This window comes from Brevundimonas nasdae (assembly GCF_016654005.1).
GTDB lineage: Bacteria > Pseudomonadota > Alphaproteobacteria > Caulobacterales > Caulobacteraceae > Brevundimonas > Brevundimonas nasdae.
The window spans coordinates 1-54727 of the sequence record NZ_JAEPWN010000016.1 but is presented as its reverse complement, the minus strand read 5'-3'; the positions used below and the strand labels follow the sequence as shown (position 1 = coordinate 54727).

General features: G+C 59.6%; 60 protein-coding genes and 1 pseudogene. 25 read left to right on the top strand and 36 right to left on the bottom strand.

All coding sequences use genetic code 11. The features are described from left to right. Positions 1–135: 135 nt before the first annotated feature. The 6 genes from JKF87_RS17450 to JKF87_RS17425 all read right to left on the bottom strand — a co-directional run bounded on the left by JKF87_RS17450 (position 136) and on the right by JKF87_RS17425 (position 3803). A complete protein-coding gene (locus JKF87_RS17450) occupies positions 136–615 on the bottom strand; it encodes a recombinase family protein (RefSeq protein WP_201101159.1) in 480 nt (159 codons plus the stop codon). A 101-nt stretch (positions 616–716) separates the two neighbouring features. After that, on the bottom strand, positions 717–1145 hold the full coding sequence (locus JKF87_RS17445; RefSeq protein WP_201101158.1) for a hypothetical protein: 429 nt from the start codon (positions 1143–1145) through the stop codon (positions 717–719). A gap of 215 nt (positions 1146–1360) precedes the next feature. Beyond that, positions 1361–2071 (bottom strand): hypothetical protein, encoded by a 711-nt coding sequence (locus JKF87_RS17440; protein ID WP_201101157.1) that lies wholly within the window; start codon positions 2069–2071, stop codon positions 1361–1363. Between the two features lie 344 nt (positions 2072–2415). Beyond that, positions 2416–2856 carry a helix-turn-helix domain-containing protein gene (locus tag JKF87_RS17435; RefSeq protein ID WP_201101156.1) on the bottom strand — a complete coding sequence of 147 codons (441 nt, stop codon included), beginning with the start codon at positions 2854–2856 and terminating at the stop codon, positions 2416–2418. Between the two features lie 260 nt (positions 2857–3116). After that, positions 3117–3287: a hypothetical protein gene (locus tag JKF87_RS17430; RefSeq protein ID WP_201101155.1), complete on the bottom strand. Its 171-nt coding sequence runs from the start codon at positions 3285–3287 to the stop codon at positions 3117–3119. A gap of 150 nt (positions 3288–3437) precedes the next feature. Next, a complete protein-coding gene (locus tag JKF87_RS17425; protein ID WP_201101154.1) occupies positions 3438–3803 on the bottom strand; it encodes a single-stranded DNA-binding protein in 366 nt (121 codons plus the stop codon). 775 nt (positions 3804–4578) lie between these two features. Between JKF87_RS17425 and JKF87_RS17420 the strand changes: the two genes are divergently transcribed. The 3 genes from JKF87_RS17420 (at position 4579) to JKF87_RS17410 (ending at position 6156) form a co-directional block, all read left to right on the top strand. Beyond that, positions 4579–4845, top strand: a complete 267-nt coding sequence (locus JKF87_RS17420) for a hypothetical protein (RefSeq protein ID WP_201101153.1) — start codon at positions 4579–4581, stop codon at positions 4843–4845. A 322-nt stretch (positions 4846–5167) separates the two neighbouring features. Next, positions 5168–5938 carry a restriction endonuclease gene (locus JKF87_RS17415; RefSeq protein WP_201101152.1) on the top strand — a complete coding sequence of 257 codons (771 nt, stop codon included), beginning with the start codon at positions 5168–5170 and terminating at the stop codon, positions 5936–5938. Next, positions 5935–6156 carry a hypothetical protein gene (locus tag JKF87_RS17410; protein WP_201101151.1) on the top strand — a complete coding sequence of 74 codons (222 nt, stop codon included), beginning with the start codon at positions 5935–5937 and terminating at the stop codon, positions 6154–6156. Before JKF87_RS17415 ends, JKF87_RS17410 begins: the two co-directional genes overlap by 4 nt. A 50-nt stretch (positions 6157–6206) precedes the next feature. Here the strand turns inward: JKF87_RS17410 and JKF87_RS17405 are convergent, their stop codons facing one another. After that, positions 6207–7106 (bottom strand): ArdC family protein, encoded by a 900-nt coding sequence (locus JKF87_RS17405; RefSeq protein ID WP_201101150.1) that lies wholly within the window; start codon positions 7104–7106, stop codon positions 6207–6209. A 224-nt stretch (positions 7107–7330) separates the two neighbouring features. Here JKF87_RS17405 and JKF87_RS17400 point away from each other — a divergent pair, with 224 nt between their 5' ends. Continuing rightward, positions 7331–7696 carry a hypothetical protein gene (locus JKF87_RS17400; protein ID WP_201101149.1) on the top strand — a complete coding sequence of 122 codons (366 nt, stop codon included), beginning with the start codon at positions 7331–7333 and terminating at the stop codon, positions 7694–7696. Beyond that, on the top strand, positions 7696–8292 hold the full coding sequence (locus JKF87_RS17395) for a hypothetical protein (RefSeq protein WP_201101148.1): 597 nt from the start codon (positions 7696–7698) through the stop codon (positions 8290–8292). Before JKF87_RS17400 ends, JKF87_RS17395 begins: the two co-directional genes overlap by 1 nt. A gap of 614 nt (positions 8293–8906) precedes the next feature. Here JKF87_RS17395 and JKF87_RS17385 read toward each other — a convergent pair. The 9 genes from JKF87_RS17385 to JKF87_RS17345 all read right to left on the bottom strand — a co-directional run bounded on the left by JKF87_RS17385 (position 8907) and on the right by JKF87_RS17345 (position 18014). Further along, entirely contained in the window at positions 8907–9170 is a 264-nt protein-coding gene (locus JKF87_RS17385) for a hypothetical protein (protein WP_201101146.1), read from the bottom strand. After that, the gene (locus tag JKF87_RS17380) at positions 9160–9750 is read right to left on the bottom strand and encodes a hypothetical protein (protein ID WP_201101145.1); all 591 of its coding nucleotides are present in this window, start codon (positions 9748–9750) and stop codon (positions 9160–9162) included. The genes JKF87_RS17385 and JKF87_RS17380 overlap by 11 nt, the downstream gene beginning before the upstream one ends. After that, a complete protein-coding gene (locus JKF87_RS17375) occupies positions 9747–10511 on the bottom strand; it encodes a division plane positioning ATPase MipZ (RefSeq protein WP_201101144.1) in 765 nt (254 codons plus the stop codon). The genes JKF87_RS17380 and JKF87_RS17375 overlap by 4 nt, the downstream gene beginning before the upstream one ends. A 653-nt stretch (positions 10512–11164) precedes the next feature. Then, entirely contained in the window at positions 11165–12550 is a 1386-nt protein-coding gene (locus JKF87_RS17370) for a helix-turn-helix domain-containing protein (protein WP_201101143.1), read from the bottom strand. 489 nt (positions 12551–13039) lie between these two features. Then, a complete protein-coding gene (locus JKF87_RS17365; RefSeq protein ID WP_201101142.1) occupies positions 13040–13387 on the bottom strand; it encodes a hypothetical protein in 348 nt (115 codons plus the stop codon). 236 nt (positions 13388–13623) lie between these two features. Then, on the bottom strand, positions 13624–14550 hold the full coding sequence (locus tag JKF87_RS17360; RefSeq protein ID WP_201101141.1) for a lysozyme family protein: 927 nt from the start codon (positions 14548–14550) through the stop codon (positions 13624–13626). Positions 14551–14813: 263 nt separating this feature from the next. Beyond that, positions 14814–16637: a ParB/RepB/Spo0J family partition protein gene (locus tag JKF87_RS17355; RefSeq protein ID WP_201101140.1), complete on the bottom strand. Its 1824-nt coding sequence runs from the start codon at positions 16635–16637 to the stop codon at positions 14814–14816. A 367-nt stretch (positions 16638–17004) separates the two neighbouring features. Continuing rightward, entirely contained in the window at positions 17005–17394 is a 390-nt protein-coding gene (locus JKF87_RS17350) for a hypothetical protein (protein WP_201101139.1), read from the bottom strand. Positions 17395–17627: 233 nt separating this feature from the next. Beyond that, positions 17628–18014: a hypothetical protein gene (locus tag JKF87_RS17345; protein ID WP_201101138.1), complete on the bottom strand. Its 387-nt coding sequence runs from the start codon at positions 18012–18014 to the stop codon at positions 17628–17630. Between the two features lie 325 nt (positions 18015–18339). On the opposite strand from JKF87_RS17345, the gene JKF87_RS17340 reads away from it, so the two are divergent. The 15 genes from JKF87_RS17340 to JKF87_RS17270 all read left to right on the top strand — a co-directional run bounded on the left by JKF87_RS17340 (position 18340) and on the right by JKF87_RS17270 (position 33470). Further along, the gene (locus tag JKF87_RS17340) at positions 18340–18735 is read left to right on the top strand and encodes a hypothetical protein (protein WP_201101137.1); all 396 of its coding nucleotides are present in this window, start codon (positions 18340–18342) and stop codon (positions 18733–18735) included. A gap of 144 nt (positions 18736–18879) precedes the next feature. After that, positions 18880–19170, top strand: coding sequence for a type IV conjugative transfer system protein TraL (gene traL / locus JKF87_RS18690; RefSeq protein WP_201101136.1), 291 nt, complete (start codon positions 18880–18882; stop codon positions 19168–19170). Further along, positions 19167–19760 (top strand): TraE/TraK family type IV conjugative transfer system protein, encoded by a 594-nt coding sequence (locus tag JKF87_RS17330; protein WP_201101135.1) that lies wholly within the window; start codon positions 19167–19169, stop codon positions 19758–19760. Before traL ends, JKF87_RS17330 begins: the two co-directional genes overlap by 4 nt. 1 nt (position 19761) lies before the next feature. Next, positions 19762–20544, top strand: coding sequence for a TraK domain-containing protein (locus JKF87_RS17325; RefSeq protein ID WP_201101134.1), 783 nt, complete (start codon positions 19762–19764; stop codon positions 20542–20544). Beyond that, entirely contained in the window at positions 20544–20960 is a 417-nt protein-coding gene (locus JKF87_RS17320) for a hypothetical protein (RefSeq protein ID WP_201101133.1), read from the top strand. Before JKF87_RS17325 ends, JKF87_RS17320 begins: the two co-directional genes overlap by 1 nt. 1 nt (position 20961) lies before the next feature. Continuing rightward, the gene (locus JKF87_RS17315) at positions 20962–21480 is read left to right on the top strand and encodes a TrbI F-type domain-containing protein (RefSeq protein WP_201101132.1); all 519 of its coding nucleotides are present in this window, start codon (positions 20962–20964) and stop codon (positions 21478–21480) included. Positions 21481–21501: 21 nt separating this feature from the next. After that, complete coding sequence (locus tag JKF87_RS17310; RefSeq protein WP_201101131.1) at positions 21502–21762, top strand: hypothetical protein; 261 nt, start codon at positions 21502–21504, stop codon at positions 21760–21762. After that, entirely contained in the window at positions 21752–22252 is a 501-nt protein-coding gene (gene lepB, locus JKF87_RS17305; RefSeq protein WP_201101130.1) for a signal peptidase I, read from the top strand. Before JKF87_RS17310 ends, lepB begins: the two co-directional genes overlap by 11 nt. After that, entirely contained in the window at positions 22249–22881 is a 633-nt protein-coding gene (gene traW / locus JKF87_RS17300) for a type-F conjugative transfer system protein TraW (RefSeq protein ID WP_201101129.1), read from the top strand. Before lepB ends, traW begins: the two co-directional genes overlap by 4 nt. Then, entirely contained in the window at positions 22878–23993 is a 1116-nt protein-coding gene (gene traU, locus JKF87_RS17295) for a conjugal transfer pilus assembly protein TraU (RefSeq protein WP_201101128.1), read from the top strand. The genes traW and traU overlap by 4 nt, the downstream gene beginning before the upstream one ends. Positions 23994–24004: 11 nt before the next feature. Next, a complete protein-coding gene (gene trbC, locus JKF87_RS17290; RefSeq protein ID WP_201101127.1) occupies positions 24005–24841 on the top strand; it encodes a type-F conjugative transfer system pilin assembly protein TrbC in 837 nt (278 codons plus the stop codon). Positions 24842–24931: 90 nt separating this feature from the next. Beyond that, positions 24932–28066, top strand: coding sequence for a conjugal transfer protein TraN (gene traN / locus JKF87_RS17285; RefSeq protein WP_201101126.1), 3135 nt, complete (start codon positions 24932–24934; stop codon positions 28064–28066). A gap of 29 nt (positions 28067–28095) precedes the next feature. Beyond that, on the top strand, positions 28096–28995 hold the full coding sequence (locus tag JKF87_RS17280; RefSeq protein WP_201101125.1) for a conjugal transfer protein TraF: 900 nt from the start codon (positions 28096–28098) through the stop codon (positions 28993–28995). A gap of 9 nt (positions 28996–29004) precedes the next feature. After that, the gene (locus tag JKF87_RS17275) at positions 29005–30432 is read left to right on the top strand and encodes a conjugal transfer protein TraH (RefSeq protein ID WP_201101124.1); all 1428 of its coding nucleotides are present in this window, start codon (positions 29005–29007) and stop codon (positions 30430–30432) included. A 5-nt stretch (positions 30433–30437) separates the two neighbouring features. Further along, positions 30438–33470, top strand: coding sequence for a conjugal transfer protein TraG N-terminal domain-containing protein (locus JKF87_RS17270; RefSeq protein WP_201101123.1), 3033 nt, complete (start codon positions 30438–30440; stop codon positions 33468–33470). Between the two features lie 54 nt (positions 33471–33524). On the opposite strand, the gene JKF87_RS17265 is transcribed toward JKF87_RS17270, so the two are convergent. Further along, complete coding sequence (locus tag JKF87_RS17265) at positions 33525–33830, bottom strand: hypothetical protein (RefSeq protein ID WP_201101122.1); 306 nt, start codon at positions 33828–33830, stop codon at positions 33525–33527. Positions 33831–33934: 104 nt separating this feature from the next. On the opposite strand from JKF87_RS17265, the gene JKF87_RS17260 reads away from it, so the two are divergent. The 3 genes from JKF87_RS17260 (at position 33935) to JKF87_RS17250 (ending at position 35904) form a co-directional block, all read left to right on the top strand. After that, entirely contained in the window at positions 33935–34642 is a 708-nt protein-coding gene (locus JKF87_RS17260) for a hypothetical protein (protein ID WP_201101121.1), read from the top strand. A 98-nt stretch (positions 34643–34740) separates the two neighbouring features. Next, complete coding sequence (locus JKF87_RS17255) at positions 34741–35397, top strand: hypothetical protein (RefSeq protein ID WP_201101120.1); 657 nt, start codon at positions 34741–34743, stop codon at positions 35395–35397. Between the two features lie 75 nt (positions 35398–35472). Further along, positions 35473–35904, top strand: coding sequence for a hypothetical protein (locus JKF87_RS17250; protein ID WP_201101119.1), 432 nt, complete (start codon positions 35473–35475; stop codon positions 35902–35904). 470 nt (positions 35905–36374) lie between these two features. Here the strand turns inward: JKF87_RS17250 and JKF87_RS17245 are convergent, their stop codons facing one another. The 6 genes from JKF87_RS17245 to JKF87_RS17220 form a co-directional block, all read right to left on the bottom strand. Further along, a complete protein-coding gene (locus tag JKF87_RS17245) occupies positions 36375–36605 on the bottom strand; it encodes a hypothetical protein (protein ID WP_201101118.1) in 231 nt (76 codons plus the stop codon). After that, positions 36602–37978, bottom strand: coding sequence for a DUF4942 domain-containing protein (locus tag JKF87_RS17240; protein ID WP_201101117.1), 1377 nt, complete (start codon positions 37976–37978; stop codon positions 36602–36604). Before JKF87_RS17240 ends, JKF87_RS17245 begins: the two co-directional genes overlap by 4 nt. Further along, positions 37975–38742 carry a phage Gp37/Gp68 family protein gene (locus JKF87_RS17235; RefSeq protein WP_201101116.1) on the bottom strand — a complete coding sequence of 256 codons (768 nt, stop codon included), beginning with the start codon at positions 38740–38742 and terminating at the stop codon, positions 37975–37977. The genes JKF87_RS17240 and JKF87_RS17235 overlap by 4 nt, the downstream gene beginning before the upstream one ends. Next, positions 38742–39557, bottom strand: a complete 816-nt coding sequence (locus JKF87_RS17230) for a Mom family adenine methylcarbamoylation protein (protein WP_201101115.1) — start codon at positions 39555–39557, stop codon at positions 38742–38744. The genes JKF87_RS17235 and JKF87_RS17230 overlap by 1 nt, the downstream gene beginning before the upstream one ends. A gap of 12 nt (positions 39558–39569) precedes the next feature. Then, positions 39570–39752 (bottom strand): hypothetical protein, encoded by a 183-nt coding sequence (locus JKF87_RS17225; protein ID WP_201101114.1) that lies wholly within the window; start codon positions 39750–39752, stop codon positions 39570–39572. A 73-nt stretch (positions 39753–39825) separates the two neighbouring features. Continuing rightward, complete coding sequence (locus tag JKF87_RS17220; protein WP_201101113.1) at positions 39826–40752, bottom strand: hypothetical protein; 927 nt, start codon at positions 40750–40752, stop codon at positions 39826–39828. A 486-nt stretch (positions 40753–41238) separates the two neighbouring features. On the opposite strand from JKF87_RS17220, the gene JKF87_RS17215 reads away from it, so the two are divergent. Both JKF87_RS17215 and JKF87_RS17210 read left to right on the top strand, forming a co-directional pair. Then, complete coding sequence (locus tag JKF87_RS17215) at positions 41239–41655, top strand: LexA family protein (RefSeq protein ID WP_201101112.1); 417 nt, start codon at positions 41239–41241, stop codon at positions 41653–41655. Beyond that, a complete protein-coding gene (locus JKF87_RS17210; protein ID WP_201101111.1) occupies positions 41652–42908 on the top strand; it encodes a Y-family DNA polymerase in 1257 nt (418 codons plus the stop codon). Before JKF87_RS17215 ends, JKF87_RS17210 begins: the two co-directional genes overlap by 4 nt. Positions 42909–42938: 30 nt before the next feature. Here JKF87_RS17210 and JKF87_RS17205 read toward each other — a convergent pair whose 3' ends face one another. The 13 genes and pseudogenes from JKF87_RS17205 to JKF87_RS17145 all read right to left on the bottom strand — a co-directional run. Next, positions 42939–43181 carry a hypothetical protein gene (locus tag JKF87_RS17205; protein WP_201101110.1) on the bottom strand — a complete coding sequence of 81 codons (243 nt, stop codon included), beginning with the start codon at positions 43179–43181 and terminating at the stop codon, positions 42939–42941. Between the two features lie 200 nt (positions 43182–43381). Further along, complete coding sequence (locus JKF87_RS17200) at positions 43382–43732, bottom strand: hypothetical protein (protein ID WP_201101109.1); 351 nt, start codon at positions 43730–43732, stop codon at positions 43382–43384. A 67-nt stretch (positions 43733–43799) separates the two neighbouring features. Next, a complete protein-coding gene (locus tag JKF87_RS17195; RefSeq protein ID WP_201101108.1) occupies positions 43800–44177 on the bottom strand; it encodes a helix-turn-helix domain-containing protein in 378 nt (125 codons plus the stop codon). Positions 44178–44596: 419 nt separating this feature from the next. Then, complete coding sequence (locus JKF87_RS17190) at positions 44597–45871, bottom strand: DUF7146 domain-containing protein (RefSeq protein ID WP_201101107.1); 1275 nt, start codon at positions 45869–45871, stop codon at positions 44597–44599. Position 45872: 1 nt separating this feature from the next. Then, a complete protein-coding gene (locus JKF87_RS17185; RefSeq protein WP_201101106.1) occupies positions 45873–46235 on the bottom strand; it encodes a hypothetical protein in 363 nt (120 codons plus the stop codon). A 13-nt stretch (positions 46236–46248) separates the two neighbouring features. Beyond that, on the bottom strand, positions 46249–46566 hold the full coding sequence (locus tag JKF87_RS17180; protein WP_201101105.1) for a hypothetical protein: 318 nt from the start codon (positions 46564–46566) through the stop codon (positions 46249–46251). A 354-nt stretch (positions 46567–46920) separates the two neighbouring features. Continuing rightward, on the bottom strand, positions 46921–47325 hold the full coding sequence (locus JKF87_RS17175; RefSeq protein WP_201101104.1) for a hypothetical protein: 405 nt from the start codon (positions 47323–47325) through the stop codon (positions 46921–46923). Positions 47326–47433: 108 nt separating this feature from the next. Beyond that, on the bottom strand, positions 47434–47784 hold the full coding sequence (locus JKF87_RS17170) for a hypothetical protein (RefSeq protein ID WP_201101103.1): 351 nt from the start codon (positions 47782–47784) through the stop codon (positions 47434–47436). Then, on the bottom strand, positions 47781–48002 hold the full coding sequence (locus JKF87_RS17165; protein WP_201101102.1) for a hypothetical protein: 222 nt from the start codon (positions 48000–48002) through the stop codon (positions 47781–47783). The genes JKF87_RS17170 and JKF87_RS17165 overlap by 4 nt, the downstream gene beginning before the upstream one ends. Before the next feature lie 78 nt (positions 48003–48080). Continuing rightward, a complete protein-coding gene (gene mobF, locus JKF87_RS17160; protein ID WP_201101101.1) occupies positions 48081–51173 on the bottom strand; it encodes a MobF family relaxase in 3093 nt (1030 codons plus the stop codon). Between the two features lie 2 nt (positions 51174–51175). Then, a complete protein-coding gene (locus tag JKF87_RS17155; protein WP_201101100.1) occupies positions 51176–53419 on the bottom strand; it encodes a type IV secretion system DNA-binding domain-containing protein in 2244 nt (747 codons plus the stop codon). Positions 53420–53476: 57 nt separating this feature from the next. Further along, entirely contained in the window at positions 53477–53848 is a 372-nt protein-coding gene (locus tag JKF87_RS17150; protein ID WP_201101099.1) for a hypothetical protein, read from the bottom strand. Positions 53849–54632: 784 nt separating this feature from the next. Beyond that, positions 54633–54727, bottom strand: a pseudogene (locus JKF87_RS17145) (IS5/IS1182 family transposase); the annotation flags it as partial.

Sequence of the window (54727 nt, the reverse complement as noted above, 5' to 3'; positions counted from 1 at the left end):
CAATCAGGGAGGGATTGCCGAGAACGCACCCGCAGGGCTGGAACGCAGTGGAAGACGGCGCAGCCGTTGCGGCCGAGAAGCGCCCTCCCCTGCTGGGCGTGATCTGTGCGGCGACGCGCCGGGAGAAGAGCTGGCCTAGCCGAGATAGCGATAGACGGTCGCGCGACTGACGCCATGCCGAGCCGCCGCTTCGTTGGCCGAGATCTTCCTTTCGCGAAGGGCGACCTTGGTCTGCTCCCATTCGGTTGTCTCGTGGAAGGGAACGGATCTGTTTTCGGCGCTGAGGGCGGCGCCGAAGATGCGGGCGGCCTGGGCCAGCGACAGAGGCGTGTGACTGTTCACGTCCTGATCGAGGACGACGAGCCGCGCGCCGATCTGGTCGACCTGGGCGATGACCGCGAACACGTCGCGAAGATCTGCGCCGATAGCGGAGAGGGAAACGATCGCCAGGGTGTCGCCGGGGGCGAGGCCCTGCAGCGCGGCATCAAGGATCGGGGTCAGAGCGGCCCCGATGCGGCGTTCTTCAGCGAGGATGTGACTGGCGCCTGCTGACTGGAGCCGTCGAGTCTGTTCGGCGATCATCCGTGGATCGTCAGAGCGTGCATAGCCGATCATGAAAAAAGCCCCCGTCTCAATCTCACGCAAGTTGAGACTGAGACAGAGGCTTTCGTCTAGGACGCTACCGCAGAATTGCGATTTCGCAATATGCGGCGGCCTCATGCGTTGAGGTGACGCAACAACGAGAGCTGCAGACCGGCTGTGTAGGCGCCGGGGTTCACCTGAAGCTGGGCGGCGCGAAGCGAAGCGGCGTCCGCCAGCTGGTCGATGACCTCCGCCAGCGCCGAACGGTCGAGGACCTGGACGGCACGCGCGAGTTTCAAAGCGGCCTGGGCGACGAGGCCTGCGCTTTCGCCAGATCCGTGTGTCTTGAGGAGGAATGTCAGGTTCGACATTTGACGCCAGGCGCGACGGCGCGCGTCATCGCTGATGTTGAGCGTCAGGGCGCAACTGATCAGGATTGCGGGGCCAAAGCGCGGATCCTTCCGCTGCGCCTGGTCGTGAGCACCATCTGCATCGGTCTGGATCAACTGCACCACGTCGAAGAGATGACGGGCGACGGTCATGAAGGCGTTGGAGACGCTCAAGCCTGTGAGCCTCGCCTTGACGATCTCGGGAGAGCAGAGGCCGGGAAGAGTTAGAAGGGTCATGATGAAGCTCCTGAACCGCCGTGGATCGGCGGCCCGACCGCGCCACGCGGGCCAGTGACGGGAGGCAAGGGTTTAAGCGGAGCGTCCCTTGCCGCCCGAAGAACGGCCCGCGCACGCTGGGCAGGCCGTTGATCGAGGAAGGCAGGGACGGCCTAGAACAGGAAGGCCATTTGTCCGCCCTTGTCCTGGAACACCTCTGGGGCCGCCATGTCGGCGGGGCTCAACCAGGGGAACTCCTCGGTCGGGTCTTTCCTGTGCTTGGCGTTGATGAAGACGGCCGGTTGCTTGTGGAGCAGAGCGTCGATCCACTCTGCAGCGGCTTCATCTAGCGAGGTGCCGTAGATCGGCTGAACGCCACTCAGGGAACGGTAGCCTGTCTCGGAGACGAACGGCCCTGTCTTGGTCGCTGCGTGTAGGCTGGCCCCCATGAAGGATTCGAGGCCAGAGTAGCAAACGACCGCCTTGATGCCGTTGTGCTCTACGAGAAACTCGCCCGTCTGGCCCCAATGGGGAACCTCGCCCGGCTTTGCCCGCAGCGCTGCGCGGATCCGAGGCCCTGGAGCCGAAGGACCGTCCTCGGAGGCGAACGGATCTCCGCCGTTTGCCTGAATGACGCAGGCCTTAAAGCCTGCCATCGCGGCCAGCATCATGTCGGGATCGGCGTAGAGGATTGCGCGGTCATATTCGCGTGCGTGGACGCCCGCGACCTTCACCAGAGCGTCGAAGTCAGTCGGCAGACCGGGCATATATCCGTTGCGGCACTGACCCCAGACATAGCCCCAGTCGCGACCCCGCTCCGCGGGGACGAAGGCGGCTTTGTAGTCGAGGCCGTAAATCTCTTCGGAATGAACTGTGTTCGCCATGTGTATCTCCATTTGCCTGAAGGGCTGATGGAAAAGGCTTGGCGCGAGGTGCCGGCCCGTCACCGACCAGAGCGTGAGCGTCGGGAGGGGAACGGCTTTAGCCGTTGACGGGATAACCGGCGGAGACCTTGCGGCAAACTTGGACGATCAGCCAGGAAACAACCAGAAATGCAAAAGGCCCCGGCAAGCAGGAACCGGGGCCTTCGCAACAGCAGGAGTGCGACGCTGTCATCGCCGGTCTGGAGAAAGGGGGAAAAACCAGACAAGGCATTGATAGGCGCAGAAGCCTTGCCGCAGCTAGTGCAAGGCCGCTGATTCAGAAACACGGCAAATGAGCGGTACGATCAGACCGCCGCGATTGCGACAATCCGGTCGATGAACTGAACATCTAAAACGTCCTTTGTCGCGTGATGACGACAAACAAGCTCGATCAGATCGGCCTTTTTTGCGGGTGTGACGGTTACGCCAGATATAAGAATTCTTTCTTCCAAGAGCAGGATCGCAGCCACGAATAAGGCGATCGTCTGTTCGCCACGCCTGAAAACAGGGGTGTCGTCCTCTCCTTGAAGCAACCAGATGGGATCGACTGCGAAATGTTGGTGGAGATCTCTGACGGTTGATGAAGCGATCTCACGTTCACCCCGTTCATAGTTCTGGTAGGTCCGGGGGGCGATCCTTAGGACTTCAGCCATTTCAAGCTGGGTCTTCTGCAGAGCGCGAGTACGTAGGGAAAACAGGCGCCGCCCAAGGCGGCGATTGTTCTCCTGAACAATCGAATCCGTCATATGCGACATCCCTGCAATCAAGCGGTCAACATAGACGCCGCCGTCGCCGCAGGGCAAAGCCCTTCGGCGGATCACTGAAAACCGAGCCGGTGAAACGGCGAAAAGACGCGGCCCCTATTCGGGGTCCGCGTCGTCGCTTTCATCCGGCGAGCAGCTTGTGCCGCAGCTGGGGCAGTCATCGTCAACCGTGGACGAATGCCGATCCTCCCACGCGGTGCCGCAAGGGCATTCGTAGTAGTTGATGAACATCGACGCCTCCGTCATCCGACACACCACGCCATCAAGGACGTGAAGACCGCTGCCGCGCCGGACGACACGATCTGGTCGATGTAGCTCGTCCAGGGCAGACGATGCGTGAATGTCTGCACGGTGCGGAGGATGGCGATGACAGCGAAGCCAGCCGCCACGACGAGGAAACCGGCTGCGATCATTGCCCGCCCTCGCCTTCGACTGGCCAATGGTCCTTGCCGTCGTCTTCCCAAGGGGGAATGTAGCCGTTCAAATGCTGTCTCATGACCGCCTCCGGTGCTGTGGTTCAAACAGCAAAAGGCCCCCCGTTTCCGGGGGGCCTGGCCGTCAGGTCAGTACGGGATGTCGTCGTTCTGATCGTGATCGGGCTCCTGCTGGCGGCGGGGAGAGCCGAGGAACTCCAGCTGGTCATTCTGGCCGACCGCGATCTCGTATCCGTAGCGGGTTTGGCCGTCGACTTCCCAGCTCGTGTTCCGCAGCGAGCCTTCAATGTAGATCTTGTCGCCCTTGCCGCTGTATTTCTCGATCAGACCAACCAGACCTTGATTGTAGATCGAGATATTGTGGAACTCGGTGTACTTCTTGCCCTTGCGGCGGGTCTCAGTGCAGAGGCGGATCGAGGCCACGCGCTTGTCGTTCGACATTCCGCGGAACTCAGGATCTTTAACCAGATTACCGATCAGTTGGACCTTGTTCATCAGACTAACCCTTTTTGCAGACCGACCGGGTCATCCCGGCCGGCTCGCGGACTTGCCGCGATCACGAGACCGCTTAGGGCGTGGCCATAAGGCGCTGACCGAAATCCGAGGGAGGGGAAGAAACCGGCTGCACAAGCGCAGCGCGGAAGCCGGAGTGTCTGACGTCCCTCGCCCTGCAAGGGTCGATTTCGGGGAAGCGACGGCCATGCCCAGGTTCATCGTGATCAATCGCGGTTGTTCCGCAGTCAAACGGGTGTCCCCCCGCTAATTTGCAAACGGGTCTGTCTCTGAACGCATCCAACGACGGTGATTTCTCGAAAGGACGATTGTTCCCCGAAGCCGAAGAAGATCTCAGCGCTGAACTGTGATGACGCTTTCACGCCCTGCCCCGCCCAGGACAACAAACCGGGTCCGCGTCGCTAGATCGCAACCAGGCTGTGCGAATGGCGACAGTCGGCGCCAGGCGACGACCGATCGTTGAAGGTGAGCGTGAACGTCCGGGAAGAGGCCTCCAACGCAGCGAGATTGGGGGGTGCGCCGTGCGCTATGACGGGCGTTCCGCCCGTCCCGGCCAGCAGGGTCGATGATCCTTGACACCGTGCCGTCTCCGCCCGCGCGGCGGGCTCCGTCGGTAGGGGTGGCCGCTAGTCGCGGCCACAGGCCCTGTGCGCGTCATGTTCGCATCGTGCCACGGCATCCCGGAAGTCAACGGCTGCGCCGTTTCCCTCCGAGCACGGCGGGGCCGCGCTCTCCGGTGACTGCCGGGAACCCTGCCGTGTCTCGAAGCTCCATTGCCGCCGCCCGGGCGGTTTCATTGGAGCTGAAGAACATGAACCAGAGCGTGAAACAGGCTGAAGCCAACCATATGCAGGTCGTCATCGAGCAGTTGATGACCGAGGCGATGAAACAGGCCGAAGAGTGGAATGCACTCAGCCTGAAGGCCCGTATTGAGGCCTGGGGTGAGTGGGCGGAAACCAAGCCTGAAGACCGGCGCCTTCTCCGGTTCGACCGGATCATCCAGGCAGTCGAGGAGGTGCATTAAGGGGGGGCTTCCCCCCTTTTGCGCCAGGTCCTCGGTTCTTTCGTGAGGAAAAAAGTAGGCCTTGCGAAGGATATGGGCCTGTCCAGATCGTGCCATCACCGCCCACACTGAACCCGCGTCAGGGATCGTCACCCGAATGGGACGAAACTCGCTTGCGAGGTTCGGTTCGTAGCGCAGCGGAGAATAGAGCCCGCCCCCCGCTTGCGGGGGAGACGCCCACCCTCTTTCCTTTCTAGCCACTCGACAAGCGAGCTTTACCGTGCCATTTCAACGGCACAGGCAAGACCGATCGCACCCGTGATTACCCCACACAGGTGCTTTCATGACTATCATCTCACTCAATCCAGTTCTCGAAATTGGTTTAGAGAATATCGCAGGTATCGTAGCGGTATCTGCAGGCGGGCTTTTGGCCTGGCGACTTCTGCGCCGAGCGAAACCCACCCGTTCCCAGCGACGCCACCTCTGGAATCAAAAACGGTCGTACAAAGACCTTTCTAAGATCCGAGAAATCGGGCCAAGGCAGAACCCCGGACGGGTTTTCAACTGGCTTCGAAAAGTCGATCCCTACCGCTTCGAAGACATCTGCCTAAGCGAACTTGACCGACGCAAGGTCAAGATCATGCGCGGAACCTCCTATTCAGGAGACGGCGGCATTGATGGACGTTTCATTCTGAACGAAGAGCTCTGGCTCGTTCAGTGCAAACGTTACTCGGGACACATCAAGACGGATCACGTCTATGATTTCGACCTCGTATGCCGAGAACACAACGCCAAAGGTCTGTTCATTCATACCGGACGGACACCGGCAGAACTCAACGTGGTGAAGCGGCAATACGGTGTCGTGAAAATCATCTCAGGCGACGACCTGATGGGGTTTTTCGCGGGCGAGAAGATCCGTTTTTCTTTGCGGCCGCAGACGGTGATTTCGCGAGAGGCGCTCGCGTCTCGACCTGGATCCATGTCGATGCCGATCCCGGCCCAAGGGGTGGCCCCGGCAGAAGACCGCATGAGCGGGATTCTGCGTGGGAGGCCTGATGGCATGTCCGCAACCGGCGCCGTCGCGCACGGCGAAGCCCAGGGAGCGACGATATGACGACGGTTGCCATGCCGCAGGCCGACGCGGTTTGGCTGGCCGAGGCCAGAGGTCGAGGCCTGACAAGCCGGGGTCACTTCGACGCAGGCCCCTACTCGCTCGACCTGGCCTTTTCGCCTTCAGCGGATCTGGACAGCATCTTTGAAGCGGTCTGCCTGGACACAGGCGAGACGCTTAAGGTGCGTGGCTGGTTGTTCACGCACGAGATCGAAGCATGAGGCGAGGCGCGAAGGCGCCGACGGTCAAGGCGGCGCCTGAGACCCCGAGGCTATGCGGCGAGCCGGTTTACCGTGTGTTGGCCGCCCACGAGGCCAAGGATGTAGTCGGTTGCCGCCTGCGCCTTCGAAGCTGCCTGCAGGATGGCGCGGCTGTCAGCGCGAAGAACCTTGATCCAATGGCTGAGGTAGGCCGCGTGATCTTCGATGTGATCGGGGCGGAAACCCAAGCGGCTTCCGAGGAAGGCCGCGCCCATTTCCGCCACGAGCTCCTCACGCGCGTAGGCGGCCCGGTCATTGCCGAAGTCACGCTTCAGGCGATGCGCCGCGCCGGTCCAATGCACGAGTTCATGGCACAGGGTGCTGTAGGCCTGCTCCGCGTCAGCGAAGAGGTGGCGGTCGGGCATTCGAATGTGGTCCTGTGCGGGCGCGTAATAGGCGGAAGCGCCAGACCAGGAAATGTCGGCGCCGGTCCGTGCGAGATCCTGTTCAAGACGTTCGTTCCAATCGACGCCGGGCACGCCCTCGTGGGTGCTGGCCAGCGGGTAGAATTCGCCGGGCAGGTTGTCGATCTGGTCCGTGTTGAAGACGGTGTAGCCGCGCAGCCATCCGCGTGTGCGCTTCTGGCTGTCGTCATCTGGCTTCGACTGATCGGCCTCGATGACGGTCTGTCCGTATTTGACGATGTAGGTGCCGGTCTGGCCGCCGCGCACCTGGCCGCCGAGGGCCTTGGCTTGCTGGTAGGTCATCCAGCGGTTGGACGTAAAGCTGCGTGCGGCGCCGCTCATCCAGAGCAGCAGGACGTTGACGCCACGATACGCCTCGCCGTTGGATCGGATCGGCATATCGCTGGAGCCCCCGGCCCACGGCTGGACCCACGGGCGCACGCCGTTTTCGAGATGCTCGAGGATCTGCGCGGTCACGCGCGCCTCTGGGGAAACCTTGTCGGCCATATTTCTCTCGCCTGTCGCCCGCGACCGTCGCGGGGCGTTCCGAGAGCGCCGGCACGGCGGCGAAGCGTTCGCCGCACCCGTAGGGCCGAAACGCAGTGCAGGACGGCTTCAGCCGTTGCGGAGGGCGCGCGTCGTGCCTTCTCGCGAGGAAACACCGCCCGAAAAGCAGCGGGCAACTACAGGCAAGGAGAGTAGCGTTGGCATTGGCCTGCAGAAAAGGTGACATGGCGCTTTCGGCCTGGTCGATGGAGGGGCTGCAGCTCGTCCTCGAATGTGCGAGCGACGGCGGCCCGCCCGAACGTGTGATGGCCGCACGAGTTTTCATCGAAAAGTGGGCGGGAGAAGCAGCGCGGGCGGCGGTTCCCCCGGCCTGTCTCCTGAAGGCTGACGGCGGCTTGTTGTGGTCGCTGTCCAAGAGCGAACGGATCCTCGGTTTCGAGAAAAAGTCCGTCGTCACGACAGGAACCGAAGGGGTTCGCGCCTACGGCTTCTTGCCTTGCGGGACTGCGTATCAACTGAAGCCCAGGACTGCAGCTCGTCGCATTGCTGCGGTTCTGGATCGTCATCTTGTCGCTACGGGGGGCATCTGATGAAGCATGATGACCTGGTGCGTCTTCTGAAATCAGAACAGCCCGAAGCCGGGTTCTTCGAACCAGATGGCGATGAATGGGGCGGGCTGCTGGATCTGGTCGCGATCGAGGACGGGCGGATTATCGGATACGTCCAGGTTCTCAATCGGCTTGACCTGGATTGTTTCAGCGAGAGCGCGTTCAGGCTGTCGCAGGTATTCACGGAAGCCTGGGTGTTCACGACGCCGGAGCTCGCTGCCGGCGTCAAGAAATCAGCGCCGCTTGCCTTCGGGATTCGGATCCTGGTCGGCGGCGGCCGTGTTGGGATAGGTCGGCCGGCAACGGTGAGCGTCGGCCAGACGCTTTCGTGGCTGGCTCGCCTTACGCCGATTGAACGACTGAGGATCGCGGCCGAGATCGGGTCCACGTCCACGACCCAGGACGTCTATCGACGCGGCCTGGGTGTTCTAGGCGAGGACGGCTTGCGGCGCCGCATTGTCCGAGAGTTCGGGACGCGCTGCGCCTCCCCTCCCCCGCCATTGGGAGAGATCGACAACGTCACCATCCTGGCGGCGGTTCGCCGCCGCCTGTCTTCTGAGCCCGTGGCGCCGATATGAGAAAGCTGATCGTCCGAACCGGCCTGGTTCATGCCGTCCTGGCGCTGGCGCTGGCGCCGGGCGCCGCCAGTGCGGAAACGAGGATCCAGGATGTCTATGAGGGTCGTGCGACGGTCATTGATGCGGATGGTCTTCGCATCAGAGGAAACAACATTCGTCTCTGGGGCGTCGACGGGCCAGAGTACGACCAGGTCTGCCTAAAGGATCGACAGGCCTTCCAATGCGGTCGCGACGTGAGCCAGCATCTTCGAACGCTGATAGGCCGCTCGGTTGTCCGCTGCGAGTATCGAGATTGGAACGAAGGCCAGCTTGGGCTGTACGCGCCGCGAGCGGTCGCCAGATGTACGGTCCGAGGCATCGACATAGCAGACTGGCTTGTGAGCCGGGGCTATGCCGTCCCCTTCTATGTCCCGCAGTACGTTAATGCTGGCCGCCAAGCCTGCAACGCAGGGCTTGGCTTGTGGTCAGGGGCATGGTCTGAGCCTTCGGCGTGGCGGATCCGGCGAGAAGGCGCAGGGATGGGTCTAGGGCGCCAAAGCGGGCGGTCGTGCCAGCAGGCCTTCCGCGAGATGCAGTCTCGAATGGACCGCTACAACCGTCACCGGCCGCGTGGCCTATAGATCGGGCTCAACTCCGGTCTGGCGCCGCCCGCGTGTCAGCTCGACGGTATAGAACACTCCTCCCAGGACCAGACCGAAGGCGTGGCTTGGCTCTCCGCGTGGCCCCTCCTGAACGAACTCGCGAAGACTGATTTCCGGCTTCCCCTCAAGGTGGGTCTGAAGGTGATCAGCAAGCGTGAGCCGAATGGCATCCGTGATCGCGTAAGGGTCGGCGGCACTGAACAAAGTCGGCGGCACTGAATCACGTTCATCGGACATGAACGCCCCCCTCTTCCAAGTAGCGCCGCACCGCCAACAGTGCGTCATATGCGAGATCGGCTTCGGCCGTGTCGGCTGCGAAAGGCGCCAAGCCTTCAGCGCTGATGCGCTTGATGACGTGTGCAAGGGCAATCGCCATGTCTGGCGACAGCTGCAGTTGGTCACCGGAAGCTTCAGCGCCCTCCCCTTCCCGGTCCAGGGCGTCGAGGCTCTTTTCCAGAAGTTGCCAGCGTGACGGCTCGCCACGATTGCGCAACGTCTGCGCAAAGCGCGAGATCAGATCCGCAGGCGCGATGAAGTTCAGCTGGGCCTTCAGCCCGTCAATCTTCCCTTCCTCGCCCAGCAGGTCGGAGATCTTGACCCTTCCCTGGTTCCGGGGCGGTTTAGGAGTTTCCGGCGTGGGTTGCGATTGAGGGACCTCCTGGCGTGCAGCGGGCCCTCGGCGAGAATGATATCCCTTCTGCTCGGACAACTCCGCCGCGGCCTGGGCCGCAGTCTTGTCGATCTTCCTCGGCTGAGGAGCGGCGAAACTGAGATCCAAGGGATCTTCATCAAGATTGTCGAATTGATTGAAGCTCATGCTGCAACCTGCTGGGCTTTAGTTTTAAGGATGCCGATCACCTCGGCCGCGAACGCCTTCGAGTTTTCCCGCGCGCGCTGAAGCCCTCCCGCGTCGGCCTCGTCCAGCTCGCTCAGCATCTTGTTATGTTTGAAGACGCCCCGGAATGCCGGTCGATCCGCCAGGGCGACGGTCAACATCGGCGTGTTGTTTTTGGTGAGAGCGTCTCTGAGCTCATTTTCATCGCGGGTTCGCACCGCTCCATTGCTCGCCTTGGTGAGCATGACGCGATAGTCGATCTTGCGTCCTGACATTCGCTCGGTCTGCTTCAGAGACTTAATCGTAGCCTGCACCTGGTCCGCATCGAGTGTGGTCGGCGCGAATGGGATAAGAACCATGTCTGCTTGGGACACGGCCAGCTGAAGCCACTGGTTAGGCGATCCTTCAGGGTCACATATCAGGAACTGGCAATGCTCAGCTGCAGCCTCGATCCAGTCGAGAACTGATCCCTCATCGCCGTCGGTTGTGATGACTAAGAGCCGATTTCCGTTCATTGCGTCTGCAATGGCGAGAGAAGCTTCTTCAGTGTTGGAAATGCTTGTCTTCGGCCCCTCGATCACAGGGAAACCGCGTTTCTCAGCCCAACGCGCATGTGGGCGGTTTGGGTCGCCCTCAAGAATGATGATGCTCCCGCCAGAAGCATAGATTTCGCTTCCAAGCAGGTTGGCGGTCGTTGTTTTGCCGCTTCCGCCTTTGTTGTTGGCGATGGTGATATTGAACACTTGCCTCTCCGTATCTGACGGCGAGAACGGCCCATACGGTCATGCCGTCTGACACGGCGACACTAGCCATTCCGTCTAACCTAGTGACAACGTGTAATCCGGCACGTCCGGTTTGTCTAGTGCAGCAACACGCACCGTAGGCGACGGCTGCAAAGTACAAGCCGGATCATACGGAAAAGACGGCTTGTGCGGCTCTCACGGCAGATGCGGCAACACCGGACGAACCGGACAAACCGGCACGCACGGCGGTAACGGCTGCACCGGAGCGGCAAGGGCCTACGTACAAGCCGGAACATACGGCGACGCCGGATAAACCGGCGAATACGGGAGGGACGACGACGACGGACGGAACGGTCTATCCGTCTGCACTAGTGCAGCTAGTGCAGACAATCACTCAGGCCGCCAGAACCGAACACCTACGACCCAGCCCTGGGCTACAGGTTGGCGGAAAGCGCGACCGGACGCAAACAGAGGCCCGAACAGGTCATCTAGGGTGTCCAGGGTCGCAAATGTCTCGGGAAGGGGCTCTGCGGCGAAAAAAACGGGTCTCCCGGCAACCCGAGAAGCGTCAGAGACAGTCCGGAACACAGGGAGGTCAAGGCCGATAGCCTCAATAGGGGAAGACGCACACGGAAAAGACACCATTTTCGATCCTATCGGTAGCGCGGCGGCGGGGGAGGGGAGCCCGTCAAATAGTGTCGCGTTAAACGGCCCCAGCTCATTGCAAGGTCAACCTTCATCCATCCTGAGCCCAACTTGTAAAGAATTCCTTCAAGATAAGATTTGGGGTTCTCGACACTTTGAGTTCCCTCAGTCAAAAGGGCCGCAATTGCGAACCGTATACCGTGCTGGCTAGAATATCGTCTTATGGCCGATTGATCTAAACCAATACGATGGCCCGCCGCCTGACCATAGGCCAAAACTAGACTTTCATCGTCCCTGAACCGGGGGTCGCGGTAGAAACTATAACCAAGTCGATCCATCAGTTTTGGAAGAAGCCTGATCACAGCCGAAAGCTCAGGGCAGGTGACGCGCTGGACAGGCTGTCGTGGCGGCGCAGAGGCATCGAGAGTAAATTCGAATAGAATGCGGCCCTCGTTCGCCACATCGTCGGATACAATGTCGTCCTGGTGAACATAGGAAGCCAAAGAGCCGTTTTCGACGGTCTTAACACTGATCGGTGTTGACGCATCGGTGTCGTTAGACGTGAGGGCAGGGGCCCTAAACCAAGTACCTTCCTCGCCAAGCCCTTCTTCACTTATAGATTCAGGTCGGAGACTAGGTGGTAATTGGGTGTCCAGACTGTCAGGCGCCCCCGACACATCTGGCTCCAACAAAACGTCGTTCATCATCCGATCAAACGAGGCCTCGAGGGAGGCAACAGCTTCATTCGCGTGCTGAAGGCCCAGCTGCACCGCATCAATGTCTTTGCGGCGGCGCACAGCCTCGACAACCTTGAGCGCCTGGTCCGCAATCAGATGGTCAGAGGGTTCAATCATGAGCGCCTTCAGCTCGCGCAACCGATTGCGCGCCCTGGAAAGCGAACGGCGTATGCCGACGGACTCCGATTTGACCTGACGCAGGCCGTCACGAATGGCGCAAAGCTCTGAATACCTTGCGACTAAGGGCTTGAGATCAACCCCGTAAGCGTCGTCTGGGGCGTCACGATCCTTACCGAAGAAAGCTCGCGAGCGATCCGGTGAATCTCGAAAGGCTATGAGACCAGCTGCGGCCAGGTCGCTACGGTAGCGGGCGAGGGATCTTGATGACCTGTCGAGATCTTCGCCAAGCACATCATCCGACCAGGTCGAGATAAGTGCGAGCCCCGCCGTCGTCAGATCCCGGCCGTGAAGCTCAGACTGAGTCAGGAAACAAGCCTGGGGCTGACGCTTCACTAGGCGGTGCAAAAACTGCCACGCCTTAACAGGTACACCGAAGCGAGAAGCCGGAATGTCCTCAAGCAATTGTAGAAGCTGAGATTTCGATGCTCCATCGGGAAGTCCGCACCAGAGGTCGGCCCATTTCTCAGCAGTCCGCAAGCCTGGGGTTATTAACCGAAGGCCTGTCGTTCCTTGTGTCGATTGTGGCTGCATAATCTCCCCCTAAGGAGAGGATTTCAGGCAAAGCTTCGCCGTCGCACCGAAGAGCGTTTTTTGTTGACGTTCGGCTTGGGGGATTGCATAAGGGTCAGGACATTTGAACTTGGTGGTTTGCCCACTCGTTGGCTGACCTTGTAATCCCCCGCCGGCTCCTATGGGTCGGCGGTTTTTCTTTGTCTGCATCCTCCTGCAGTTGAACAAGTTTCGCCTCGATAATCCGAGTCGGGCGCCTTCCTCCACACGTTTTATGTGAGCCATAAAAACTGTGTGGCGGACGGATCCAAAAAAAACCCTCAGGCCGCGAACGGTGAGGGGCTTCGATGGAAGGCGCCAAGCCTAGAAATCGCGGTAAAACCGTTAATCAACAGTTAATTATCTGGCATATAGACGCGCAGAAGAGTCAGGCCGGATCAAACGACCTGAGCAAAATCAAAGGGCTGCGTGCATTCCGGGGTTATAAACCGGCTGTGCGGGACGCTGCGCCTGGGCCGATCCACGCATCAAGGAGAACACCACATCCGTGAGATTGGCGTCCATTTCCTTCGATAGATGTTTGAGGCGTTCGACCAGGTCGGCATCGAGCGAGAGGCAGACACGAGGTGTCTTCCGCGGCGCGCGTTGAACGATAGGGTGGCCCTTTGACAGTTCCTCGCGAACCTGACGTTCCACGATGGAGGTCAAGGAACCATCATGGCGTGAGCGTAGGGCGCGCCGACCTTCCGTGGAAAGCGGCACGTTGACGTTGACATAATTTTTGGCGCTTGAAGACGCGTCCATGTCAAGGCTCCTTACCCCTCTACTATGAGGCGTTTGCCCGTCATCTTCAAGTGCAACAGGTGAACGTAGAGTGAGGAAATGGCGTATTTTTACGCCCTCTGACGCATAAAAACGACAGAGACAGGCCTTTAGGGGGGCATTGCGGGTCTTGATCACCACATCAGTGCCGAAACCCGAAACCTCAATGCTATGCTAATACAAACGCTTATGGCCGCGACATGAGGCATTAGGTTAAACTAAGCCGTTCCTTTTCTCTCCAAGATCGCCGTTACGGCATAGACGTTCCTGGGGCGCCCGAACCCGTCGTAGAAGATGCTCTTATTTGCAGCTGCAGCACGAGGAAATAGATCGGCTGCGATTGCGTTTGGCCGCTGGCGACTGGCCGAGTAGAGGCGAATGGCGCCGTCAGCGCCCATGAAATGCGCCACATAGAGCTCGCCGTCATTCGGCGCCCGACCGAGAAAACCCATGAGACGGTCGCGATTGTCTCGAGTGAACTCGGCGCCCATCAAAGCCGATAGAACAGGGTCCTTGCGAGCGGAGAGGATTTCAAAACGTGCATTGGCGTCGTTGACCCGAGGGGATCCATCGCGTCCGAGCGAGATCATGGAGGCATAGCCAGCATACCCGTGCTGAGCTCCATGACGGTGCAGGGTTGTGAGCCAGGTGTCGTCCAAAAACTGATATAGGCCCAAGGCGCTGCTCGTCCGAGCCCTCGCCAGTGGGTCAAAGGAAGATTCACGACGCGCAGCGCGCAGCAAATAGCCCGACGATATTCCGGTCTTTCGAGCCGCGTGCTCGATGGCCGATGCGACAACGGGGGAGGGGTGGGTGCGTCGGCGGCCGGGTGACGAAGGCCGCATAATCCTAGAAGCGGCCAAGGCATAGGCAGATTGTCGGGAAGGTTGGACCTTTCTGGTTTCACCATCAAGGATCAGAAGGGCTCGCGATACCCGGCTGGACACCAGGGGGGAAAGGCTCTCGACCTGGACAGCCTGGATATTCCTCGCATCAGCGTTCCTGAGCCTGATGGCCTCGCCTTCGGCCTTGCCGGCGCGAACCAACGGATCGACGGCCAGCAGGGCGAATGTTGTCGTCGGATCGGTGAGCGGATCTGCGTAGGCGTAGTCGGAGGCGGCGTCGAAAGCCTCACGAACGAACATGCCATGCTGCACAGCACTGATCTGCGTCAGGGAAGCGGCCGCTGCGAGTAGGGAAGGAATGTGCGCGGACCATCGCCGCGCCTTAAATCTCGGCATAAAGCCTCCAGTTGGGAGGCTAGATGGGAAGGGGTATCGCCTTGATGGGACAAACCCCTGTCGGAGGCAAGAAAAAAAGGGCAGCTTGGAGCTGCCCCGAGGTGGCCCGGATAACCGAGCAGATGCAACCTGGTGGACTGGGGCGACTTGACGTCGCCCCAATCAGATCATGCAGCAGGCTCTTCCTCGGTTCGACCGAGAGCTGCCAGCATAGGAGGAACCCAATTCTTCGTCTTGACGAGCCGGGCGACGATTTCAACAAGAGCGCCCTTCTTTTCCTTGGCATAGGGCGTCGGATCGGAGCCGACCGAACGAACAACCTCAATCAGGTTCGCCTTGCCGCTGTTTGACAGGAAGTCTTCTTCCGGCACCCATTGCTCACTGACATTCAGCGAAATCCGCTGTGCCATGAGGTTCAACTGCGACCATGCACCAACACGCCTATTGTCTGCTCGCGGTTCAACAGCCTGGACCTGAAGCGATGTGCAGAGCGCCAGAAGGGCCAGCTTGTCGTCCTGGGATAGGCCCTGCACAAAGGTGAACACCTCGGGCAGGGTGTCAGGCAGAATCTCGTCCCAACGGGCGTAGGTATCTTCGTAGGCGCGATCGCTCTTGAGAGACACGCCCTCGCACTCGATGTTGACCTGACGCTGAACGGGAAGGGCGCTTTCACTGCTATAGGGCGATGTACGCAAGCAGCAGAAGGCGGAGTGAGCCACAAGGCAATCCAATGCAGCTGCAGGATCAACCGCCAGGCCATTCCGAACCGCAGTCGTGGCGATCCTGGTCATCCGTTCATGGCCAGCGTGACCAAAGGGTGCCGACACGGCCTTTGGCTGGGTCGTATTGGTAGAGACAGCCGGGCCGCCTTCATCATCGGCAACGGCGGGGATAGGGGAGGCGAAGGTAACCTCTGGTGCGCCATGGAGGACCCGAACGACAGCAACGCCATCCGCCATTTGTTCTGGCGTGAAGCATGACAAGCTGGCCTCGATCTCGTCAATGACGGCGTAGGCCTGGATGACCTCGGGCGCATCCTCGTCCTCAGACGCCCCGATCAACGACATTGCAGCGTCGTAGCGTTCCTGCTCAGCTGCAGTCATTTCGCGGGTCGTCGGATAGATCCGACGATACCCCGAAGGAACCGCCCCAAAACAATCAGTGCGGACCTCAGACCAACCCATTGCCGTGTAAGAGGCAACAATGGTCGCAAGACGTTCGTCGTAAAGACGGTCGACTATAGCGGTATCCAGAAGGTAGGTTGCATCCTCAAAAAGGTCACGGGTGTATCGCCCGCCCGCCTCTTTATAGCTTTCAAAGCCGACGAACCTTACGCGATAGTCCGTCAGACGAATGGTGTCATCCGTAAGCGCAGCGCGAATAGCCCGCGCGTTTGTGCAACCCGCTTCCAGGACCTCAATCTGTCTAGTCTGATCGGTCGAGGCGGCAAAAGCCTGCAAAGCGTCGAGGGAGAGTTCTTGTCGGTCAAAGGCGTCCAGGACCACTGGAGCCACCTCTGTCAGCCGGAGCATCTGTGTCACATGGCGTTCACGGGCGCCGGTCATCCGCGCAATGTCTTCGGGCTCATAGCCTTTCGACGCCAGCAGACGGAAGCCCTTGAGCTCATGAACAGGGGTCATGGGCTCGCGAATGTTGTTCTCAGCATAGGAGATCGCAACAGCGTCATTCTGGGAGCGCAGGTCGATCGGTATGCCTTTCGAAAAGGCCTTGGGTAGAGACTTGTTGGCCTTCAGGTAGCGCAGCGCACGGAAGCGACGGCCCCCTGCAGTGATGAAAAATTCTCCATTCACTTCGTAAGCAACAGGTCTGTTCACAAGCCCAACGCGTGAGTTGATGGAATCTGCAAGTTCAATCAGTGCATCATCAATCACATCGGTATCAGAACGAACGTTCTCAGGGGCGATGTGGCACTTATTCAGAGGGGCGATGACGCCCTCAACCAGTTCAGCAACAGCAGTAATCTTAGACATTTGCATCTTCTTTTCCCTTTTGGTTTACACCCGGACGCTGCGAACCCCTGAAAACAGCACCGATCTGAAAGACCGAAGCCACTGACCTGAATCCTTTTGAAACGCCCGCGCGTAATCCTGAGCGCGGGCGGCAAAGCCGCACGTAAAAGGCGGAGAATGTCAGGACCGATCGGCCCGAGGGGGATCACCCGCCCTGCAGCTCTTGCGAAGGGCGGGGATACGGGCCGGTCGCCACGGCCAAAGGCCGAGGGTTCGTCTTGACTGGCGACGCCCACTGAGCGGGCGCGACTAGCGCCCGAATGTCCGAGAGTATTCGAGGGGCAAATCAGACAAAAAAAAGGGCCGCATTTGCGGCCCGATTTCTTATCTAAGCAACTCGGCGTTTTGAAGTTTCAATCAGGTCTGCAAGGCCGTCTCTGTCAACGTCAGCGACGAGGTTTGTCCGGGCGAGGATATGCTGGAAGACGTAAAAGTCATTCGAGTTACGGATGGCAAAGAAAAGCTTATCCAGATCGTCGCCGAAATAACGAAGAAGCTTATTCAAAGCAATAATACATATGCTGGGCTCTTCGCCCTGCAGGAAATTATAATTTGAATATCGACGACAAGTATCTCTATGCACGCCCATTACGTCAGCAGCCTTTACGCGGCCGATCTGTGCCGATCGCCAATGAACATAATAGCTCAACCGCCTTATTAGCTGGTCGTCCTGGTTGATCTCTGCTGACCACGGCATCCGGTGCAGCCCCCTACGCATTTCACCACACACTGTCGCTTCCCGACCGATGCAAGGAGTGGGGCATCACGATAAGCGTGTGGCCCAACAGTTGCAGACAGCCCCCCCAGGGCACGGCCCCTGAAAGCGACGGTTGTAGAGTCGGACATTTCTCGCGGCTTGGCTAGTGCCGAAAGGCGAAAAAATGCGCCCAAACGGAAAGAAACGGGCTCATTTCTACAGGCCACTGAAGAAATGATGGCCGTGTCCCAAAATCATACAAGTCTTAATCGGCCCCGCGAGGAAAGCCCTTCTGAGTAAAGGGTTAATGCAGCGGTCAATATCTGTTCAGGGTTCCAGGACACGATCTCAACCCCGCGCGGCATCGACAGGCTCATGACGTGAAAGAGTTCCTGGTACGTGGCTTCTGTTCCTCCTGGGTGGCGGAATTCCAGACCGCCGTTCTGTGAGGGTGGCTGATACCTGGTCAATGTGGGGAGGGCGTCAATAGCGCTGCGCCCCTTGAGGGCCTCGAGGGCGAGCAGCGCAAATGCGTCATATGTGACAGATGTGCCCTCCGCCTCACCAAGGGCGCGGATCCCGGCATCTATCGCCTCCAGGAAGCGCGGATCAGCGCTCACGGTGACGCGCATTGACGGCATGAACTTATCCCAACTGGCGACGCGCGTGGTTCATAGCGTCGTCTTTTTGCTTTCGAATGGGGTTTAAGCCCCTCCACATTCCAAAAGCCAGCGGTTTCCAACGGCCAAGCTTTTGAAGGCGCAGAGATTTTTCACCGCCTTGGGGAGTGTAGCAACCTTTCGGAAATGGCGCAAAAATAGGGCAAGGCTAAGTAGTCCGAAGGTTAAAGGGCGTATTTTTACGCCGCCTGACGCAAAAATACGCCCCTTTTGACCGGTGCTTTTGCCCGACATAAACACACCGAGACGTCAGAGGTTGCACATCGTCTGTCGTCTGGTGTCGAGGATGAGCCGATACACCAATCTTAACTATCGAACGGAAAGAAAAGGGCATCCCTATATGTTTGCTCGTTTAAGTCAGAAGGCCGCGTTTCCCGCCTTGACCTCGCCAACACCCCAACAGGTGTTGTCGCTGGGCATGGTGGGTCTTGCAGCTGTGGTTATCGCTACGACTGCAGCCGTTGCCGGTACGGACAACACCTTCCAGCAAGCGGATACGTTCATTACGAACTTTATCTCGGGCACAGGCGGTAAAACCATTGCCGGTATCGCTTTGATTTCGGCAGTCATCAATATCGCCATCAAGTTCAACTGGATCTTCTTCGGTTCTGCGATTGCGGTCGGTCTTGCCTGTGGGATTGGTCCGAACATCGTAAGCTCGTTCTTCACGGGCGTGTTCTAATCGGGACGCGATCACGGCGTACTTCCATCATATACCCGTCATGTTGGAGATGGTGCAGGCAGATGGGAAGGGGTTCCCTCTGTATGCGTTTCATTGTGACTGCAACGCCGTGGTCGCGAACTCACTTAACTGAGCGCCTATTCGATGGATCACAAAGACTACTATATTCCGCAACACTTAGACATCCCGACGCGATACGCGTTCTTCACGATGGACGAGTTGCTCGTGATTGTCCTTCCGATGGCGTTTGGCATTTTCATAAACCAGTTCGTCGGAAGTCTGATCCTTGGGGGCATCCTCTTGATGCTACTCCGTAAGATCAAACAAGGCACTTCGATCTCGCAAATATACGACCGGGCATACTGGTTGCTCCCCGCAAAAGTGTTCAACTTCAAAGACACTCCCGGCTCAGAACTCAGGGACCTCGCAGGATGAAGATCGAAAACATCCATAAGAATGCCCGTGATGTCGGCAGGAGAAACGCACTTCTATTTGGACTGGTCGGGCTAAGTGTCGCCGCCAATGTCGTGCTGGCTGTGGGTGTCGTCGGAGCAAGACAGACAATCCTCGTGCCGACCTTAACAAGCGAATTGACCATCAACGGTGGCGGCGTGCCCCGTGACTACCTGGAGCGACTGGCGCGTGACGCGACTTTCGTATTCCTGAACAGAAATCCTCAGTCTGAAGACTTCTTTGATAAGCAAGTCGAACGGCTGACCACGCCCGAAACGTTCCAGGAAATCAAGCAAATGATGATTTCCGAGCGGCTCAACCGTCAAGAAAACAGAGCGTCTCAGGTCTTTTTCCCACAAAGTTTCTATGTGGCCCCCAAAGAGCTCTATGTCGAAGTCGTCGGACAACTCGACACCCTGAATAGCCGCGAAGTCCTGAAAAGTGAGTACAAGACCTACGGGCTTACATTCGTAAGACGCGGTTCTCTTGTTCTTCTTCGAAGCTTCGTCCCTGTCGAGAAAAACGACGAAAAGGGGTCGCAGGTTAAGCCCCGTGAAGAACCGGAATATTGACATGAAGCGTCTGATGCTTGGTGCAGTCGCGGCCCTGGGCCTTTTGGTCCCTGCAGGCGCGACCTTTGCACAATCCGACCCATTCAGTCCTGCTGGCGCGGTTTCGGCCCCCAGCACCCGTGATGCAAGCGGAGTGCTGCGCGCGGAAAATGGGACATTCGAGGCGGCGGTGTCTGCCGAACAGTTAACGCGGATCTCGATCATTGGCGACCGCATCGTCTCCGTGCGAACGCTGCAGGACCCCGATGGCCCGCAAATGTTGGTCGAGGCCGAGGAAACAACCGGCGATGTCTATGTTGGATTCGACGGGCCGTCGCTGGGGCGAAGCTTCAACCTATTTCTCGTCACGGCGAGCGGCCGGACGCTTCAGGCCAATCTTCATGTTTCGGCGATCGCTGGCCAGAACATCAGAGTCTCGGCGGGTGACGCACGCCCTGCAGAGGGTGCCAGTGTCGAGCGGACTGAACGACGCAGCGAATATCTTGAAACGGCGACCGCAATGGTTCGCGTCCTTTTCCGCAACGAGACGCCCGAAGGAATGCGCTGCAGTCCCCGAAGCGCAGCCGGACGCGATGTCGGCCCTTATTCAATGCGTGTGGTCAGGACTTGCGAGGGGGCGGGCCTGATCGGGCAAGAGCTCGTCATAAACAACAAGGCCCAGTCGACGGCGCCTGTCCTCGTTGATCCGTTCCTTGTTGCCGGGGTTCTGGCTGTTGCGGCTGACCGTGACGAACTCCAGCCCGGAGGAAGCGCCCGCGTCTTCCTCGTCGAGGAGAGCCGCTGATGTCTGAAGATATGGAGCTGCCGGGGGCAGAAGACACCGAGGAAATCCTCGGCGATGGCAACGCCAAAGCGAAGCAGCGTAAGCTGATCGTGGGCGGTGTTCTCGTGGCCGGCGTTCTCGCTCTGACGGGAACCGTGGCGTGGAATATGTTCGCCGATCCTACCGAGCGACCGGCTGACGAAGAAACCTCTGCAAAAATCCTGACGACCGCCAGGGTCGCCACGGGTAGCGGCCAGAAGCGCGGTGAAGCCGCGGCCGAAGAGTTGAAAGTCAAAGTCGAGCAACTGGACGCCCAGATCTCCGAAGTGAACCAGGAGCGGGGCGTGCTCTCTATGGAGAACGAAAGGCTCAAGGCCGAACTCGAGGCCGACAGGGCCAACGCCTCGACAATACGGCGCAAGGGAGCGCAACACTAAAATGGACGAGAACAACAGCAAGGTCCAAGTTGCCAAGCCTGCGCCTAAGCAGCGCGCATTGGGGCAAGCCATCGTTGATGGAGCCAAGGCGTGGGCCCCCACAAAGGGCCAGACGGCCGCCGCCGCAATCGCGCTGCTGACCATTTCCAACGTCTTTGCCTGGGTGAAGATCACGGAGCTCCAGACCAGTCCGGAAATCATGACGGTCGGGATCAGACAGTTGACCACAAACTATATGGCGCAACTGGCGATGGCGGACATCTCGCCAGAAGAAGTGGCCGTAAGGACAGAGCTCTATTTGTCCGTCACCCAGGACACCCTTCGCAAAGCGGCAGAAAACCGACACGTCCTGCTGATCGCCCGCGAGGCTGTTCTGGCTGGCGAAGCGCCGGACGTAACGGAACAGGTCGAAGCCGCCGTCCAGGCGGCGATGAAGGAGGCGACGGCTCGGAGGGGGGCTCCCCAACAAGCCCAACCGAAGAGCGAAGCCTCCGGATCTCTGCCCGGTTTCTCCCAATAGGCGATGATCGGAGTGACTAAGTTGGCTGCTGATGAACGCCGGTTCCTGCTGTTCCATTGCACACCCCCGCCCGTAGATCGCTACCTGATTGTGCCGGGTAAACGTGGGCTTCCGACCAAACTCGTAGCTGTAAAGGTGGCTGCGCAGGGGGACGGTAAGCGTGCCGAGGTGCCGTTTGCGAGCTATGAGCGGATTGCCGAGTTTTTTCTGTCCGACATGAGTGTCGATGTCGCTGCAGTGATGAAAGCGGGCGCTGAGAGGGCCGACGCCGATGTCGAGTAATCCTCAGCGGAGCTGGCGAAAGGTTGGAGCGGCGGCCATTGTCCTGGTCGCCGCGCTCACCCTCAAAACCGGGCAGGAAGTCCTTACGAGATATCGCGTCGGGTTCAACGAGACCGATAGCCTCGGTAACTGGGGCTATATCGTTGACACGCAAAAACGACAGCCGGCACGAGGAAACCTCGTCGCCTTCGTCGTTCCCGACAACGAGTATTATCCGGCAGGGTCGTCATTCGTGAAGCGCGTGGCCGGGGTCCCCGGCGACGTGATCGAACATCGTGAGGACCAGGTGTACGTCGCCGGATCTCCCGTTGGTCAGATGAAGTCGCACGACCGCAGCGGCAGGCCCGTAGAGCCAGGCCCGGTCGGGGTCATCCCGACTGGAAAAATCTATGTCGCGGGCGATCACAAAGACAGCCTGGACAGTCGATACGCCGTGATCGGCCTCGTGGATTCCCGTCGGATCATCGGGATTGGGGAGCCAATTTTATGAAAACCTACACAGCATTGTTGGGCCTCCTGGTCGCGGTTTGTCTGGGCGCCAGTTCGGCCTCCGCGAAGGATCTTGGCGTCATCGGGCATACGTTCACTATCGGCGAGCAGGACATCCTTGAGGTGATATCCGCGCGCCTGAAGGCCGCCGAGAAAGAAGGACGCATTGACCAGCTGCAGCGCGAGTTTACGCGCCGGGTTGAGCAAAAGGTCGAGCGACCTAATCCGGCGCCGGTCCGGACGACCACATATGCGCGGTCGTGGCTCTTCGACCCGACCATTACGGTTAAGGAGGATTACGCAGATCACCGGGGCCGAGTTTTCGCGAGAGCGGGAGACCGGATCAATCCGCTGGAACGCCTACCCGACTTTGACCGGGTCATGCTGTTCATCGACGGTGACGACACACGCCAGGTCGAATGGGCGCTGAAGGAGATGCGGGCTGCGGGCGAGCACCGCACAAGGATCATCCTGACAAACGGCGCACCGCTTGAACTCATGCGCCGCCGAGGGGTGCAGTTCTACTTCGACCAGGAAGCGCGTCTGGTCGAGCACTTCAGCCTTGAGCAAGTGCCAGCAAAGATCGCCAGGGAAGGCTCGCAGCTTAGGATTTCGGAGTTGATGCCGTGATCCGGGCGGGCGTCTTTTGGAAGAGAGCTGTCAGCATCGCCGCGATCGTTGGCCTGAACCTCGGGCTTGCAGCTGAAGCCTCAGCCTCGATTAATGCAACTGCCTCAGCCTTGAACCTGTCCGCCGTAGCGGCGCCCGCCGTCGCTGCTGCGGCGGCCGACGTGCCGGGAGCCAGCTGCTCAGGGCGGTTCGTGAATCCGATCACTGACGTATGCTGGTCTTGCATGTTCCCCCTGACGCTGGGGAGCATCCCCTTGTTCAAGGGCAACAAGCCCGACACCCCGAACCCAAGTTCGCCGGTGTGCCTTTGCCCGACCACTCTACCGCCTTTCGTTATGATCGGCCTGAACGTCGGGTTCTGGGAGCCCGTTCGCCTCGTTGATGTGACGCAGAAGCCGTTCTGTTTCGTGAACCTGGGCGGCGTGAAGATTGACCCTGGCGTTGGCTATCCAGCCAAGTCGTCTCGCTCCAGCGATGGGGTCGCGAACAGATCCGCCTATCATGTCCACTGGTACATCTATCCTGTGATGTATTGGCTCGAGCTGCTGACGGACTTTCTGTGCGTCGAGCGTATGACGTTCGATATCGCATACATCACCGAGCTCGATCCGCTCTGGAATGACGACCACCTGGCGGTTCTCATTCACCCCGAGTCTCTCGTCTTCGCCAATCCTATCGCTGTGGCGGCCTGCTCGGTGGACTGTGCGGCCTCAACGGCAGGCCACGTCAGAAACGAAATGTTCTGGTGCGCCGGGTGCCAGACGACAATGTATCCCATGACCGGCAACGTCTCGGGTGAGTACGGCAACGTCCAAGGGTCGCTGCTCGTGGCCGCCCGGTTTGCTTACAAGATGCACCGCCAGTTGCTTGCCGATGGCACAAGCGGGCCGAAGGCGTCGTGCCGCAAATACAAGATGCCGATCATGGATAAGCGGCAATACAGGTTCCAGATGGTGAACCCGGTCCGCCATACAACAGGCCCTTTCACCTGCCCCGCAATAGGCGTGTCGAGTGTGCCCTACGAGAGCGGCAAGTCCTTCCCGATTAAGGGAGAAGACTACGGCTATCTCGTTTGGCGTAAGCGCAACTGCTGCGTGACAGTGGTTCCATAGAGATCAAGAAAATGAGCATCCCAACATTCGACGGAACTGTATCGGCGTGGATCATCGTCGGCGGCATCTTCTATGTCGCCATCAATCTGCTGTGGCTGGGCTGGCGCGCAAACTGGCCGATCATGCAGATGGCGTCGGGGGCGATGGCGCTTGGCGCTGTCTTGTGGACCTGTACGCCGGTCCTGGCCCAGGACGCTACGGGCGCTGCTGTAAGAGCCCTCATTGACGAGGCCGAAGCGCGCGGTCGTAGCGCTGAGGCAAGCCTGGGCGAATGGTTATCGCAAGCGACGCGGATTTCCGAGGCGCACCGTGAGGAGGCGCGGACTCTGTCTGCGGTGAACGAGGCACGTCTTGCTGAAGGTATGCGAATGGTCGCCCTGGACGACAGCGCCTTTGGTGACGCCGCCAAGATGATGATCGCAAACGAGGACGAAGGCGGCGCGCTGTATATCGCCGTCTCTTTGACCATGCCGCGCGAGGCCCTGAGGCAGTTATCGGCCGACGCCCAGAAGGCAGGCGCCCGGCTCGTCATTCGCGGTCTTGTAGATGGCTCTTTTGAGCGCACGCTAGTTGTTGCGCGCCAAGTTTTCGGGCAAGATGATCTTAGCGGTCTCGCGATCGAGCCACAGGTCTTCAGGGCCTATGGGGTTGATCGCGTCCCGACGTTCATTGCGGCCACGTCCCCTGTGCAACCTTGTCAGGACGGCGTGGACTGCGTGAGCTCGGTAACCCCTCATGACCGTATCGCGGGGAATGTCAGCCTCGCGGAAGCGTTGCGCCAGATCGCGCAGCGCGGCGATGCTGCGCCAGATGTCGCTCGTGCGGCACTGGAGCGCCTAGAGGGGTGAATTACGGTGTCTGCACCATCTTCGACTAAGTCGCTTGTCGCCCGAATTCTCGGGCTGGCGGTTCTCGCTGTGGCGTCATCGGTTGCACCGATGGCGTTCAGCCAAACAACGACAGGGGATGGTGGAGCAGGGGCCTTTGCGGGCTCAAATCAGCCCAAGCCCATTGGAGATCCCAACCAGATTGTCCCGGGCCTCGGGAATACCGGGGGCTGGGAGGCATATGGCGATAACCCGGACGGGCTGATCTCGTCCGGCGTCGCAAATGCACCTGGCAACGAGTACCTGGAAGTCCTTGGCGGCGGCGCCGTAAATGCGGCTCGCTACGACCTGAGCAACAATGACGACTGGCTGCAGCGCAGCTTTGACATTTTCAAGGACGCCCAGGGCCACACTGGCGGCCTGACCGACGATGCCACGACCTCCTGCCGTGCCGAAAGCGGGCAGAAAACGCGGACTGAAACGACCCTCTACACCTGCGAGAGCGGCAAGGCCGCAGTGGACCAGGAAGAGACTTGCGCGCGGTCGTATCAGCCAATCTTCGACACCGACTACCTCTACAAATGCCTGTCGGGCGACCGTTGGACTTCCACGTCTAAGACCTGCGAGCCCGAACGCGTTGTAGTCGTCGACGTGGACTACGTTTATGCCTGCAAAACCGGCACGGTTTGGACACACACTCCCGCTTCCTGCGAAAGGAAGCGGATCGTCGTCGTTGACGAGGACTATGTCTATGGCTGCGTAAAGACCTGGAATGGATCTACGCACGCGCCCAATGCGGCGTGTGTCGCGAACGGAAAGCCGGGCTGCGCGCCCTCGGGCGGCCAGGTCTGTGCGGCCCCGTCGGGTCTGCCCTCAAGCTATATTTGTCAGCAGGGATACAGCGGAACGCAAACGACTGAGTTTTGCGCCATCAGCCAAGACGTCAGGTTCACGGAGAAGGGCCACTATAACGCTCAGGTGTCGTGGGGCCAGATGAACCCAATCGAGCCGACAGAAGCGTCTCTCTCAGCGCTGCTACCTGGCTGCAGAGTAAAATTCGGTAATGGCACCTGGTCGACGGGTCTTTTCAGAAGTCGCCCGGCTACGATTGCGTGCGACCAACCTCTGAATCTCATGGCTCCGCCTTGGCAGGTCCAGATGCTTGGCTGGTTCTACGCGCACTTCGGAGGAACGGCCTCAGCGCCTGCAGTTGGCATTGACGTTTATAGCATCCCCACCACTGTCAAAGAGGACACAGGAGAACATCTAGTGTCGTCTTGCCCCACTGGGGCGGACACAAACCCGAACTGCCAAAAGACCGGAACGATGCAGTGCGTCGAAGGTGAAGGTACTCGCACGATCGACGGTGTCAGCGTCTATCGAGCGTGCTGGAGGTTTGAACAGATCTACAAGTGCGGAAGCCAATCCAATTATCCAGGATGCGCGCCCCCCGCTGGGATGGCCCAGACGGGTGAACGATGCATCGCGACGAATTCTTCTGGTGTCTGCACCGGCACTGAGAAGACGTATGGCGATCCTTCAGGCGGATGCTCGCGCTACGAGCAGGACTTCCGTTGTGAGGATCCGGTGGCAGGCGCGGGCACGCCTAAGGAGATCCTGCGCGATATCGTCTCCGACACCTGGGACAATGGGTGTAATGCGCTGGCTGGCAATGGCGCCTGCGTAAAGCAGGGCGAAGTTGTCATTGAAGGCAACGCCACGAAGGTCATCAATGGCCTCCCGGTAACGCGCAATCCTTGGCATGTCCGCGAGGACTACATCTGCTCAGCGTCATCGACCGTGAACTCGTGTGCGCCGTTCAGCGGCTGCACCCAGCAGAGCCAGACATGCGCGAGCCAGGATAGGACAGGCAACTGCACGGCCTACGACCGCACCTATCGTTGCGACAACCCGGTCAATAACGGCGGAACCCCGATCGACACGCCTCGCGAAATCGTAGGCGAATATTGGACTGACCCCTGCGCCACCAACCGCAACGATCCGTCTTGCCGCAAGACCGCCGAGAAGGTTCTGATTGGGAACGAAACCCGCGTGATCAATGGGCTCTCGGTGACCCGCGACCCCTGGAAGCGCCAAGAAACATGGACCTGCAGCACATCTGCAGCCGTTGATACCTGCGGGCCTGTAAAGACCTGCCAGGTCGTAAACGAGACGTGCGCTCTTAAGGACCCGAACGGCGTGTGTTCCGGCGTCGAGAAGACCTATCGCTGCAAGGATATTGTTGAAGGCGCTGGGCCGCCCGATGGCGAAATCACTGAGCATGTGGGCGGCGAAATGGAGGGCCCCGCGTCCTGCAGGCCTGCGTCGGATACGAAGTGCCGCAAGAAGGATACGCAATGCACCCAGCCAGGCGGGACCCGCATCATAAACGGTGTTCCGACCACGGCGCCGTGCTGGGAAGAAACGGATACCTACGTCTGCGAAACGACCGGCGCCCAAGAGACGAACTGCAAGCCCGCGTCGGGCTGTGAGCTGCTACGCCAAGAATGCCTGGACGGGCAGGTTGGTGACGATCAATGCCGGACTTTCGAGAACGTCTATCAGTGCAAGAAAGAGGTCCTGGTCGAGGAGACGAAGGATACCTGCCAGATCAAGGTTTGCATCGGCAGTATGTGCATAGGGCAGGACGACGAAGGGAGCTCTGATCTCCCCGACGCCCTGGCCGCGCTTCTCATCGCCCAGATGGCCGGTGAAGACTATTCGAAGAACCTGACGATCTTCAAAGGACAGCCGATGCGCTGCCGCAAGGCTGTGCTGGGCTTCCGCAACTGCTGCAAAGATAGCGGCTGGGGTGTCGATATCGGTCTGACGCAGTGTTCTCAGGAAGAGGAAACGCTGATGACCCGCCAGGAAGCAAAATCCACGCACTATGTCGGGACATACTGCTCGCAAAAGTCGTTCCTGGGCGTCTGCCTCGAAAAGTCGATGCGCTACTGCTCCTTCGACGGGACGCTGGCTCGCATCGTTCACGAAACAGGTCGTCCTCAGATCGGCAAGGATTGGGGCACGCCGAAGGACGCGGATTGCAGCGGCTTCTCGGTCGAAGAGTTCGAGCGGCTCGACCTGAGCAATGCCGATTTCTCCGATTTCACCGCCGACGCGATGAAGAAAATCACAAATCCGGACCCGAATAGCACGCTGGGCCGGATCTCTCAGAACATCAGCAACCTCATGGGGTCGAACTCGCCGGGCTTCGGCGATGTGGACGAGGCTGGAAAGCCATGACGACCCCGCATTCCACCAGGAGAAACAAGATGGGACACCGGCGCAGCTGGTCGATCTCGGCCGCAGTCGTGGCCCTTGCATTTGGCGCATTCGGCGCCGCCTCCGCGCAGGCGCCCTCCCAAGAACAGACCTACTGTGGCCGCGACCTTGGACAGTGGTTCTACTGCGACCGTCCCGCGCCCCCCGAGCAGCCCGAAGAGAGGAGCGAGAATTCTCCGCTGCGCTCGATGCGCGCGCCCGAGATCGCCGAGCTTGAACAGTTCCAGAAAGAGCTCGAAGAAGCGCGGAATATCGCCACCTGGCGGCCCTCGCCGGAAACGGTGGAGACCTATTATCGTCTGCAGCAAGTCGCCCTGGATAAGGGCGGCATGTTCGCCGACTATTATCGCCGCCTGGTCTGGACGAACCCAGAGCTCGACTACACGGTCAAACGACCTGTGGTGGAAGTGGCGAAGCACGGCTGGACCGACGACAGGCTGGCCGACCGAGATCTCTTCCTACGAAATGTGTCCGACAAGGTCGGGCTGTTCTACGTTTACAGGGGCAGTTGTGGGCCCTGCACGATTGCATCGCCAATCGTGAAGTCCTTCGGTGATCGGTTTGGCATGTCCGTCTCCGCCATCTCGGCAGACGGGGCGCCCAACCAGCATTTCCCCAGCGCACGGCGTGACCAAGGCCAACTGCAGCAATGGGGTGTGCGCCAGATGACGCCAGCGCTGCTCTTCTTCCAGTCGTCCGACGTGGATCCCCGGACTGGTGAAGTGCGGCCGCGTCGGGTGCGCGGAGCCAACGGACAGATGATGGAACTTTTGCCCTGCCGGAAGCGGGAAGGGTGCCTGACCTATGCCGGCGCTGGCGTGATGTCCCTGGAAGACATCGCTGAACGCCTTTTCGTCCTGCTCTCCAAAGAGCCGGGCACAGATTTCTAGGATACGATGATGGCCAAGTCCTCGATCTTCAAAAAGACCCGCAACATCGCCCTGGCGGTAGCCACGTCCACGACGGTTCTATGCTGGACGGCCAATGTTCAGGCTGACGTGAACTCCAGCATGAACGCCTATTGGTCGAGCTCTCTGGGATCTGCGAACATCACGGGCCCTACCGCCTACCAGGGGCAAAGTGCGGGCTATTACACCCTCGGCAACGCCGCTTTCCGTGGACCCCAGGAAACGTCGCAGATCGCGTCAATCCAAATGCCCTCCGTAAGGGCAGGGTGCGGCGGGATCGACATATTCAGCGGCGGGTTCAGCTTCATCAACTCTGACCAGATCGTCGCACAGATGAAGGCGATCGCTTCCAACGCAATCTCCTATGCCTTCATGCTGGCGCTCAAGACGCTTTCTCCGATCGTCGCTGACCAGATCGAGAGCCTATCGAAGCTCGCGAATGACGTGAACCAGTTCAACATGAACAGCTGCCAGCAGGCCCAGACGCTTGTCGGCGGCCTGTGGGGTCGTTCGGACACAGCGTCCAACCAGATCTGTCAGGACCTCTCGACGCACAGGGGTTATTTTTCGGACCGGGTTGCCGCAAAGCACGGCTGCGGAAAAAACCTGACGCAGAACCTGAATCAACTGCCAGACGCCGATAAGGCAGTCCTGCCGATCAACAAGAACCTGGCGTGGGAAGCCTCAAAGCAGCACCCCCTCCTCAAGAGTGACCGTGGCCTTGCAGAGCTCTTCATGACGCTGACCGGCACGATCATCTATCGGTGCCCTAACGACAACGGTTGCATCGTGGACGTGCTGCCTGGTGTCGGATCGGATGACGGCGTCATCACAAAACTGCTCGATGGCGGACCGTTGCGTCTTCACCAATGCAACGAACTCGAAGCCTGCCTCCAGCCGGTGAAGTTTGGAAAGACCGAAACGGTTTCTCAGTCTGCAGCCCTGCGTCGCCGGGTTGAGGTCATGCTTCGTTCGATCACGACCAAGATCCAGGCTCGACAAGCGCTATCGGCTGAAGAGCAAGACTTCCTGAACATGGTCACGCTGCCGGTCTATAAGATGGCCAGCGTCTTCGTTGCGCATGAACGATCGCTGGCCGGCAACACAATGGCTCAGTATTCGGACATCATCGCGCTCGATCTGACAATCACATGGATTGAGCGGTCGGTGTCTCAGCTCGAAGCTGGATCCCGCAATCTGCAGGGCATCGACCAGGAGCAGCTTCGCGACTGGCGAGCGAGCATCGACCAGCTGCGCAGCCAACTGACAGAAAAGCAGATGTTGCTTCGCGGACAGACGACTTCGGTCGAGGCGATGATTGCCCGATCGCAGGCGGCCGAACGCGTGATCGCCGCGCGTGTCGGTAGCCGGATCGCTGATAGCGTCACCTTCGCCTCAAACCTTGTCCCGGCTGGATAAGACAGATGCACGAGATCGTTGTTTACGGCGGCGGCGCCATCTACCGCGATGTCCTCCAGGGCGTCGCGCTTATGTCGGGCGCCAATGGCCTCTCGACGCTGCTTCGCATTGCGATGCTGCTCGGGCTGATCATCACCATTTTCAAAATGGCCTTCGACCTCGACGTGAAGTCGGCGTTCAAGTGGTTCCTGACCTCGATGGTGATCTTCAACCTGATGTGGGTGCCGAAGGCGCAGGTCCACATTACGGATCGCTTCGACCCATCTTTGACGGGCGCGGATGTGGCGAATGTGCCGATTGCCCTGGCCGTCGTCAGCAGCATCACGTTCAAGGTGGGCGACCGGGTGACGAAGCTCGCGGAGCAGGCCTACTCGCAGCCTGCAGACGTGGCCTATACGAAGACAGGAATGATCTTCGGCGCGAAGGTGTTCGAACGTCTGCGGACGGCTCAGATCTCAGATCCGCGCTTTGACCAAAACCTTCGTAGCTTCGTCAAAGGCTGCATCTATTACGACCTTCTGGAGGGGCATTACACAGCCGGGGAGCTGGCGAGACAGAACGACCTTTGGACCTACGTGACAGTCACAAGAGGCACGAACCCTGGCCGCTCGCTGGAATACGTGAACACCTCGGGAAGCTCGGATATCATCAGCTGCACCACGGCGGCCCAACGTCTGAATTCTGAATGGAACGCTACGCTTTCGAGCTCGATCAGCCTGTTCCAAAAGCGGCTTCGGCCGGAACTGCCCGAGTCTCAGCTGCAGAGTGCATTCCTTCAGGAAATGGGCGCCCTGCACCCAATGATGGTCGGGGCATCCCGCGATGCCACGAATACCTTCCAGCAGGTCTTGATGATCAATGCGGTGCGGCGCGGCGTGCCAGGGTTCTCGGCGGAGGCCGGTAACGACGCGATGGGCGTCTTTGCGGAAACGCAGGCTGAGCTTCACACCCGCAACCAGCAACGCCTTATGGGCGGCGTCGCAGAAAAGGCCGTGCCGCTTCTGAAGATTCTTACAGAGCTGCTCATCCTCGGGATCTTTCCGGTGATCTTTCCGGCCATGCTCCTGCCAGGAATGACGATGCGGATCATGCAGGGCTATTTCGGCGGGTTCTTATACCTGCAGCTCTGGGGTCCGATGTACGTGATCCTCCACACGATCATGATGTGGAAATCGGCCGTTGATACCGCGGCGGCAACATACATTCCCGGAGCGACGGCGGGGCTGAAGCTTGCGAACCTGGAAGCCGTTAGCGGGCTGAATGCGGAGATCGCATCGCTTGCTGGCTATCTGTCTCTCTCGATCCCTGTCTTGGCTTCGACCATTGCATTCGCCGGCGCTGCAGCTGTCGGCAAGGGCGGTGAATCCTTCATGGCCAGCTTCAGGGGCGGCGCCGAGGCGGCGGCGGGAACTGCTACCACTGGCAATGTCAGCATCGGCAACACGGCCTATGCGAACCATTCGTTCAACAACCTGTCTGGGATGCGCCAGAGTACGTCGGCCGAGCTCGACTTCGGCCGTACTGGCTATGTCGATAGCGGGTTAAATCGGATCGAAACGAACGCGGACGGATCTGTCAGCGTGACGAAGGCAGCGCAGTCGCAGACGGCGGTGAACGTCCGACATAGCGAGGGAATATCCGCAGCCGCCGTCCAGGCCGCGTCGGAACGGCGGCAAGAGTCTGTGGACCTTCGCCATTCACTTACCGAAGGAAAGAGCCGTGCTCAGTCTGAGAGCACAGAGTTCGTACAGCAATGGATGAGCGGTACGTCTTCAACCTGGACCCAAGGGAGGGATAATCGCGAAACCTGGGGTGCAACGGAACAGCAGATGGATAGCCAGGCCCAAACCCTGTCTAGAAACTTCGGCATTCAACATCAGGACGCCAAAGCCATCGTCGCAGCAACCGCCCTTGAAGCGTATGGCCAAGCCGGGCTCAGCTCCGGGATCTTCAAGCAGGCTGGTATAGACGTATCGGCTGGCGGCAAGTTGAGCATGAGCGCCAGCGGATCTAGGTCATCGACAGCGTCAGAAACCGATGCGCTCAATGCGGCTCGCTCCTCGTTGTCTAGCCAATCGTTCACCGATCGCTTTGACCAATCAGCAGCCAACTACGCCTCTGAGGCCTTTGCCAAGACGCAAAGCGCTTCAACGTCGGAAGCGTTGAAGCGCTCGGATACCTTCACTTCCACACGCTCAATAACCGATGCAATGGACCGCTCCGAGGGCTTAGCCCGGTCTTATGAGCAACGAGCAGACCTGACTCGAAGCCAAGGGGCCTCGGCCGAGATCAATTATGCCAATGCGTTTGAAGGTTACGCGATCAACCAACTGGTCGGCCGACGAGACGCCTACGGTGTCGAAATCGACGCAGATAGGGCGAGAGGTATCCTTGCTGGCCATTCCATGGCTGACATGAGCCTGGTCCACGAGGTTACCGGCAGTTTCCACAAAGACATGGCCACACGCATAGACACCCCCGAGCTAATCGGCCGAAACCAGAACCTTGCTCCGAACGCAGAAGCCGCCAACCCCGGTCCAGTCCGCCTTCTTCAGGAAGGGACCGGCGCAAGCCTGAGGACCGGGCTAGGACGTGGATCAGAAGGCCGTCCTGGCGAAGGCTTCCGAATGGACGACCCAGAACTGGCGACGCCAAACACAACGCCATCTCAATCAACAGCGAGGCCGTCTGGAAGCGGGCTGAGAAGCATGGAAATCCAACCGCCCGAAGCTGCAGCACCCGGACCAGGATGGGCGGGTCCCTCAGCCCTTCAGCCCGGTTTTTCGTCTCCGCTCCGGGACAGCATCCGTGGTGACACCGCTGCTGTAGGAGAGGCACTGGCTGCACGGCGGACGCCTGACTTCGCCAAAGGCGGCGGCCGAGCATTCGGTGAAGTATTTAGCGATGTCGATCCTAAGACTCGTGTACTCGCCAACGCGACCGGCGCGCTGTTTGACCGCGAAGGAGCGCACCCCCAAGGCCACCAAGCTTCCCAAAATGCTGGTGGGCGATTGGGTCGGCGTTACCGCGAACAATGAAAAGGGGGGCGCTGCGTGAGCAGCGCCCCCCTCAGGCCTTGCGAAGAGTTCAGTCTATTTCGGCAACGCCTTCATAATCCGCACCAAACGGAAGACGATGAAGATCGGGATCCCGGCGAAAATGCCGGGAAAGAGGAAGAACGATAGCCCGACAAGGCCGGCGACCCAGCCGCCGCCCAGGAAACCAATCACTGTCGCGCCAAGACCGATCAGAAAGAAAATCGAGATGAAGACACTGCAGATGCCGATGCCGACTATGCAGTTGGTGCGATGAATCTTTGGATCCAGAACCACGCCCGCCAGCGCATTCATCGTCGCCTGAGCACGAGGGTCGAGGTTCATTCCAGGAGTCGTGTTCATGTCAGCTCCTCCTTGAGCAATGTTCTCCGAATGTTCTGACACAGTTTCTCAACCCCCGCTAGTCCTGGACACCAGCATATCACCGCCCCGCCATAGGAAGAAATATGGGCCTGCAAGACCGCGACTATATGAAAGAGCGACGGCTATTCGAAATCCAATCCCGCTTCCGGCGTGCGCGTGCGGAAGCCGACGCCGACGCCGACGGGGCCAGAAACAAACCAAATCAGCCACCGCCGCCGCCGCCGCCGCCCCCTAAGCAACGGAACAATGGCATCAGTAAGATCGGGTTGGTGCTGGCCATGATCCTCTTAGCGGTGGCCATGGTCGTGCCCAAACGGCGCCAGCTGGAGGACTATTTCAGTCGGGGAAGAGTGGAGGTCCCGGCCGTATTCAGTAGCCGCGAGAACGGTAGAACGTTCGCAGACCACATGCCCTTTCCTGCAGACGGCACGATCAAAAGGCACGTCCCTTTTGACCTGCAAGAAATGGACTCCAAAGTCAGATTCACGGGTCACAAAGCTGACCGCCGAACCGTCATAAGAATACGCGAGTGGGCCAGCCAAACACCGATTGCGACTGCCTACATGGAAGGTGTGTCGGCTGTGGAGTTGGCTCTACCCCACGGGGATTATCAGATCACCGTTGCGAGGGGTAAGGGCTGGAAAGGAGACGCGGATCTCTTCGGCAAAGCTACGGAAGTCTATCAAGTCTCTGAAGCTTTCACGGTGCTTCCGAATACCTCACACCTCGTCGACTTTGATCCGGTCGAGGGCAACCTGAGAACCAAAGAAACGCTCAGGCGGGCGTTTTGACCCTACGGCGCTGCTGGAGCAGCGCCAAATCTGCAGCCGCAACCTAGAGCCCACATAGGTCGGGCATGTATTACAGCTAAGCATAGCAGGAGATGCACATGAAGAATTCCCTTAAAGCACTCGCGCTGGCCGCCGTCGTCGGCGCTGGCATGACCTCGGCCGCTGAAGCCCAAAACAGAAGCCGCTCGTATCAGGCCTACGCGGTGATCGATCTTCAGACCGATGCACCAAAGGCCCGCCTTATCGACGCTGCAGAGCGTGCCCTGAGCGGCTATGCCTCCGACTTGAATACCTCGCGCCCGATCGCCGTCCAGACGCCGGAACGCCCTGGCCGCTTTAAGCTCGAAAATCCGCTGGGAGAGAATAGCCGTCTCGGCGCGCTGGCGGCCCTGGGAGGCGTCAGCGCACAGTCGTTTATGATCGCGACGTGCGACGGCGCCGTGTGGGTCGCCAACCTGACGAGATCTATTTCAGGGAGCCAGCAGATGCGGGCGACGCTCTGCCTCTTCCCCTATGCGAATGATCAACGCCAAGGCTATCACCTCAATCTGTTCGTCAATGACACGGCTGAATCTGGCGGCGGGCTGTCGCAGCGCTTTGGACGTGCGGTTGCAGGCCGTCTGGTCGGCACCCCACAGGAGTTTACCGAACGGATGCTGAAGGACACCGTCTTTGCGATGGAAGGGGCTTCAGGAGCCTCTGCCGTGCTGATCGAGGGTGAACCTGAAATCCCCGGCCTCGCCTGGAAGCGGTAAACCCGATTGGACAAAAGAAGGGCGGCTGATCCGGTTCAGTCGCCCTTTTGAATTTAGCGACAAACCGAGGGCGCGATGACCGAAACTCTGTACTACATCGACAGATATTCCGACGAGGTGGTGCCCTGTGATTGCCGACTGCAGTCCTGGGCGGAATGGCTTTCCAAGCCTGATGAACAGTGGGAACGCCCCGAAGCTGCAGCAGACGGTGAGACGTTTAGCGCCTCATCGCTCACGGTCCTGGGTGACGTGCGAGTGGAATGGATCGACGGAGCATGGCGAGCTGCTGGCCCTATCCCTGAAGGCACCGACAGCTACCATCTTCGACCCTACGAGGGCTCTAAAGGCTGGAACGCCGACTTCGCGGGCCCAACCATTGCTGATGCGACGGATTGCATCGAACCCGATGAAGGCCCCCTCTGGTTCGCCTGCACGCGAACCGACCCCGACGTAGTCCTGATCTATCGCGCGGACGGCCCCGCACTCAGCATCGCTGAACGGAACTGAAACAAAACCGATTCTGAATAAGAGCAGGCCAACCGCTCCCTGAGCGGTGGCGGCGAGAAAAAACCTACCGAGAGGAAGGCTCAAGGGCAGTGAAGGGAAGGGGGCCTGGCTGCAGCCGCAGGCGAAGGCGGGAAGGGCCCCTGCACTGCGCCGCAGGCGTCCCCTTGAACCATTCCTAGTCTCCTGCGGGCCTTGGCCCGGTGCCCACAGATACCCCGGCTTGAATCTCTTCAAGGCTTTGCCGAAGTGCAGCCAGAAGCCCAATGGCTCGCGGATCTGGGATGCCAGCAAGAATGCTCGCCCGCACCCGTTTGCATGTCCTGGGCGCGATCCCAGTTAAATCGGACAGGGGGATAGCCCAATGTTCGCCCCACAGCCGACTGCAGGCGCCCTGCAGCGCGAGTTCCTCTGCAGAACTGTCGGGTTGAATATCCGCCATAGATGCTGACCCTATCAATGAAATCGCTTCGTCAGGACTTCTGGCGAAGAGATGCCCTGCGGGCAATGTCCTTCAGGAGTGGCCGCAGCTTCTCGATGTCATAAGGATCGCAACCCGCCGCTCTCATCTCGGCTGCTGTCGTAAGCCCTGCTTCTTCGAGCACCTCTGCAGCCAGGGTGTCGTCATGATCAACAATCTGAGCTGCAGCCACGACCATGCCAACGGGTATTCCCTTTTTGGCTTCGTCTGACAGGGGCATCATGAACCTCTCACTGGAATTGTTACGATGCAGGTGTTGATGTTCGTGCCGACGCTCGCGAACGATCGAGCGGGTAGATCACGGATCCGTCCACCCGATGCCTCGATCAACGAGCGCAACTCGACATAGTCAGCGTCTTCCTTGAAGACGATCCCGGCTGACATGATGGCCACGAGGCGCCCACCTGGTGCGACAAAACGCAGGGCGTGCCTAACGTGGTCAACGTCTCGGCCGTCGCAGAATGGTGGGTTCATGATGACGCGGTCGAACCGCCCGATCACTGCCGGATCCTGAGCGAGGAAATCATCATGGATCACCCGAACGACGCCGGCGAGATCCTGCAGCTTCCCGATGTGTTGTTGATCGAGCTCCACGACCGTCACCTGCGCGCCGGCGTCGATGGCGCGGCGGGCGAGATTACCGCACCCAGCGCTGGGCTCGAGCACGCTCATGCCGTCTTTGATCATAGCCGCATCCATGACCTCGGCCGCGGGGGCATCGGGTGTCGGGAAGTAGCTGAAATGGCGTGCGGGAGCGCGCTGCTCTGGTGCGGCTGCTTTCTTCTGACGGCTATCAGCGAGCACGGCGCCGTAGTAGTCGGCCAGGAGCTCGTTGACCTTCAGTAAGAGGTCATCCCGCTTGAACCACACATGAAGGTTCCCGTTTTTGAAGACGCGCACCCGAAAATAATCGTCCTCGGCCGCGAAAGCGCTGGCGTGCAAGCTTCTCGGCCGAGCGGCGTCGATCACACCCAAGATCCCGTCGCCGCGATCAGGATGTTGTTTCTTATCGAGCACGTAAAAGGTCCGCTCGACGTCCCGGAACTGTGCCTCAGCTCCATATCCGTTGGCCCAGGAGCCGTGTTCGTTGAATGCGCGCGTGAGCACGATCCGCGAACCAATCTTAAAGCCATCGTGAGACTTGAACCTGCGGTCGAGACTTGAAAAGGATTCAGCGATCCCGCGCTTGAAGATGGTGGGCGCATCCGCGAAGAGCCCCTCCATCGTAGCGCGGCATGTGTCAGCCGAAACTTCTGGGGGATCGTCCCGGAGCTGGGCCTCAAACTGCTTCTTGGCCGTCTGGTCCATGAGCCGCTCCATGCCGCTGACAGACAGAAGATGACGCCATGCCGCCCGATCGAGGTCCTGCCGCGTCTCCTTCAGGAATCGCGCCCGGCCCTGCGGCCCTCGTTCAGAAAGGCGCTGGCCAGTGTCCCGAAAATAGGGGGTGGGCTGTGAAGGCGCTGCCTTTGCCATGTGTTCAAGGGCAAGCTCGATCATGTCGAATGCCTCGCCGAAGAGGCGCAGGCTTTCGTTACGGTGGCCCTCGATCAGTTCGAGGGGCGCAGCGAGCACCAGGTCGGATCCGGGCGTCATTGCGCCACCTTTGAGATCTTCGGCCTGTCGAAGTAAGTCTGGCCATCCAGCTCAGCGCCGCCTTTGTCAGCACCCCGGCCGCCGTTCTGCTTGAAGTTGAACACGCGTCCAAGGTCTAGGCACTGGCCGCGCATCGAGCGCGGCCAGGCGGGATCCATCCGCCTCGCATTCGGCCCGCTTTCGCCGCCGACTATAATCCAGTCAGGGGCGTTCCGATCGAGGACCACAGGGCCAAGCAACGGCTCGAAACTGGCAAACGTGAAAGGCGGTGATCGCTGGGCGGCCACGGCCACAAGCTTGAGCCGGTCGCGGTCGTATTCAGCCTGGTTCGCCATTGTCGCGCCGATAGCGACGTTGCGAGGTAGGGCGTGCCCACCTCGTGCGGGATCGGTCATCTTGAGGACGTTGCCAATCCGCTTCGTGAGCAGCAGCCACACCAGATTCGGCGTCGCCTCGATCAGGTCGAAGAGATCCTTACGCCAAGCTGGGTCAACCTCGTTGTCGAAAACATCGGCCAGGGAAGCGCAGAACACGAACGGACGGTTGTCGTCCTGGGCTGCGGCTCGGTCCCATTTGAGCGGGTCTTTCCAGTTATTGTCGCTTGTGCGAACACGGGCCGCGCCGGGGCCCCAGCTGACCCGCTTAAGCCGATGGTCCATCCGCTGTTCTGCATAGCAGTGATCGCAAGCCGGACTGACCTTTGTGCATCCCATCCACGGATTGAACGTGTGGTCGCACCATTCGATTGTAGAAAACTGACCCATCAGTGAATATCCGCCGGATAGGCGCGAACGGTCTTTGCCCGTCCAGCCAGACGCGCAGCGTGCGTCAAAGGAAAAACATAGACGTGGTTGCCCGGGTGCCTGCGGCGTCCGAGGAAGCCACTGGCAATCAGGCCCGCGTACCACTCTCGCAAGTCGTCGGCCGAGGGGGGCGCTGGTGCGCCCGCCCGAACAAGTTGGTCGACAGCGTATCGGTAACCCTGCTCTCGGTTCTGGATCTTCGACGCCGCCCGCCCGGAAAATATCTGCCCGGAAGGCAATACGTGGTGGGTGCGCGGACCTGCGCGCCCTCGATATTGCGCGGACATTGCCTGATAGACCCGCCCTATGTGACCCGGCTTGATGACCTGGCCAGAAGCGTCACGGCGCTCGATGGGATCAGCGTATGATACAACGCTAATAATCTCGGGCTTGGTCTGCCGGAGAAGCCTATTGGCACGCGATAGGAAAAAGGTTTCGCCGTTCCCTGCCACGTCGTCCAAAAGCACAAAGCGCCCCAGCTCGGCCCCGGCGTTTGCGTCAACGCCTGTATGGACGGGGACAACCTTGTTGTTCATTGGAACGGAGTAGGTGGCAACACCTACAAGACGAGCCTTCCGGCCGGTCTGGTCGAACAAGCCGACCGACAAGCGCGAGGCCGGAAAGCTGCTAGAGTAATGATGAGCCTCCACAAAAGGCCTCGCCTGACGGTCGCAGTCGATCAAATCAACGGCGTAATCCGAAACACGAATAGTCGAACTAGCTTGAACGAAACGGGTGCGTCGTTCGCGCCAGCGCTGAGAGCGGGAAGTAAGCATTACGACTAACCGTCAGTGCAGTTCGAGAACAGTTACGTCGTCCTCGTCATCCGCCCCGGCGTCTTCGTCTTCCGCTTCCGCAGTTCCGGCCCCCAGGTCGAAAACCTCTGCGATTTCGTCAGAGCTCCAGCCAGCGTCGACGCAATAGCCGATCCAGACGGAGCGTCGGGGATGGGGGCTCAAGGCATTGGTCATTCTGTTCGGTCCTTCCGAAGGCCGCGCGGCAAAGGCCACTTGGCGCTGTGAAAACGATGGGTTCAGAGTGGCGCTAGCTGGCCAGCGCACCAGTTGGGATCAGCGCAACAAGAGTTCGGTATTCGGGAAGCCGCTGGGCCGATATTCGCTGTCGGGTGGCAGTGGCGCCTTCGTTGCCGCCCCAAGCCAGCCGCCATAGCGTCCTGTCGCCTGCTGGCTTGGCTGAAGCATAGAACCGCCCTTTGCGCCCATCACGTAGATCGACCTGGATCTCTGCCCGTCGCCATACAGGGTCGCCCGCAAGCGCAATCCGCGCCTTCAGCCCGGCCCGGCGCAGCGCCCGATAGACATTAGGGATCGAGTGCGGATCTGCGATCACCTTGGCGGGGACAATGGTACGACGCCGCCTAACAGCCGGATCGGGGTCGAAGTCCTGGGGACGGGGGCGAGCCATAAACGACGGCGACGCCACGTCGGCTTGCCACAGATCCTTCAAGGAAGGCGGAGCATTGGAAGTTAGCGACCAGCGGCCTTCAGCCCTGACCCATGCCCTTTTGCCGCTGGCCAGAGAGATGCGGTCTGCAAGATCATCGAACTGCCGCACGAGCTGCGCCTTGCGCTCGATGTTCACCTCGGAGCCTATCGCGCGGGCCAACCGCTGCAGCCGGTATTCAAAATCCAGAGCTGTTATTGGCTCAGCGCCAGGAAATCTCTCGCCCCTGGAATGGTGGTGCCGTTCGGATGATATCGAGGCCCATGTTTTGATGACCTCGACTGAATCCACCAGGTCCGCAGTCAGTGGACCAATCGTGGTGTCCAGGAGATCGCCGGGCACACGAGTGAGAAGAAAGGCCATGCCGGCGACGCTCATATAAGCGCCGTCATGGACCAGGCCGTCACGCATCCGAACGCGAATGCGATCGCGAGTCTCAATGCCCGCAAAAGAAGGATGATACGCCGCGTTGGCGTCAATGTGCTGCACGTCCGCGAGCAGGCTCATGTTCGGTACTTCCAAATCACCGCGCGGCTCAAGCCACTTGGATAAGACCAGAACCTAACAAGAACACACATGAAATGCAACGGTGAAGCCTGAATAAGAGCACCGCCCCCTGATCCTAAATAGGAGCAGGCCAACCGCTCCCTGAGCGGTGGCGGCGAGAAAAAACCTACCGAGAGGAAGGCTCAAGGGCAGTGAAGGGAAGGGGGCCTGGCTGCAGCCGCAGGCGAAGGCGGGAAGGGCCCCTGCACTGCGCCGCAGGCGTCCCCTTGAACCTTTCTCTGCCTGGAGGACGGCGCCCGGTGCCATTTGAGTTGCGGAATGGTGCGAAACTATTGCGCAAACGGCCATAATCATTGCGCGCACCCATTCGAGGCCAGCGAGACGATCAGATCTGCCAGCCAGAACAAACGCGGAACAAACCGCTTGAACTCCGTGTTTGGACGCCGTAGAGCGCCGCCCCTGATGGACGCGGAACGGAGCTGAAGAATGAGCGCCCCTGCTGCACCCCTGATCCCGTTGATGGGCGCCCACGTTTGTGCGGGGTTCCCGTCGCCTGCAGACGACTATGTGGAAGAAGCGCTGGACCCTGCTTCGTTGATCGTTACGAACCCGATCAGCACCTTCATGTGGCGTGTGGCCGGCGAAAGCATGATTTCCGCCGGCATCCTGGATGGCGATTACATCGTGGTCGACCGCAGCCTGAAGCCGAGAGATAAGGATGCGGTCGTAGCGATCATTGACGGCCAACCAAGCGTCAAACGCGTGGTGAAGCGAGGCCGAGGGCTCGCCCTAGAATTCGCCAATCCTGCGATGGTGCCACTCGAATTGGACGAGACCTCGGAGGCAAGCATCTGGGGGGTGGTGACCTGGTCATTGACCCCGCACCGCCCGTTGTCACGATGAAGGTCTATGCCCTGTCAGACGGCAACAGCTTCTATTGCAGCTGTGAACGGGTATTCGATCCACGCCTTGAAGGGCGACCAGTGATCGTCCTTTCGAACAATGATGGCTGCGCGGTAGCCCTGACGCCCGAAGCCAAAGCGCTCGGACTGAAGATGGGAGACCCGTGGTTCCAGATCAGAGACCAGTGCTCCGCCCAGGGCGTCGAGGCCCGATCTTCGAACTACGTCCTCTATGGCGACATGAGCCGCAGAGTGAACGAGATTTATCGCCAGTTCTCCGACGAGGTTGAGGTGTATTCGATAGACGAGTCCTTTCTTGATTTTTCGTCGGTCGCCGACCCGGTCGTCCTTTCGAAGGAGATGAAGGCACGTGTGCTGCGCTGGACGGGCATACCGACGCGGATTGGGCTGGGCCCGACGCGAGTGCTGGCCAAGGCCGCAAATCACCTCGCCAAGAAGCGCGCCGAACTCGAGGGCATCTGCGACCTGACCACGGCGGCGGCCCGCAATCGCTATCTTCGGCTGCTGCCGATCGAGGATGTCTGGGGCGTCGGCCGAGCGTCAACGACCAAGCTGAAGAAGTTGGGCCTGACGACTGCCGCAGACCTGAGGGACATGGACCCTCGCCATGCCCGAGCTGTTCTGAGCCTGACTGGCGAGCGCCTGGTGCGCGAGCTGAACGCCGTTCATTGCTCAGACCTGGAGTTGGAGCCGCCGACGCGAAAAGGGATCGCTGTGACGCGTTCATTCGGCAAGCCAATCACGACCCTGGATGAAATGCTGCAGGCGACGGCCTTCTATGCCGCCCGAGCCGGGGAGAAGCTGAGAATGCACGGCGTGCAGACGACCCATGTGCAGGTCTTCATGCACACGAGCCGGTTTTCAGATGGCCCGGCGCGATCCGTGTCAGGGATCGCGCGAACCGTGGCGCCGACGGCGGACACGCTTGAACTAGTGCGTGCTTCAGGAGAGGCGACGCGCAGGCTGTGGGCGCCTGGCTATCGCTACGCCAAAGCGGGAATTCTGCTCAATGACCTCGTGCCGGCCGCCGATGTATCTGGGACGTTATTCGACCGGCCGGACCCGCGCCGCGAAGCATTGATGGTGGCGATCGACGACGTGAACCGTCGGTTCGGACGCGGATCAGTTTCACCAGCAAGGGGCGGCCTATCGCGGCGCTGGGCACTCAAAGCCGAAATGAAAAGCCCAGCCTATACAACCCGCCTTTCGGAAACACCGATAGCAAGGGCCTAACTGGGTGTTCACCCCAAGCGAAACGGACCGTCATGCGACGGCGCCCCCTTCGCGCTCTTCGGCCTCGTTGCCGATAGCCTCGATCCAGCGCCCGCAGTTCTCGATAGTGAAGTCCAAGAACGCCACGTCGATTCCGTAGGGACTTGTGATCCATAACAGGTTGTCCGGATCTAGGCCGAAGACATAGCCGCCAATCTCGGCTCTCCGTTCCTCTCTTAACAGCCCGTAGAGCGCCTCTGCCGGCAACTGCGATCTGATTGTCAACGTCGTCACTGTTGCTGTGCCCGATCCCTTTGCTAAGGTCGCGTGCCGTCAATCAGGCGGTAACACGACATCCTCCACTGGAAGGGCTCGCGCTTAAATGCGCGGGCCCTTTTTGGGCTACTCAACAAACGGGGTTGATGCCTCTTCTGGCGTTCAAACATCCGACTGCGGCGATCCGGGGTTGATGGGCTATATCCAGCCCCCGCCTCCTAACCTCGTTGTTCGTTCATACCCTGGATGACAAATATCACTGCAAGAACAACCATGAGCGCTGCTATCACAGGTGCGCCATACTGAATCATGTCAGCCGTGAGCTTATCTAAGTTGCCGAATCTGATCTGGTCAGCAACGGCCGCGTCGGTGTTGCTACGCAGTTCAGGCAAACCCGGAATAAGCCCCAAGTCAATCATTGCGCGGGGACCGGCGTAAATCGCCCAGCCCATAGCAAGACAACGAACAGCCTCGAAATAAGGCGGTCGGTTATCCTTAAGCCACATGATCCAGTCCCAACCGACAACGGTAGAGAATACCATCCCGAAGAATATAATTATTCCGAACATTTTTGTCCTATAATCCTAAACACGATAGCCCTGAACGTTCTCGTTCGCGCGACTGGACGTTCACGGCTCATGCGGCCATCCCCTCGACGAGGGTTAGTAGCGCCGCCTGCTTATCTCTCGAGAGGACACTGTAACCGGCTAATAACCTAGCAGCCCCAGGCTGCGCGATCATGGCCGAAGGGCCCGTAGCGTGCTCCAGTTCGCCCAGGAGGTCTGCGCCGGTAGTTTTCAGGAAGGCCGCAATGCGAAGCAGGCGAGCCGACGAGATACGGTTGTTGCCGCGCTCGTATTTCTGAACCTGCTGGAAAGTGACGCCAACGCCGTTGGCGAGTTGCGCCTGGGTTATCCTTAGTGCCTCACGACGTGCGCGGACCCGATTGCCGATCTGAATATCGACCGGATCGACCTGGGCCTGAGATGGGATTTCTGTTCTGGAACGGGGCATCAGGTACTCCTATTGCTTCGAACGGCAGACCGGCTTGCCGTTTGCATCCAAATGCTGAGACAGTGAGCCGATACTCCGACCGCTCCATTCGCAACCAGTCTCTGTATTCAAATAAATACCGATTGGATCATCGAAAGAGTTTAGTCTTTCAAGTCCAGCAGGAGTAGGCGGAGGGGTCATAATGCCAACGACAAAGTTGGCCCCGGCCACCACCACGGCCAACATCAATAGAGCAGCCCACCAAGCGGGAAAGACACTATCCAAATCTAGTTCTCCAATGCGAAATACCGATGATCGGTCATGACCGTAGATGATCATCCACCACACGCGCTAGTGGAGCGATACCAGACTGAATCCTTAAGCGCACATTGGGCGCATTTTTACGCCACGCATCGTTACAGCGGGCTTGAGCAAGCTTCTTAAGCGTCCAGATCGACAGGAACGGGCCTGACTTCATCAAGAAACCGATCGAGCATCGCCACCCTTAATCGTCCGTCGCTAAGGCCCGCGAAAGAAGCCTGCAGCTGGTCGTTCAAATCCATCCCAGAGGGCGGAATGGCAAAGGCGCAACCCGTGCAACCGGCGCTCAACCAAGCATCAGCCGATAGGATGGCGCAGATAGCGGCCCTGGATCTCCCGTCCAGCTTCATCAGCGTAAAATCTGAGCCCGTATGCGTTCGCGCTTTCACCTGGATCTCGTTGTTGTCCATGTCGAGGCATATGATCGGGCCATCCCACGGGTTGTCGGGCGGACTCGGCCAGACAAACGCGGGGTACGCCGGGTTCGGCCGAAGATCCGAGAAATCGACCCGTCCGAGATCGTCAGCGAGCCAGAGGCCCTGCAAGGCCTTCAGCCCCAGGGTGGCCACGGGTCGGGCAGGGGCGCCATACATGATGGCGGCGGATCCAACCGTCTCGATGCCTTCGCCTACAATCAGCTGACCTGGGCCGTTGGGTGGAGCGAGCCAAACGCCACCATATCGCAAGACACCATTTGGATCCGCGCGGCGCTCTGGCCCCCAAACCTTCTTTTGAGGAACAAGGTCGGACTTACCCTGACCATCCTTCGCAAGGTAGGTGACCGCTACGCCCCCAGTGGGGCCCCAGGGCGTCATGATCAATCCGATCAGCGCCGGCGCATATCGTTTTTCCTTGCCGCGACCGGAGTGATAGGCGGCCGGATGAAAACGCAGCACTGAAAGGGCGTTCTGCAGGACTAGGCCCCGGAAGCCCCGAAACCGTAGATAGACCTCCGCCAAGGTCCCGGCCGCGCCAGTCGCGTCCCGCCACAGCCGGACGGCTTGCTCGTTTTTGAAAGCCTGCAACGCGGCGTTGGCCTTCAAAGTCCTGTCGAGGTCAACGGGCTTCCTGTCCGTCTCGGAAATATCCATGTTGAGGAGGCGCATGGCGGCGTCCCTTGCCGTCTGGCCTTCCTTGCCGCGAAGAGCGTGTTCGAGGTCGATCACGTCTCCGCTGTTGGGATGGCACGAATGACAGCGCCACCGCGTGTCATCCTTCTCGACCTGGAAGGCGCCAGCCCATTTCTCGCCAGCCTTGTAGCGCGCCAATGAGGCCGCGCAGATCGGGCAAGGGCCGCGGAGTCCCTTTCCCTCACGATGAAGGAGCTGGACCCCGAGAACCTGCGAGATCGCGACCCGGCGCCGCGCATCGGCAAAGAGGGTCGAATCCGACATCTTAGGCGACCTGGGGGAGTTGCCAGTCTCTAGGCAAGCGGAGCGTCAGTCCATCGTCTGTCGAATGGACGTCCAGGTTGACGCCTTTTTCCTGATCGGCCGTCGGCCGCGTCGGCCGCAACTCCAGTGAGGAGAGAACCAGGCTCTTGCCACGCGACACCAACCGATAGTCGCCGTCTTTCGTGGACTCGATACGAATATAGGTCTGCCTGCCATCAACGGCGGTCAGGACGCTGACCTTACCAGCTTCCAGACCACACTTTTCCAGCAACTGCTCAGGCAGGGTGAGCGTAGCGACCTTGGCCTTTGCGGCGAGCCTCGGCGCGACATTTGAGCCGAAACGGGGGAGGGGCTTAAATTCCATTTTTGTAGGCCTTCTATTGATTGGAGAGCGATGAACGGGACGGGGTGATTTCCTGGTCGGCCCAGCGAGACATGACCTCAAGCAATCGCTCCGATGCTGGGAGGCTGACTGCGGGCGGGTATTTCGCACGCCAGACCGACAGGATGTGGTCGACTTCGGGACGCTGCGGCGCACTGCTGCACATCTCGTCGTCACCGAACCGGAGACGAGTGTGCAGGCTGTGCGCGGCCATTGCCGCCTCAAGCGGATCGCGCTTGGCCCATTGGCGGATGATGGAAGCTTCTAATGCGTCAGGCCGGGCCTGCAGGGCTTCAAACAGCACAACGGGCATGGCGCAATTGTCATTTGCGGGCATTGAAACAGTGGTCCTGGAAAGAAACTCAAGCATCGAAAAGCGAGGCCGCCCATTCGTCGCAGGCGCTTAGTTGCGCCTCGGGCGCCATAGGCTGGCCTGCAGGCTCGCGCAGTGCCTTCCAGTCCCTGAAGGCTTGCTTCTGGGCGCGCTGCGCCGCCATACGATCAGTGTCGCCCTGGTCGCTATCCTGTAAAGCTCGCAGAAGAACGTCCGCCTCCTGAGCGGCTGTTACTGGATCAAGGGCCTGAAGCTCGCGAATGATAGCCGCGACTTCAGCTGGCGTCCTTTGATCCCGTAGGAATGCAGTCAAACGAGGTCGATTAAGCGACTTCATTGCCATGGCCCGCTGTAGTCGCGAGTAGCGACCATACGCTTGACGCGCAAAAACATTACCACAACAACTGCGGCCGTTATTACCTGATTGACTAGAACGACAAGCGCGAGCCGGTAAGCCAGCTCAACCGTAGCGGGATTCTTGGTAAGAAAACCAGCTATGGACATTGCACCGAATAGAAAACAGACAAACCAAAGAGTGGTGCTCGCCCAATAACCCAAAACCCGATCATGCAACCTCTTCGAGACCATAGAGGTCAGCCCGCAAGCCGTAAGAGCCATAATCGTCAATGACGGCACATGCACTGCAATGCCTAAAGCCAGCATCATTGAACTGATAACAAAGCCCAACCCCGATGCCCGAAGTCCATTATGGTCACTAACTTGTACTCTGCTATTCATTCTGAAGGTCCTCGAGGTCATTCATAAACGCCTTGCCGAAGGGTAACCCCTTGATGTTCAAGGGAAATATCCTCTAATTATGATTATACGAAACCGGGACTGTTCCAGTTAGAACGGGTTTCCGAGTTTGATCTGCAGTAGCCCCAACAGGCCCAGGCAGACGGGAAAGCCGATTAGCGCCACCCGCAGTACAGGGCGCGGATACAAGAATGGGATCGCTCGACCGGCCCAGGTCGCCATTACGGTCAGCAACCAAACGGTGCCGAAGAGAACACCGACATAGGCCCTGACAGCCGGATCGTCGGTGCGGGCGATTAAGGCCCCAACGAGCACGTAAGCACCGGCCTGAGCTGCGAGGATCACGAGGTGGATTGGCCGCAGCGCCAACCTCTCCCTGAGCGTCGGGCCTGGTCCGAAAGCACGGGCACGGCTCGCAGCCTTGCTCTGCCACTCGATCATGACAGCGCTCCGTCCGCTGGCAATTCGAGATTGTAGTCGCTGAGCACCTCCGCGCCGCGATCAAGGAAATCGGCGGTCGCTTCGGGGTGCTCGATCAGGAAGAACAAAAACGTGCCCGCAAACAGAGAGCTCGTGACGCTACTTCCAGCCGCAAGATCGGTCGCGACTGATGCAATCTTACTCATCAAATGGTCAGGCATAGCTTGGGTCGTCGTCATGTAATGAACCAGTCCAGGTGAAAGCCGAGGCGAATACGACTGATAAAAGAGGTCAGCCGCGAGCTGATAGTCGGGGGGTTACAAACTGTAGTCGTTGCCCTTCTCGGGCTCCTTGGTCCGGGCGAGCTCAGGTGTTTTCTGTGGCGCCAACTCAAGCGACCGCTCCGGCTGTTGCTTCGGTGCGCCGTCCTTGGACAAGTCTGGCGTCTCTGGCGTTTTGGGCGATTGCTGACCGGGCGCGGGCGAGAGCGTGGCGTCTTTTGCAAGCGCGGGCTGCTGGCCAGCCTGGTCTTGGGCGATAGCCTGCACAACGGACGAGAGCTCGCGACTGGCGATCAGGTTGAGGCCGTCCTGCTTGTTCAGCCGCATCGTGAGACGCTGAACATCATCGGTGATCAGGCGGAACCCCTCGGCAGTACGGGAAAGCTGCACATAGAGGCGGCTGGCCGTAGCCGCCTCGCCGTGGTTTGAGCCCAGCGCGGCGATCACGTCCCGATACGTCTTGCCCTGGGAACGGTCTGCAGTTTCGGCGTAGCCGTAGCTCACAAACTTCAGCGCCGGGTCGTCAGCGCGGAGAACGTGCTGTTTTCCGTCTTCATCGCGGATCGTCCATTTGTCGTCACGGACCCCTTCAACGGTGAAGCGCTGGCCGACCTTGAACTCACGTTCAACGGCGCCGGTCTTCTTGTCCTTGGACTGGCTATGACGATCCCAGACCATCTGGTCGCCCTGACGGACCTCCAGGTCTTTCTTCAGATAGGGCTCAAAGTAGGAATTACGTGACGCCTCCATCGCGCCCAGGTCGACGTTGAACCCCTTCCCCGCCTTGTCCTGAAGGAGCAGGACGTTGTTTCGCAAATCACGACCGACAACGGTCACATGCGCGTCGCGCTTGACGCCGCTGGCCGTATGGGCGCGATGGAAAACGAGAATGTGGCCTTCTCTGTAGTTTTCGGCGCGGTGCTTAGCCGCTCCTGACATTCGTGCAGATCGGAGCGCGTCATGCTGCTGGCCATCACCCAGCACGCCCTCCTCGATCAGGGTCTTTCGCACCTCGGCGGCCACCGCCCCGCGCAATGCGTTGGTCGGGACGATTATGCGCGGATCCTTGCCCTCGGCTCGACCAGCGGACCAGGCCGCATGAATGGCCTTTGCATAGTCGCGGTCACCAACATTGAGGCCGATCGCTGAGATGTGCCGCTGAATGCCTCGAACGGCCGGCGACACATTGCCCTTCGAAAGGTGCTTCACGGCGTCCAGCAGAACGGGATCCTTCTGGCGCCGAATATTGTCCATGACGGTATGCTGAAGACCGTTGGCCAGGGCGTGACGGAAAGGCGCGCCCGCTTCAGGCGACCCGAGTTGTCGTTCGTCGCCGACAAAGATGGCGCGCTTGATATTCGTGACCTCGACCGCACGCTGCAGCCGGTCCATCTGGGAATTGCTCTGCATGGACGATTCATCGACCAGCAGCGTCTTTGAACTGTACGAGGCCCTCATTTTCTCCAGACCGACGCCGCCACGCGCAACCGTCCGTTCGACGTTGAGGAGGAACGATTCAATCGTGCGGCTCTCGATGCCAGCTTCTTTGAAGAGCACCTGGGCGGCGTCGTGCTGGGCGGCGAGCCCTATGAATTCGTCGTTCTTGGCGGCGACCTTGAGCACCTTGAACATGGTGGTCTTGCCGACGCCGGCCGACCCCTGAACGCCCACATAGCGATCGGCGCTGGTGAGCACTGCGATGGCGGCCGAGCGTTGGCTGTCATCTAGCTTGATGCCTACGGACGGATCATTCTCGGCACGAGCAATCTGAACAGGGGCCGTCGCCTCGGTGAACGACGGGGTAACGTGACCCTTGGTCGCCTCGATCCGCGAGATGACCTGTCTTTCGAGAGCGAGCGCATTTTTGGTTGTAAGGCCATCCAGAACGGTCTTGTCCGCCTTTTGCAGACGCCCATCGCCCTGCAGGGCATGACGGGAGGCTAGAATCTGACCGGCCGTGATCCCCGCTGGAGCAATTCGAATAGCCTCGGCCAGGACCTCATGTTTCGAGAATACGGTTTTGGACTGCTCGAAAACGCGCACGGCATAGCTGAAGGCACGAGCTGCGCCTTTGCGTTGAGGTGCCTGGCTGTTGGGATTGGAGTATTGGTCATCCCCTGAAGGCGAGTACCCAGCCGATGCGCGCTGCTGAGCAACCCTGACAGAAACCTCGTCGGAGGCGATGCCAGAGGTTTGCGGCGTCAGATCATGTCCCTGCGACTTGCCTTGGGCGTTACCGACGATGGATCCGAGGTCCAGCCCGACTTGCTTGGCTGTCTCTTGCCAGCGCGCCTCCAACTCCTGGCGCGGATGATCGAGTTTCTTGGGCCTGTCCTTCAGCACCATCACTTCACGCTCAGAGGGCGTCAGAGGCCGACCCTTTTCGCGTTCCGCGGTCTTAATCTTGGCCTCGATGTCGAGATGCCGCTGGGAGAAAGCCTCAACCTTAGCGCGGTTGACGCCCGCGATCTCGAACGTGCCCTCCCTATCCTTCACAACGTCGTAGCCCAGCGCCATGACGCGGCTGGCCAATGACGCCTGATAGACAAGGCCAGGGGTCTTGAAATTCTTGTAGAGGTGCGATGTTTCGAGCGCGCGCCAGGTCTTGGTGTCGCTGTCGTAGGTCCGATTTGCCACGACGTTGTGAGAGTGAACCTGCGGGTCGCCTGCACGCGAGGTTTGGTGTTCGGTTGTGGCGAACACGAGATTGCCAGTCCGAACCTCCTTGACCGTGCCATCGCCTTGGCGGACGCGGGTGATCGAGAAATCCTTTTCGACGTACCCCATGGCATCTTTGACAGCCTCGCGATGGGCCTCAAGCAAGCGTCTATCGCCGCCGACAAGGGCCATGACAGACACGGTCTTGGGTGCGCTAAAAGTGAGATCCCATCCGGGCCGGTGGCGATCGTTGACCTTGCCAACTTCACCGTCGTTGAAAGCCGGGTGGCTCCCATTGAGGACAGACCGAAACTGTTCCGGGCTGGACAACCCGGAAAGGCCCGCGGTTTCGGAGCCCTTGCCACCCCACGTAAGTCCGGGGCTGTCGGCCTCTCCGGTGACGTAATAGTCGTCTTTGCCGTAATAGTTAGCGGCGCCGCCTGCGGACTTGATGCTGCTGATGCTGAGCATGATCAGAGCCCGTCGATGATCATGTCATCGAGATCGAGGCCCTTGGTCCCCCGTCCCGTCCGGTCCTGCTTAGGCTGGTCGTCATCTGCGGTGACCTCAGCGTCACGCTTTTCCGCAACAAGAGCCTCCAGGGCCTCCGACACTGACAGCTCCGAACCCTGTTCGGCCTGATCGGCTTTCGTCCCTAGGGTGGTGACCTTTGATGCAGGATCCGGAGCCTTGTCGAGGTTCTGAGATGAAGCCCCCTCCCCCTTTCCACTGGCGCCGACGTTCTTGCCGTCGTTGTCCACCACCAATGTCAATGACGCCTGGCGTCCACCGCCAGAGGTCTGCGCAGCGGAGCCCTCGGAGGAGTCCACCTCTGAAGCGCCAGCATTCAACGCCTTGGCATGGGTTGCTGCTGCAGCTGCTCCCCTCGTCGTTTGCGCACCGTCGGAGCGACGGACGTTTCGGTTCATGAAGCGGTCCACAACGCTAGGGCCAGTGAGTGCGATGAAGGGTTCAGCCAATGGTGGAAGCGGCAGAGGCGTGAACTTCACCGTCGCGATTGGGAAGGGTCGCGAAGGGCGTCGGTTGCTGAGCTTCACGACGCCCTGGAGGGCCGGGAAGTTCATGATCTGAGTTGGCGAGAAGACGGGCTCCTTCTCTTCCTTAGGCGTGATGCCGACGCCGTCGCGGACGGTATTGGCGCCGTAGGTGGTAGCCTCCGTGACGCGGTGCATGACGCGCTCGCCAAGCATCAGGCTCATCGTCTTTGCGGTGTCAGGATCGTTCGCGCGAAGGACAAGCTTATTGGTGCATTGACCGATGATGGTGAGCGCTCTTTCGGTGCCGTAGATGTCTTTGAGCTGCGAAACCTGTTGCAGCCCGAAGAGCATCGCGCCGCCGTGTTTGCGGAGACGAGCCGGACCCTCAGCAAGTGAATCGACCCGGCCAAGGGTCGGGAACTCGTCAAGGATGATGTGGGTAGGAATAGGCGGAACACCTGTCGCCATCCTGGTCAGGATGGAACTGATGGCGATGTCCGACCAGAAGCCCAGCAGGGGACGCATAGTGGCGATGTGAGACTCGGGCGCGGATAGGAAAAGGAAGCCCGGTCGGCGTTCGGGGTAGTTGATCCATTTCTTGATCGAGAAGGGCTCGCGTTGAGTGAGCAGATAGACGAGCGGGGTAGTCCCCTGGGTCAACATCGACTCTAGGGAGGAGGTGCGCTGGCCAGCGCCCTCAAGGTGTTTCGCTGCGGGGGTGTCCCCTAGAATAGCCTTGAGGTTGTCCGAGGGGCCGAAGAATAGGTTCAGGGCATCATGGAGTGTGGCGTTCGGCCAGCGTTTCTGAAGAGCGTAACTGGTCCACGAAAAAAGGTCGCGAGCGACTTGGGTCCAGTAGGGATCACCGCTCTTCGGATCCTTGAAAATGCCGTGCGCAAGACGATCCCATTCGACCTGTTCCGTCGCATCGAAGAAAGGCGACCAACTGGGCGATCTGTCGTCGAAGGGATTTAGGATGACGTCAATCGAGGGGTCGTAGAAGTCGCGAATGTACTCGCCCTCGGGATCATAGATGATGGCCCGGTCGCCGCGTTCGCGAAGCGAAGCCAGATAACGTTTAATGGCGACGGACTTACCGGAGCCGATGCCTCCGGTGATCATCGTATGTTCGAACTCTCCGTCGTGAGGATAGTCGAGGCCGACAAGGCTTAGTGGCTTAGCCGGGGGAAGCCCCTTCTCCTTGGCCACGTCCGCATTGAAATCACGGACCTCGCTTAGCAGCTTGGTAGCCGACACGACTTCCTGCCCCTTGACCTGTCGGGTCTTCAGCTTTGCCTTGCCCGAGGTGGTGAAGAGGAAGGCCTGCAAGGAGATCAGGCTGGTGGCGGCAAAGAACCAGACGACGAAGACAAGTTTGAACTTGGAGAAATAAGCGTCGGCCAGCGGACGAACGAAGGGGAGATGGGGGATATCGGAGACGTGATAGATTTCACGATTGCTCCCCGGAACCGGCACAGAAAGCTCGTCAGGTGCGGGTGATCCGAACCATTCGAAGAGACGCGCCTGAAGGACTGTGAAGCCGTATTGAAGTTCTAGATCGGTGGCCCAGAACTGCAGCCAGATATAGCAGCAGATGGCGGGGATAAGGAGCCATTTGCCGATGAAAAGGAAAACACCATGCACCATCGCAACGGTGTGACCGAAGGTCTGTCCACCACGGAGCCATGCGGCGAAAGTTGTGTTGTTCGGGCGAGCCAAAACCAGTCTCCAAGGTGGAGCTGGTGCAGAAGCAAGATGGGAAGGGGCAAACCCCTCCTACACGTGGCTGAGGGCCTCGTGAAGAGCCTTGATGCTTTCGAGGGCGGCCAGATCTTCCGGTAGGTCGAAAGGCCGTGGCGGCAAAGGCCCGAACGCCCCGGCGCCTAACTGTGAGGCAATCGCACGGATCCGAACGAATTCTTCTTCGCTGACTTCCGACTTCAGCATGGCCGTCATCATGACAGACACGATCATCAATCGGTGGCCGATGAGCTTGACCATGTAGTCCTGGTGTCCGTCGAGGTCGGCCCGAACCAGGTCGGCCAGATAGTCGGAGACGGTTTTGCCGTTGGCCTTCGCCTTGGCTTTGGCCCGCTCAAAGACGGCTGGTGGAACTCGTGTTTGGAGCCGGGATAATGCAGAAGGCATGACAGAGGCCGCTATTTTGGGGGTCCGAAGTGCGGCACCTTAACCCATTGTAATAACGGCGTAAATATTGAAAATAACGCCGGGGGTCCGAAGTGCGGCACCTTTCGTAGATTTTTTTGTCTGCAAAAACAAAGCGATAACCCCCCGCAGGTGTGCGTAATGTGTGCCGCATCTCTTCGATGCGTTCTTGAATGTCCCACGAGTGGGCCATTCGCCATTCTTCATGCGAGTGGCCCTCCGTATCCGGCGAGGTCTTTCCTCACTCGTGAGGGGACCGAGCGCCCGGCGCAGTAGAGGCCCTCGGCCTCTATCCACTGCCGGGCCGGATGAAGATGACGAAGCGCTTCGCGCTTCTCCGCTACGCCTGGCCGCCGAAGGCAACGGGTCGTGAGCAGCGCTTGACCGAGACGGCGGAGCCGCCAGGGCAACGCAATCCCGACCCGAAAATTCACAGCACCATGTGCCAGTGAGTCAGAGGGTGTGGCCGACAAGAGGTCATGGCCGACGCGGACCCGGGAAAGGAACCGGAAGCCTCTAGGACGTTGCTCGTTCGCACCAGCTCCCCACGCGCGCCCTCTTAGCGCCGCAGGCAATCATTTCATCGTCAAACGCCCCCGCCTTACCTGGAGGGTCGCAAAAACGAAAAAAGGGACCGCCGACCGCGCTCCCTTTTCCAAGATGATTGAGATTTTAGGCCTGTCCTGGTGTCCCTCAGAAACCCTGCCGGTTCACCGAACTGGCGTCCTCGGACGCCAGCACCAACCGTCTGAAATTGTCGCCTGATCTAGGTGGTGTGGACAAAGTGCCTGACCCACAAGCGGATTGAAGCGACGAGGACGAAACCGAGGAAGCTGTCGGCGGTCTTGTCGTATCGGGTCG

What these genes read in the sequence shown, in the direction of transcription:
- JKF87_RS17450 (WP_201101159.1), bottom strand. Translation starts at nt 615, where the DNA reads ATGATCGGCTATGCACGCTCTGACGATCCACGGATGATCGCCGAACAG.
- JKF87_RS17440 (WP_201101157.1), bottom strand. Translation starts at nt 2,071, where the DNA reads ATGGCGAACACAGTTCATTCCGAAGAGATTTACGGCCTCGACTACAAA.
- JKF87_RS17435 (WP_201101156.1), bottom strand. Translation starts at nt 2,856, where the DNA reads ATGACGGATTCGATTGTTCAGGAGAACAATCGCCGCCTTGGGCGGCGC.
- JKF87_RS17430 (WP_201101155.1), bottom strand. Translation starts at nt 3,287, where the DNA reads ATGATCGCAGCCGGTTTCCTCGTCGTGGCGGCTGGCTTCGCTGTCATC.
- JKF87_RS17425 (WP_201101154.1), bottom strand. Translation starts at nt 3,803, where the DNA reads ATGAACAAGGTCCAACTGATCGGTAATCTGGTTAAAGATCCTGAGTTC.
- JKF87_RS17415 (WP_201101152.1), top strand. Translation starts at nt 5,168, where the DNA reads ATGACTATCATCTCACTCAATCCAGTTCTCGAAATTGGTTTAGAGAAT.
- JKF87_RS17410 (WP_201101151.1), top strand. Translation starts at nt 5,935, where the DNA reads ATGACGACGGTTGCCATGCCGCAGGCCGACGCGGTTTGGCTGGCCGAG.
- JKF87_RS17405 (WP_201101150.1), bottom strand. Translation starts at nt 7,106, where the DNA reads ATGGCCGACAAGGTTTCCCCAGAGGCGCGCGTGACCGCGCAGATCCTC.
- JKF87_RS17400 (WP_201101149.1), top strand. Translation starts at nt 7,331, where the DNA reads ATGGCGCTTTCGGCCTGGTCGATGGAGGGGCTGCAGCTCGTCCTCGAA.
- JKF87_RS17395 (WP_201101148.1), top strand. Translation starts at nt 7,696, where the DNA reads ATGAAGCATGATGACCTGGTGCGTCTTCTGAAATCAGAACAGCCCGAA.
- JKF87_RS17385 (WP_201101146.1), bottom strand. Translation starts at nt 9,170, where the DNA reads ATGTCCGATGAACGTGATTCAGTGCCGCCGACTTTGTTCAGTGCCGCC.
- JKF87_RS17380 (WP_201101145.1), bottom strand. Translation starts at nt 9,750, where the DNA reads ATGAGCTTCAATCAATTCGACAATCTTGATGAAGATCCCTTGGATCTC.
- JKF87_RS17365 (WP_201101142.1), bottom strand. Translation starts at nt 13,387, where the DNA reads ATGGACGCGTCTTCAAGCGCCAAAAATTATGTCAACGTCAACGTGCCG.
- JKF87_RS17360 (WP_201101141.1), bottom strand. Translation starts at nt 14,550, where the DNA reads ATGTTCGTTCGTGAGGCTTTCGACGCCGCCTCCGACTACGCCTACGCA.
- JKF87_RS17355 (WP_201101140.1), bottom strand. Translation starts at nt 16,637, where the DNA reads ATGTCTAAGATTACTGCTGTTGCTGAACTGGTTGAGGGCGTCATCGCC.
- JKF87_RS17350 (WP_201101139.1), bottom strand. Translation starts at nt 17,394, where the DNA reads ATGCGTAGGGGGCTGCACCGGATGCCGTGGTCAGCAGAGATCAACCAG.
- JKF87_RS17345 (WP_201101138.1), bottom strand. Translation starts at nt 18,014, where the DNA reads ATGCCGTCAATGCGCGTCACCGTGAGCGCTGATCCGCGCTTCCTGGAG.
- JKF87_RS17340 (WP_201101137.1), top strand. Translation starts at nt 18,340, where the DNA reads ATGAGCCGATACACCAATCTTAACTATCGAACGGAAAGAAAAGGGCAT.
- traL (WP_201101136.1), top strand. Translation starts at nt 18,880, where the DNA reads ATGGATCACAAAGACTACTATATTCCGCAACACTTAGACATCCCGACG.
- JKF87_RS17330 (WP_201101135.1), top strand. Translation starts at nt 19,167, where the DNA reads ATGAAGATCGAAAACATCCATAAGAATGCCCGTGATGTCGGCAGGAGA.
- JKF87_RS17325 (WP_201101134.1), top strand. Translation starts at nt 19,762, where the DNA reads ATGAAGCGTCTGATGCTTGGTGCAGTCGCGGCCCTGGGCCTTTTGGTC.
- JKF87_RS17320 (WP_201101133.1), top strand. Translation starts at nt 20,544, where the DNA reads ATGTCTGAAGATATGGAGCTGCCGGGGGCAGAAGACACCGAGGAAATC.
- JKF87_RS17315 (WP_201101132.1), top strand. Translation starts at nt 20,962, where the DNA reads ATGGACGAGAACAACAGCAAGGTCCAAGTTGCCAAGCCTGCGCCTAAG.
- lepB (WP_201101130.1), top strand. Translation starts at nt 21,752, where the DNA reads ATGTCGAGTAATCCTCAGCGGAGCTGGCGAAAGGTTGGAGCGGCGGCC.
- traW (WP_201101129.1), top strand. Translation starts at nt 22,249, where the DNA reads ATGAAAACCTACACAGCATTGTTGGGCCTCCTGGTCGCGGTTTGTCTG.
- trbC (WP_201101127.1), top strand. Translation starts at nt 24,005, where the DNA reads ATGAGCATCCCAACATTCGACGGAACTGTATCGGCGTGGATCATCGTC.
- traN (WP_201101126.1), top strand. Translation starts at nt 24,932, where the DNA reads ATGGCGTTCAGCCAAACAACGACAGGGGATGGTGGAGCAGGGGCCTTT.
- JKF87_RS17280 (WP_201101125.1), top strand. Translation starts at nt 28,096, where the DNA reads ATGGGACACCGGCGCAGCTGGTCGATCTCGGCCGCAGTCGTGGCCCTT.
- JKF87_RS17275 (WP_201101124.1), top strand. Translation starts at nt 29,005, where the DNA reads ATGGCCAAGTCCTCGATCTTCAAAAAGACCCGCAACATCGCCCTGGCG.
- JKF87_RS17270 (WP_201101123.1), top strand. Translation starts at nt 30,438, where the DNA reads ATGCACGAGATCGTTGTTTACGGCGGCGGCGCCATCTACCGCGATGTC.
- JKF87_RS17265 (WP_201101122.1), bottom strand. Translation starts at nt 33,830, where the DNA reads ATGAACACGACTCCTGGAATGAACCTCGACCCTCGTGCTCAGGCGACG.
- JKF87_RS17260 (WP_201101121.1), top strand. Translation starts at nt 33,935, where the DNA reads ATGGGCCTGCAAGACCGCGACTATATGAAAGAGCGACGGCTATTCGAA.
- JKF87_RS17255 (WP_201101120.1), top strand. Translation starts at nt 34,741, where the DNA reads ATGAAGAATTCCCTTAAAGCACTCGCGCTGGCCGCCGTCGTCGGCGCT.
- JKF87_RS17250 (WP_201101119.1), top strand. Translation starts at nt 35,473, where the DNA reads ATGACCGAAACTCTGTACTACATCGACAGATATTCCGACGAGGTGGTG.
- JKF87_RS17245 (WP_201101118.1), bottom strand. Translation starts at nt 36,605, where the DNA reads ATGATGCCCCTGTCAGACGAAGCCAAAAAGGGAATACCCGTTGGCATG.
- JKF87_RS17240 (WP_201101117.1), bottom strand. Translation starts at nt 37,978, where the DNA reads ATGACGCCCGGATCCGACCTGGTGCTCGCTGCGCCCCTCGAACTGATC.
- JKF87_RS17235 (WP_201101116.1), bottom strand. Translation starts at nt 38,742, where the DNA reads ATGGGTCAGTTTTCTACAATCGAATGGTGCGACCACACGTTCAATCCG.
- JKF87_RS17230 (WP_201101115.1), bottom strand. Translation starts at nt 39,557, where the DNA reads ATGCTTACTTCCCGCTCTCAGCGCTGGCGCGAACGACGCACCCGTTTC.
- JKF87_RS17225 (WP_201101114.1), bottom strand. Translation starts at nt 39,752, where the DNA reads ATGACCAATGCCTTGAGCCCCCATCCCCGACGCTCCGTCTGGATCGGC.
- JKF87_RS17220 (WP_201101113.1), bottom strand. Translation starts at nt 40,752, where the DNA reads ATGAGCCTGCTCGCGGACGTGCAGCACATTGACGCCAACGCGGCGTAT.
- JKF87_RS17215 (WP_201101112.1), top strand. Translation starts at nt 41,239, where the DNA reads ATGAGCGCCCCTGCTGCACCCCTGATCCCGTTGATGGGCGCCCACGTT.
- JKF87_RS17210 (WP_201101111.1), top strand. Translation starts at nt 41,652, where the DNA reads ATGAAGGTCTATGCCCTGTCAGACGGCAACAGCTTCTATTGCAGCTGT.
- JKF87_RS17200 (WP_201101109.1), bottom strand. Translation starts at nt 43,732, where the DNA reads ATGTTCGGAATAATTATATTCTTCGGGATGGTATTCTCTACCGTTGTC.
- JKF87_RS17195 (WP_201101108.1), bottom strand. Translation starts at nt 44,177, where the DNA reads ATGCCCCGTTCCAGAACAGAAATCCCATCTCAGGCCCAGGTCGATCCG.
- JKF87_RS17190 (WP_201101107.1), bottom strand. Translation starts at nt 45,871, where the DNA reads ATGTCGGATTCGACCCTCTTTGCCGATGCGCGGCGCCGGGTCGCGATC.
- JKF87_RS17185 (WP_201101106.1), bottom strand. Translation starts at nt 46,235, where the DNA reads ATGGAATTTAAGCCCCTCCCCCGTTTCGGCTCAAATGTCGCGCCGAGG.
- JKF87_RS17180 (WP_201101105.1), bottom strand. Translation starts at nt 46,566, where the DNA reads ATGCCCGTTGTGCTGTTTGAAGCCCTGCAGGCCCGGCCTGACGCATTA.
- JKF87_RS17175 (WP_201101104.1), bottom strand. Translation starts at nt 47,325, where the DNA reads ATGAATAGCAGAGTACAAGTTAGTGACCATAATGGACTTCGGGCATCG.
- JKF87_RS17170 (WP_201101103.1), bottom strand. Translation starts at nt 47,784, where the DNA reads ATGATCGAGTGGCAGAGCAAGGCTGCGAGCCGTGCCCGTGCTTTCGGA.
- JKF87_RS17165 (WP_201101102.1), bottom strand. Translation starts at nt 48,002, where the DNA reads ATGACGACGACCCAAGCTATGCCTGACCATTTGATGAGTAAGATTGCA.
- mobF (WP_201101101.1), bottom strand. Translation starts at nt 51,173, where the DNA reads ATGCTCAGCATCAGCAGCATCAAGTCCGCAGGCGGCGCCGCTAACTAT.
- JKF87_RS17150 (WP_201101099.1), bottom strand. Translation starts at nt 53,848, where the DNA reads ATGCCTTCTGCATTATCCCGGCTCCAAACACGAGTTCCACCAGCCGTC.